Annotated in this window: 45 protein-coding genes (1 of these 45 running past the window's edge); 8 read left to right on the top strand and 37 right to left on the bottom strand. The window is 45.8% G+C overall.

Annotated elements, in window-relative coordinates; translation table 11 throughout:
* The 5 genes from AC58UU_RS00225 to AC58UU_RS00205 form a co-directional block, all read right to left on the bottom strand.
* Positions 1–474: the 5' portion of an NAD(P)H-dependent oxidoreductase gene (locus AC58UU_RS00225; RefSeq protein WP_497311929.1), read on the bottom strand. The gene continues 243 nt to the left of window position 1, outside the view; only the first 474 of its 717 coding nucleotides appear in the window; it begins with the start codon at positions 472–474; the stop codon falls past the left edge of the window.
* Positions 475–482: 8 nt separating this feature from the next.
* Positions 483–1,850, bottom strand: a complete 1,368-nt coding sequence (locus tag AC58UU_RS00220) for an amidohydrolase family protein (RefSeq protein ID WP_497311927.1) — start codon at positions 1,848–1,850, stop codon at positions 483–485.
* A 47-nt stretch (positions 1,851–1,897) separates the two neighbouring features.
* Positions 1,898–2,998 (bottom strand): ABC transporter substrate-binding protein, encoded by a 1,101-nt coding sequence (locus AC58UU_RS00215; protein ID WP_497311926.1) that lies wholly within the window; start codon positions 2,996–2,998, stop codon positions 1,898–1,900.
* A gap of 201 nt (positions 2,999–3,199) precedes the next feature.
* Positions 3,200–4,195, bottom strand: coding sequence for an aromatic ring-hydroxylating dioxygenase subunit alpha (locus AC58UU_RS00210; protein ID WP_497311924.1), 996 nt, complete (start codon positions 4,193–4,195; stop codon positions 3,200–3,202).
* 13 nt (positions 4,196–4,208) lie between these two features.
* On the bottom strand, positions 4,209–5,594 hold the full coding sequence (locus AC58UU_RS00205; protein WP_497311922.1) for an amidohydrolase family protein: 1,386 nt from the start codon (positions 5,592–5,594) through the stop codon (positions 4,209–4,211).
* A 267-nt stretch (positions 5,595–5,861) separates the two neighbouring features.
* On the opposite strand from AC58UU_RS00205, the gene AC58UU_RS00200 reads away from it, so the two are divergent.
* Positions 5,862–6,323 (top strand): Lrp/AsnC family transcriptional regulator, encoded by a 462-nt coding sequence (locus AC58UU_RS00200; protein WP_497311920.1) that lies wholly within the window; start codon positions 5,862–5,864, stop codon positions 6,321–6,323.
* Positions 6,324–6,386: 63 nt separating this feature from the next.
* Here the strand turns inward: AC58UU_RS00200 and AC58UU_RS00195 are convergent, their stop codons facing one another.
* From AC58UU_RS00195 to AC58UU_RS00150, 10 genes are all read right to left on the bottom strand, one after another.
* Positions 6,387–7,343, bottom strand: coding sequence for a 3'-5' exoribonuclease YhaM family protein (locus tag AC58UU_RS00195; RefSeq protein ID WP_497311918.1), 957 nt, complete (start codon positions 7,341–7,343; stop codon positions 6,387–6,389).
* Positions 7,344–7,498: 155 nt separating this feature from the next.
* Positions 7,499–8,614, bottom strand: a complete 1,116-nt coding sequence (locus tag AC58UU_RS00190; protein WP_497311916.1) for a stalk domain-containing protein — start codon at positions 8,612–8,614, stop codon at positions 7,499–7,501.
* A 75-nt stretch (positions 8,615–8,689) separates the two neighbouring features.
* On the bottom strand, positions 8,690–9,901 hold the full coding sequence (locus AC58UU_RS00185; RefSeq protein ID WP_497311914.1) for a VWA domain-containing protein: 1,212 nt from the start codon (positions 9,899–9,901) through the stop codon (positions 8,690–8,692).
* Positions 9,902–9,904: 3 nt separating this feature from the next.
* Positions 9,905–12,277: a DUF5682 family protein gene (locus tag AC58UU_RS00180; RefSeq protein WP_497311912.1), complete on the bottom strand. Its 2,373-nt coding sequence runs from the start codon at positions 12,275–12,277 to the stop codon at positions 9,905–9,907.
* Positions 12,235–13,326: an ATP-binding protein gene (locus tag AC58UU_RS00175; RefSeq protein WP_497313098.1), complete on the bottom strand. Its 1,092-nt coding sequence runs from the start codon at positions 13,324–13,326 to the stop codon at positions 12,235–12,237. Before AC58UU_RS00175 ends, AC58UU_RS00180 begins: the two co-directional genes overlap by 43 nt.
* Positions 13,302–15,116 carry a HEAT repeat domain-containing protein gene (locus AC58UU_RS00170; protein ID WP_497311910.1) on the bottom strand — a complete coding sequence of 605 codons (1,815 nt, stop codon included), beginning with the start codon at positions 15,114–15,116 and terminating at the stop codon, positions 13,302–13,304. The genes AC58UU_RS00175 and AC58UU_RS00170 overlap by 25 nt, the downstream gene beginning before the upstream one ends.
* Positions 15,117–15,141: 25 nt before the next feature.
* The gene (locus AC58UU_RS00165) at positions 15,142–16,581 is read right to left on the bottom strand and encodes an SWIM zinc finger family protein (RefSeq protein ID WP_497311908.1); all 1,440 of its coding nucleotides are present in this window, start codon (positions 16,579–16,581) and stop codon (positions 15,142–15,144) included.
* A gap of 290 nt (positions 16,582–16,871) precedes the next feature.
* Positions 16,872–18,158 carry an AAA family ATPase gene (locus tag AC58UU_RS00160; protein WP_497313096.1) on the bottom strand — a complete coding sequence of 429 codons (1,287 nt, stop codon included), beginning with the start codon at positions 18,156–18,158 and terminating at the stop codon, positions 16,872–16,874.
* Positions 18,159–18,178: 20 nt separating this feature from the next.
* Complete coding sequence (locus AC58UU_RS00155; protein ID WP_497311906.1) at positions 18,179–19,600, bottom strand: RtcB family protein; 1,422 nt, start codon at positions 19,598–19,600, stop codon at positions 18,179–18,181.
* Between the two features lie 15 nt (positions 19,601–19,615).
* Positions 19,616–20,398, bottom strand: coding sequence for a nucleotidyltransferase domain-containing protein (locus AC58UU_RS00150; RefSeq protein ID WP_497311904.1), 783 nt, complete (start codon positions 20,396–20,398; stop codon positions 19,616–19,618).
* A 406-nt stretch (positions 20,399–20,804) separates the two neighbouring features.
* Between AC58UU_RS00150 and AC58UU_RS00145 the strand changes: the two genes are divergently transcribed.
* A complete protein-coding gene (locus tag AC58UU_RS00145; protein WP_497311902.1) occupies positions 20,805–21,029 on the top strand; it encodes a hypothetical protein in 225 nt (74 codons plus the stop codon).
* Complete coding sequence (locus AC58UU_RS00140) at positions 21,019–21,417, top strand: PIN domain-containing protein (RefSeq protein ID WP_497311900.1); 399 nt, start codon at positions 21,019–21,021, stop codon at positions 21,415–21,417. The genes AC58UU_RS00145 and AC58UU_RS00140 overlap by 11 nt, the downstream gene beginning before the upstream one ends.
* A gap of 239 nt (positions 21,418–21,656) precedes the next feature.
* On the opposite strand, the gene AC58UU_RS00135 is transcribed toward AC58UU_RS00140, so the two are convergent.
* The gene (locus AC58UU_RS00135; protein ID WP_497311898.1) at positions 21,657–22,112 is read right to left on the bottom strand and encodes a DIP1984 family protein; all 456 of its coding nucleotides are present in this window, start codon (positions 22,110–22,112) and stop codon (positions 21,657–21,659) included.
* 25 nt (positions 22,113–22,137) lie between these two features.
* Positions 22,138–23,550, bottom strand: coding sequence for an RtcB family protein (locus AC58UU_RS00130; protein ID WP_497313094.1), 1,413 nt, complete (start codon positions 23,548–23,550; stop codon positions 22,138–22,140).
* A gap of 162 nt (positions 23,551–23,712) precedes the next feature.
* Between AC58UU_RS00130 and AC58UU_RS00125 the strand changes: the two genes are divergently transcribed.
* Complete coding sequence (locus AC58UU_RS00125; protein WP_497311896.1) at positions 23,713–25,038, top strand: helix-turn-helix transcriptional regulator; 1,326 nt, start codon at positions 23,713–23,715, stop codon at positions 25,036–25,038.
* Entirely contained in the window at positions 25,001–25,813 is an 813-nt protein-coding gene (locus AC58UU_RS00120) for a WYL domain-containing protein (protein WP_497311894.1), read from the top strand. Before AC58UU_RS00125 ends, AC58UU_RS00120 begins: the two co-directional genes overlap by 38 nt.
* A 75-nt stretch (positions 25,814–25,888) precedes the next feature.
* On the opposite strand, the gene AC58UU_RS00115 is transcribed toward AC58UU_RS00120, so the two are convergent.
* Positions 25,889–26,725: an ABC transporter permease gene (locus AC58UU_RS00115; RefSeq protein ID WP_497313092.1), complete on the bottom strand. Its 837-nt coding sequence runs from the start codon at positions 26,723–26,725 to the stop codon at positions 25,889–25,891.
* Positions 26,726–26,793: 68 nt separating this feature from the next.
* Positions 26,794–27,573: an ABC transporter ATP-binding protein gene (locus tag AC58UU_RS00110; RefSeq protein ID WP_497311893.1), complete on the bottom strand. Its 780-nt coding sequence runs from the start codon at positions 27,571–27,573 to the stop codon at positions 26,794–26,796.
* 344 nt (positions 27,574–27,917) lie between these two features.
* On the opposite strand from AC58UU_RS00110, the gene AC58UU_RS00105 reads away from it, so the two are divergent.
* Genes AC58UU_RS00105 through AC58UU_RS00095 form a run of 3 tightly spaced genes read left to right on the top strand, consistent with a single transcriptional unit; the run spans position 27,918 to position 31,777 of the window.
* Entirely contained in the window at positions 27,918–29,276 is a 1,359-nt protein-coding gene (locus AC58UU_RS00105; RefSeq protein ID WP_497313090.1) for an LLM class flavin-dependent oxidoreductase, read from the top strand.
* Between the two features lie 22 nt (positions 29,277–29,298).
* Positions 29,299–30,666 (top strand): LLM class flavin-dependent oxidoreductase, encoded by a 1,368-nt coding sequence (locus AC58UU_RS00100; RefSeq protein WP_497311891.1) that lies wholly within the window; start codon positions 29,299–29,301, stop codon positions 30,664–30,666.
* A gap of 46 nt (positions 30,667–30,712) precedes the next feature.
* On the top strand, positions 30,713–31,777 hold the full coding sequence (locus tag AC58UU_RS00095; protein ID WP_497311889.1) for an aliphatic sulfonate ABC transporter substrate-binding protein: 1,065 nt from the start codon (positions 30,713–30,715) through the stop codon (positions 31,775–31,777).
* 64 nt (positions 31,778–31,841) lie between these two features.
* On the opposite strand, the gene AC58UU_RS00090 is transcribed toward AC58UU_RS00095, so the two are convergent.
* The 18 genes from AC58UU_RS00090 to AC58UU_RS00005 form a co-directional block, all read right to left on the bottom strand.
* On the bottom strand, positions 31,842–33,368 hold the full coding sequence (locus AC58UU_RS00090; protein WP_497313088.1) for a solute symporter family protein: 1,527 nt from the start codon (positions 33,366–33,368) through the stop codon (positions 31,842–31,844).
* Between the two features lie 139 nt (positions 33,369–33,507).
* Positions 33,508–35,028 (bottom strand): solute symporter family protein, encoded by a 1,521-nt coding sequence (locus AC58UU_RS00085; RefSeq protein ID WP_497311887.1) that lies wholly within the window; start codon positions 35,026–35,028, stop codon positions 33,508–33,510.
* Positions 35,025–35,342, bottom strand: coding sequence for a DUF485 domain-containing protein (locus AC58UU_RS00080; RefSeq protein ID WP_497311885.1), 318 nt, complete (start codon positions 35,340–35,342; stop codon positions 35,025–35,027). The genes AC58UU_RS00085 and AC58UU_RS00080 overlap by 4 nt, the downstream gene beginning before the upstream one ends.
* A gap of 133 nt (positions 35,343–35,475) precedes the next feature.
* Complete coding sequence (locus AC58UU_RS00075) at positions 35,476–36,237, bottom strand: LytR/AlgR family response regulator transcription factor (protein WP_497311883.1); 762 nt, start codon at positions 36,235–36,237, stop codon at positions 35,476–35,478.
* Positions 36,224–37,990, bottom strand: a complete 1,767-nt coding sequence (locus AC58UU_RS00070; protein ID WP_497311881.1) for a LytS/YhcK type 5TM receptor domain-containing protein — start codon at positions 37,988–37,990, stop codon at positions 36,224–36,226. Before AC58UU_RS00070 ends, AC58UU_RS00075 begins: the two co-directional genes overlap by 14 nt.
* 81 nt (positions 37,991–38,071) lie before the next feature.
* Positions 38,072–39,157, bottom strand: coding sequence for a saccharopine dehydrogenase family protein (locus AC58UU_RS00065; protein WP_497311879.1), 1,086 nt, complete (start codon positions 39,155–39,157; stop codon positions 38,072–38,074).
* Between the two features lie 58 nt (positions 39,158–39,215).
* On the bottom strand, positions 39,216–39,602 hold the full coding sequence (locus AC58UU_RS00060) for a MarR family winged helix-turn-helix transcriptional regulator (RefSeq protein WP_497311877.1): 387 nt from the start codon (positions 39,600–39,602) through the stop codon (positions 39,216–39,218).
* 223 nt (positions 39,603–39,825) lie between these two features.
* Positions 39,826–44,256, bottom strand: coding sequence for a coiled-coil domain-containing protein (locus tag AC58UU_RS00055; RefSeq protein ID WP_497311875.1), 4,431 nt, complete (start codon positions 44,254–44,256; stop codon positions 39,826–39,828).
* Positions 44,240–45,001 (bottom strand): DUF6063 family protein, encoded by a 762-nt coding sequence (locus tag AC58UU_RS00050; protein WP_497311873.1) that lies wholly within the window; start codon positions 44,999–45,001, stop codon positions 44,240–44,242. The genes AC58UU_RS00055 and AC58UU_RS00050 overlap by 17 nt, the downstream gene beginning before the upstream one ends.
* Positions 44,985–46,511 (bottom strand): replicative DNA helicase, encoded by a 1,527-nt coding sequence (locus AC58UU_RS00045; RefSeq protein ID WP_497311871.1) that lies wholly within the window; start codon positions 46,509–46,511, stop codon positions 44,985–44,987. Before AC58UU_RS00045 ends, AC58UU_RS00050 begins: the two co-directional genes overlap by 17 nt.
* A gap of 370 nt (positions 46,512–46,881) precedes the next feature.
* Positions 46,882–47,667: a carbohydrate ABC transporter permease gene (locus AC58UU_RS00040; RefSeq protein WP_497313087.1), complete on the bottom strand. Its 786-nt coding sequence runs from the start codon at positions 47,665–47,667 to the stop codon at positions 46,882–46,884.
* A 116-nt stretch (positions 47,668–47,783) separates the two neighbouring features.
* Positions 47,784–48,665 (bottom strand): carbohydrate ABC transporter permease, encoded by an 882-nt coding sequence (locus AC58UU_RS00035; protein ID WP_497311869.1) that lies wholly within the window; start codon positions 48,663–48,665, stop codon positions 47,784–47,786.
* A 13-nt stretch (positions 48,666–48,678) separates the two neighbouring features.
* Positions 48,679–49,986: an ABC transporter substrate-binding protein gene (locus tag AC58UU_RS00030; protein WP_171643028.1), complete on the bottom strand. Its 1,308-nt coding sequence runs from the start codon at positions 49,984–49,986 to the stop codon at positions 48,679–48,681.
* Between the two features lie 121 nt (positions 49,987–50,107).
* Positions 50,108–51,283 carry a response regulator transcription factor gene (locus AC58UU_RS00025; protein ID WP_497311867.1) on the bottom strand — a complete coding sequence of 392 codons (1,176 nt, stop codon included), beginning with the start codon at positions 51,281–51,283 and terminating at the stop codon, positions 50,108–50,110.
* Between the two features lie 4 nt (positions 51,284–51,287).
* Positions 51,288–52,538 (bottom strand): ABC transporter substrate-binding protein, encoded by a 1,251-nt coding sequence (locus tag AC58UU_RS00020; RefSeq protein ID WP_497311865.1) that lies wholly within the window; start codon positions 52,536–52,538, stop codon positions 51,288–51,290.
* Between the two features lie 16 nt (positions 52,539–52,554).
* Complete coding sequence (locus AC58UU_RS00015; protein ID WP_497311863.1) at positions 52,555–54,396, bottom strand: cache domain-containing sensor histidine kinase; 1,842 nt, start codon at positions 54,394–54,396, stop codon at positions 52,555–52,557.
* Positions 54,397–54,762: 366 nt separating this feature from the next.
* Positions 54,763–56,454 carry an S-layer homology domain-containing protein gene (locus tag AC58UU_RS00010; RefSeq protein ID WP_497311861.1) on the bottom strand — a complete coding sequence of 564 codons (1,692 nt, stop codon included), beginning with the start codon at positions 56,452–56,454 and terminating at the stop codon, positions 54,763–54,765.
* Positions 56,455–56,527: 73 nt separating this feature from the next.
* Positions 56,528–57,671 (bottom strand): DUF4972 domain-containing protein (locus tag AC58UU_RS00005; protein ID WP_497311859.1); only part of this gene is annotated, 1,144 nt, incomplete at its 5' end.

Raw genomic sequence — 57,671 nt, 5'->3', positions numbered from 1 at the left:
GGCTTCATGTCCCGTATGGATGGAAGCAGTACTATTAAAAATGCCCGTCGGTTTTCCTTCCAAAGCACCTTCGATACAAAGCTCTCCAGCCATTTCAAGAAATAGCTTAACTTGAGCAGGCATCGTGCCATAATACGTCGGAAATCCCCATAGAATGCCATTCGCCCAACGCAAATCATCATTCGTTGCGATAGGAATATCCTGCTGTAAAGCTTGCGTAGCTTCATATTTACTGTAACGATCTGTTAAGCGGAATTGCTTAGAAAGCGTCGCTGCACTTGCCAAGTTCTCATTTCCTTCTCTGGATCTTTCTTTATCTTGCTGAATAACACGATTTTGAGCAGCAATCATTTCCGGAATACGAACGATCCTAACCTGATGCGCTCCGGATTGGCTAGCTCCATCTGCAACAGCCTGAGCCATTTGAAATACGTGACCGAATGCGCTGTAATAGATGACCAATAGGTTAGCCATTAAGCCGCTCACCCTTTCGCAAATTCATGTTTATGGAAGGATACATTCTCACTTGCCTCTTGCCAATAATGAGCTAAGGCCTTATCCTGCCACTCTGCTTTATTTGCAGCCATTCGTACAAAGCTTCCTTGACTATAAACCCAACGGCGTTCAGGCAGCATGGTAAAGAGCTCTTCCGGCGTACTTCCGTCTATGATAATAAAATTCGCATGATTACCAGCCTTTACCTCATAGGATGTTAAACCCAGCACCTCGGCGGGCACATCTGTGATCATGCGCAGCAGTGTGCGAAGATCATCCGGTCGCCCCATATGAGCGGCATAAGAGCTAATAAGAGCAATTTGCAATAAATCGCCTCTGCCAAAAGGGTGAAAAGGATCGTGAATATTATCAGAAGCCACGGCAATAGGAATGCCTGCTTCCCAGATTTCCTTCAAACGAGTTACACCACGTCTAACGGGGAATCCGTCATGCCTTCCTTGCAAATACAAATTGACTGCGGGTAATGAGACTGCTTTGAGCCTCGCGTCAGCCATACGTTCTATGATGCCGTGAGCATCCTGATCCGTCATCGAGGCTAACGCACATAAATGATCGACGGTAACTCTTCCTGAATAGCCCTCTAATTTCGTTCGCAAAGCGATATGATCGATTGTGCGCATAGCTGGATTATCAGTTTCGTCACAATGAAGATCTATCGGCACATCATATTTCTCTGCTAATTTGAATATATAATCGATATCTTCCTTAGGGGTTAATGATAAATGCGGTGCTCCGCCAATCCCATCGACGCCCATCTTTAGTGCTTCCTCCACGGCATCAACATCTAGTGACATGAAATTGTAGGGACACATCGGAAACAACTGAAAGCTGATATAAGGCGCTAAGGCTTCTTTGGCTTCCAAAGCAGCCTCAATTGTACGTAACGCTACTTCACGTGAGGCTCTCAAATTGAAATCAAGATGTGTACGAATATGCGTTGTACCAAATGACAAAGCTTGCAAAGCCGAACGCATGATTCTTGATTTAATCTCATTTTTGGTAAAAGACGGTGATGCACTTGAATAATTGCGTACGGCCTCTTCTAAGGTCCCGCTCCGGTTCTCAACCGTAGTTAGCGAGAACGATTTGTCTAAATGCATATGAGCATCTACGAAGCCTGGCAGTATTATTTTTCCTTCAAGGTCAATAAACGAAACGCCCGACTCACCAGTACCAAGCTGCGGTTTCCATTGTTCCAATGATATTGCACCAGAATGGGCAGCATTAGCTTCTTGCTTCTGAATCTGAGTCCAAACGCCTTCACGAATCGAGAGACGAAACAAATGTCCCTCATCCTCCATTGGCAATCGAACGTTCACTAAATCCATATTCATACTAGAAGCCAATGCCGCCACCCCCTGATTATTTCCCCTCATTATCCTTACTTCTTAGGTAAAAATTGCGTTGTGAACACTTTGTCGATGTTCTCTGCTGTTTTCAGAACACCTACATCAACAAGCTGCTTCTGAACTTCTGTCCAGCGCTCTTTGGTCATTACTCCTGTTCCCTTGGTTACTGCATCTCCGCCGAATACAAAATCCATCTCTTTAGCAGCGCTGTATTTCATCATATCTAAGCCCATATCTGGATTCTTCTGTTGGATGGAAGGATTGATCTCCTCGGAATGATCCTTGTAATAATCCCAACCTTTAACCGTAGCTTCGACGAAAGCTTTCACTTGGTCAGGATGTTCAGCAATCATTTTCTCCGTAGTGAAGTATACGCCAGCGTAAATGTTATAACCGGAATCGGCAACCAAGAGCGTGCCGTGCTCTACCTTTTGCTGAGTGAGCGTGAACGGTTCAGAAGTTACATACCCTTGCGTAAGAGCTTTTGGATCGCTGACAAAGTTAACTAATTGACCTGTGTATTTCATTTCTTGGGCACTGTCTAATTTGTATTTCTTCTTAATAAATTGCCAGAAGCTGGCCGTTGAAGCCACATATACCTTATGTCCGTTTAAATCACCAAAATCTTTAATCGCAGCATCTTCTTTATGATAAAACACAGCTTGTGGACTCTTTTGCATGGAGGTTGCGATGGCTACAATCGGAATACCCTCTTGTCTGGCTACTAAGATATCATCGCCATTCGCCATACCGAATTGCGCTTTGCCTGAAGCTACGATTTGTGTAGAAGAAACCTGCGGACCACCTGGCATAAGCGTCATATCAAATCCTGCGTCTTTGTAGTATCCTTTGGCAAAGGCCGCAAAGTTCCCGCCATGTTCTGGTTCGGCGAACCAGTTTAAAACAACAGTTGCAGGTACGACTGCTTTGGGAGCTGTAGTTGAAACCGGTGAAGCTGCTGGAGCAGCGGAAGCCGTCGTTGCAGCCGATGGTGCTGTAGTTGGCGCTGACGTTGAAACCGAGGAGCCCGCGTTACCGCATGCGGCGAGCATACTTGTGATCATAACTAAGCTAATGGACAAAACAACTGGGCGTTTCGCTGCAAGCGGATTAGTAAGATGAAATGGTTTCATATTAAACTTCCCCTCCATATTTGGTTTTCTCTACAAAAGAACTTATCAATCTTTAGTCAAATATAGAGTTGATGGCCTGTTCAAGTCAACGAATAGACTAACGTTTTGTATTTTCACACAATAAAAGTACGTCTTTTTATTACTTTTTCAAGAATTGCTTTATAAAAACACACTAATATTGTTTGAAAGACGAACATTCCCTTATATCACGCCAACTACCACACCTAATTCTTTCAACCAACGACGATACGCAATGGAAAAACGATCCACCTTATGGTTGAGTTCGACCTGCAGATCCAGTGGCAGCAGCTCCGGCTTCTGAGTCTCGATTACCCTCGCATCTTGTTCAAACACGATATCCTGGAAGCGAATAAAATTCGCATCATCTACGTCATAGGCATAATTCCGCGATACCATCATGAATACAACGCATTCTTCTGCGGCTACAGGCAAAACCGTCAACATAATCCACAAGGTTTGGCCATTGCTCGGATCTGCTTTGGACAATCGAGCCGATAGAGGCCGATAAACTTCCTTCATATATACGTATGTCGTACCTTCACTCTTATCCGAGCCAGAATGGGCAACAGGTTGAAAGATCGGAATATTTTCGATATAGATGCGTTCCTTCTCCTTGATAACCTGAAAGTCAGGCAGCTCCGCATAGTCGGGGTGTCCGAGCAAATTCTGATGGACGAACATCAAATGTGCGAAGTCTGTAAAATTCTCGATCACTCTCGTTCCAGCTGCCTCAACTTTGTATGGGCCGCATGGTAATGGACGAAACTCCGGATTAGCAAACTCTTCGAAATGAGGCAAAGGCGCTACGGGTTCACCAATACATACCCAGATAAAGCCGTATTTCTCTTCACAGGCATAGGTTTGCGCTTTAGCTCTGAGAGGAATCTTCTCTCCCTTAGGCTGAGCTGGAATACAGACACATTGCCCAGATGAATCATACTGCCAGCCATGATATGGACAGACTAGGACATCATCTTGTACCCACCCTCTGGAAAGCATGGCTCCACGGTGAACGCATAGATCTTGCAGGGCATGAACCCCTTTGCTAGAGCGGTAAATCGCTACTCTTTCACCCAAAATGATGACACCCACAGGTTGGTCTTTCAGCTCATTCGCGAGGTACACAGCATGCCAATCATTTTCAAGGACAGGATCATGTAGACGTTGTAAAGCCATTGAAATCATCCTCCTACTCTATATTTGCAAAAACAGGATATTGCCCCGCCAGCTTATTGCGCAGAGCATCAACCCTTGCTTGTGCTCTCTCTAGAACTTCCTGCTCATCGATCCATGTGCTTTTTCCCTTCTCTACAACAACCTGACCGCCAACAATAACGAGATCGACATCATTACCGTTCGCGTTATAAACTAGCGCTGAAGAAGCGCGATGCACGGGACTAATGTGTGCTTTGAGCATATCTACGGTCACTAGATCTGCCTTCTTGCCTGGTTCAAGACTGCCCAAATCAGCACTTCTTCCAACAGCCTTTGCACCATTCACAGTAGCCATACGCAGCACATCCATCGGCGGCAATAAAGTAGCATCCAGCTCATTCACCTTATGCAAGCACGCCGTAAACTTCAGCACCTCTAAGTTATCTTGGCAATTATTGCTGCCAGGACCATCGGTACCTAGGGCGACGTTAATACCCATACGCAGCATTTCAGGTACTCTGGCAACACCAGAAGCTAAGTACATATTGGATACTGGACAATGGATGACGGAAGCTTGCTTTGCACGAATCATTTCTAGTTCTCCATCATCGAGCCACACACCGTGAACAACCTGAGTTTGCTCGCCCAGCAGTCCAACTTCATTCAGCAATTCCAAATTGCGCAGGCCATAGCGGGCCATCGTCGTGTCGATCTGTTCGCTCGTTTCAGCGACATGTACGTGAGAAATCAGCTTGCGATCCCAGCTAAAGACAGCAGCCCGCTCTAGATACCCTCGGGAGCATCCATATAAATTAAGCGGCCCTAATGCAATTCGAATCCGACCGGAGGCAGCGCCATCCCATTCATCAAGTAAACGATCTGTACTATCAAATATCTGCTCCTCTGTTTCCCTTAAGCGAACTTCTCCAGCCAAATCCGAGCCACCTCTGGCCAAATGTCCACGAATCCCAGAATCAACCATCGCTTGCAACACACTTGCATCATTCTCTGGATACGTGTGGATATAATGGTGATCCATCATATATGTCGCGCCCGATTTTAAATTTTCGATACATCCAATTAAAGCAGCTAAATAAAAATCTTCAGGCTCCATCGCGAGGCTCATCGGGCAAATAATTTCTTTCAGCCATTGTGCGAGCGGGGAGTGATCCGATACCCCTCTCATGAACGTTTGAAACAAATGGGTGTGGCCATTGATGATCCCGGGAATGACGACTTTACCCGAAGCATTGTACGTATACGTAGATTGTGAGATTAAATAGTCCAAACTCCCGTCGGATCTCCATTCCCCCACTTCACGGATCACATCATGCTCCATATATACATAGCCAGGTTTGAAAATCTGATTGGTGGCATTCATGGTCAACACCGTTCCATTGTAAATTAATTTGTTTGACATATTACCACCACCTTCTTATGTTATATAACATAACATAACATCGTTTATTTTCTTTATGTGTTATGTTAATTAACATTATTATATGAACGAACATTTTTATCGTCAACTCCATTTGTAAATGCAAATACTTGATAAGGTTACGTTTTTATTATATTTATAACCATATTGATTAACATAGTTTGATTTTTAACGTAAAATCCGTTCTTTTAATGAGAATACTATGATAAAATTAACAACTGTATATATTTACGAAAAGGAGTCTTGCCTATGTTAGAGCTTCCTCACCTCGATCAAATAGATCAAGAAATTATCAAGTTACTACATGATAACGGCCGGATATCCTATGCAAAAATCGGGGAAATACTCAATCTCTCACGTGTCGCGATTCAAAAACGAGTCGAAAACCTCATCGAAAAGGAAGTCATCGAAAACTTCACAATTCGGTTGAACGCGACGAAATTAGGTAAAGTCGTCAGCGCTTTTTTCGAAGTCGAAGTGGAGCCGCGTTTTGCTGAGGAAGTAGGTAATATGCTCTCTGCTGACGCCAACGTTATTAGTATTTATCAAATGACGGGGAGCAGTTCCCTGCACATGCATGCCTTGCTCAAAGACGATGCTGCGCTCGAAGATTTCCTCTACCAAAATATCTACAAATTGAAAGGCGTCGTACGCGTTAACACGCAGGTCGTCATTAAACGGTTTAAACAAGGAACTGGATTGGAACTGTGAGAAAAGACAAAAAAAACTGCGCGAGCATCTGTGCTCACGCAGTTTTCGTTATTTTGATAAAAATTATAAGTTCAAACGATACATCGCCTTATTTTCTAATCCGCGGATCATCGGCGTCCATGCTTCTGTCTCCGGCGTTGTCAGCAGGGTATCCTCAACCATCTGCAGCTTTGCATCCATCGAATCAATGTAATGTAAAGCAACAGCTTCAGGAATTTGAGGCAGCACCGGACTCCCCCATTCAGGCAAGTTGTGGTGGGACAGCACAATATGCTGCAGACCAATGACAACATCAGACTGGAGATCAATCCCATGATGTAAGGCAGCTTCCGTAATCCAGTTCGACGCCATCGAGATGTGTCCGAGCAGCTTTCCTTGCACACTGTAATCAGAAACGATCCCTAACTGCGCGATCATTTCTTCAGGTTTGGCGATATCATGCAGAATGATGCCCGCTTTAATTAAATCGGGATTGAGAAATGGCCGCTGTTTACATATAAATTCACCAATTTCCAGCATCCGAACAATATGATAAGCAAGGCCGGCGAAATAGGCATGATGATGCGTTTTGGCAGCAGGGTAATGGTTCAGCTTCTCTTCAACTTTGGTCACACAGAATGAAACAATCGACTTGATGGTCGGATTCGTAATACTTTCCAAAACTTGATTTATCGTATGAATAAGATCAATTGGACTAATCGGTGCTGAACGAATGAAATCCGTAATTTGTATGCCATCCTCTGGCAGTGCCTTGCGTAATCTACCGATTTTCACCTGTAATTTATCGCGATAGGTTTGAACTAAGCCTTGAACTTTGACCAACGTCATCGGGAAAAATGTCTCTTTATCGGTCGCGCTAACATCCCATAGTTTTGCAGAGATCTGCCCACTAGCATCGCATAATACAATGTCCATGAAATCTTTGGCAGGCGTGGTATTCGTTTGTTTAACTTCTAATTCTTTAATAAGGTAGTAGCCTACAAACTCTTCTGGTGCTTGCAATTGCTTAATTAACGTCATTTTAGTTCCTCCATATGTCATTAGGAACATTATACTACGAATAAGATAGAATTAATTAATAGAAAATGATAGAAATTTGAGCAAGTGCTGATGTTTTCACTCAAAGTCTCTTACAGTCAGTATCCTGTTGCGAGGTATCTCGCTCATCGGCTCTCCTAATTTCGCCCCAACTTTTTGACGAAATGAAGCGTCACTTTCATTTTGCGAAGGAGTTCATAAGACATCAACAGCCGAATGTCCTGTTTATCCATTTTCAAATAAAATTGTAATCCGTATTTTCGATATCCAAGCTCATCTTTTAACATTTCCGCAAAAGGAACCGTTTCCGGCTTAACTTCGACTTCCAACCCGGTATTATTGATATATCTCATGGCCAAAGTTTTGGGCCCACTTTGCTTTTCAAGAGGGATGTGGAGAATGACAGAAGAAGAACTGTCTACCCATTCGACTTCATAACCAAGTTTTTCAGCAATGGCGCGTAAAGGAATGAAGATTTCATCACCCGAAACAAACGCTTCCGGATGTTCCTTTAGGGTTTCACTTTTCACTTTGATTTTAATATCTTTGTACGATGCGCTAATTTCTTTAGGCGCCCCACTATGGGGAGCAAGGAGGGCATCGGGATCTGGCTCTTCGAATTCTAAACGGTTCGTTGTATCGATGACAACTTCATTCTTATCCTCATTCCAGTCCGCCGAATGCCAAAGTGAATCGTTGAAAAAGGAAAGAGGAACATAAATGGAGTTGTTCGTTATGAACGACTTTTTCGAGTACCCTATATCATGATGTTCAAAAAATATCCGGATCTCTCCCTGCCTGTGGGCAAGAATAGTCTCCGTGCGGGGAGGCTTAGGTTGTTGATTCTCAATCCTATCTGAGAGCCAATGCGTCAGCTTTTCTGCTCTTTCTGTACTAAGAAGATGCGTATCAAATACACTAACGTAAGGTAAATCCCATCTCTGGGAGTAAAATAAATAGGTTTCTCCAACTTCGATCCCGGCACCGCATTGGTCCGAATCATCATTGGTCACAACAAAGGACGGAGACTGTCCCTTGAATACTTTATCTGGTTCCACCACTGCTATTTTCTGCGACGGATACACGGCATCCACGCTCGTGACTTTAGCCGTAAAGATCGCACTCGCTTCCAGAAAATCTTCCTCAAACGTTGTTGGACCGCGGGAACAAGCATACGCCTTAGGCGTCATAAAGCCGATAAAAAGACCCAGTAAACAAACAAAACACAGCAATCCGTGAATCCTACCTTTCAAGAGCACACTCCCTTTCCCCAAAAATACTGCTCATTGAATTTACGCTTAGGACTGTTCGGCTGCCAGTATTATAAGCTACATCCCCTTACCATGCGTCACCTTCTCCGCAAGCACCGCAAGATCATGCCCTTTTAATGCACCTTCAATGAATTCCGGGAGCTTCTCGGGAGAACATCCGAAACAAGGGATACCGTATTGAGCCAGTTTTTTAGCAACGGCATCGTCATAAGAAGGCACACCCTGATCAGATAAAGCGAGTAAGCAGATCGTCTTCACACCAGCCTGATGCATGTCGACAAGCCTTTGAATCATCTCTGTCCGATTGCCGCCTTCATATAAGTCCGAGACCAAGATAAACAGCGTTTTCTTCGGCTCCGTGATAAAAGGCTCGCAGTAAGCAATGGATTTGTTAATATCCGTTCCCCCGCCAAGCTGAATCCCAAACAGCATATCTACGGGATCTTCTGCACACTGCTCACTTAAATCAACGACCTCGGTGTCAAAAGCAACCACTCGTGTGTCCAGAGCCGGCATACTGGCGAAAATCGAACCAATAATAGACGCGTAAATGACGGAACCCGCCATCGAGCCACTTTGGTCAATATCCAGGATAACCGTCCACTCTTTGCTCCGGCGTGCTCGGTCAAAGAAGTAGACTTTTTCGGGCAGCAGGAGACCGCGCTCCTTGTCGTAGTGCTTGAGATTTTTGCGGATGGTTGTGTTCCAGTCCAGTCCTGTGGACGACGGCAGTGGCGAATGCTGCCTGCGATTCAAGGCACCAGTAACAGCTCGGCGCAGATCCTGAGAAAGCCGCTTCACGATTTCTTCTACAACGGCCTTCACTAATTGTCTTGCTGTTTCTTTCGTTTTCTCCGGTATTTTCCCTTTGAGCGCCATTAACGTGGCTACCATTTGGATGTCCGGCTTTACTTGGGAAAGAAGCTCCGGCTCGAAGAGCAGCTGCTTCAACCCTTTGCGCTCAATGGCATCGGACTGAATGACGGAGACCACGTCCGGTGGGAAAAAGGTGCGGATATCTCCCAACCACTTAGCAAGCTTCGGGGACGAAGGCCCCAGCCCCGCTTTGCGGGGGCCGCTCACGTTCGATCCGTCATCAGCACTAATGCCGGATGTCTCATCATAGATCGCGGCAAGCGCTTCATCCATGAGTCTCGACTCCTCGTCGAGCATTCCATCTCCAGCGCCATAAGACTGCAGCTTCTCTTCGGAAGCAGCACCTAGGATCAACCGCCATCGCTTCAATTGTTCTTGATCTATTATGGTCATAGGCTACAAATCCCCAAAATCAAAATCGTTGAGCTCATCCAGCTTCTCCTTCTCTTCCTCACTTAATGGCTGCTGCAAAGCAGTTCCGGCGTTATCTGCACCAACACCCCAAATATCGCCCATCATCTCGGCTACCGTTGCCTTCTCCCTCGGTTCGAATGAACCGAAAGCTCGGCGCAGAAACACAAGTGAACGTTGGAATGCCTCTTTTTCCAGCGATCCGATATAGGCATCGAGCTGCTGCCACAACGTTTGCCTAGACAGCAACGCGTATCGGTTGCGCATCGACATGCCTTCGAACCATCCCGCTCCCAGGTCAACGGGAATCCCTGGTGACAGGCGGCGTGAAACTTCCTGAGCAACGCGCTCATTCGGAATTTCGTTACGCTCAAGCAAAATAGCGAATGCGAAGCCCGACAGCTTTGCATTTCGGTCATCGCGAGAAGCCAGCTCTTGCAGCTTATTCAACCACAGACTGTCGTCTACGGCCTCAAAATGGTCTTGGGCAATTGTGTGCAGCGACTGAATCGCTCGAACCATGCCCTGAGCGGCATCATCGTTGCAGCCCGCGCTATCTACGAGAAGCAGCGTTCCGCGCAGGAATAACTGCTGGAGCAGCGGAACAAGGGTATCCGTTTCGATTCGGCGAATCGATCCATAACGGATCAACACTGACAGCTCGTAGGCCGCCCCTGCGACCTGCTCGAAGTTGCCTGCATCCACCGCAAGCCCTTGCAGTGTGGATTTGGCCTGCTCCATTAGCTCCGTCAACGCGCAATCGCAAGCGATTCGAATAATGCGCGAAGCTTCCGCGATATCGCCGCAAACATCGAGTCGCTCCTTCAGCACGAAAGCCGCGGCCAGCTCAATCGTCTCCCCCTTCAAGGTCGACTCCACTGCTTGGATCTCAGCTTCCGGCGTCCACTGCAGCACCCAATTCTCCGCCCATGATGCGGAGTCTTGATTCACTCTTTGCTTCTTGGCAAAGTTAATGCCGAGCAATTCCAACCGGTGCAGGAGAACAGACCGCTTCAAATCCAGAAACGCGGCTTCCTCCGACTTCACCCTGCGGTTTTCGCGTAAATCCAACTCTAAGGTTGTAGCAACCATAGATTTGAATTTCTCCAGCTTGAGCCGCTTGAGTTCTCTGTTCAAATCATCTTGAATTGGCGTCTGGCTGACTCCTTCTGGCAATCTGCCGATGGCCGTGCCCACGTCTGTCCTTGCCAAAGCTTCCGCAATTGTCGAAAGCTCCCCATGACCGAGACATACCGTTGCTGCGTCCCGAAGGTCTTTCCAAGTAGGATGATTCCCATTGTGCAAAGCAGCAAGAGCCTCCGCCAGCCTTACACCTTCGATGAGCGAAGCTGTGGATCTATAAGTGCCATGTTCCCTTAGATAAGCAGCTACCTGTGAGAAATACAAAGAAGGCAGCCTGCTCAGATCACCTTTTTGAAGGCATTGCCAGAACAACTCAAAATAAGCGGGAGCTTGGTTACCTGCCCCATAGCCCGAGTGCGAAGACAGCTTATAGTAAGAATAAGGCATCAGCGTAAGCTTGGTTGTCGTCTTGGGCAGCCCCTTCATCTCTTCATCCGTCATCACAGGAAAGCGGAAATCCAATGTGGAGGCATGATGCGCTCCGGTTACGACTACAATTTTCTCAGGAGCGTGCCCAGCTTTAATAGCATCCTGAATTTTGCGCCGCATGTAAGCTTCCCGAATCTCATTGTAAGCCGCTTCCTGTGGCGCATATTGCCACTCCTGCCCCGCAGTAAGCTCCCGCATTTGAGCCGAGAATTGATAAATGCCATGACGGTAGGCGTCTTTTTGCAAATTATGTTCAAAATGCCGTTCCCAGTAAGCTTCGTAGTCCGGTTCTTCCGACAATTCAGCAAGCTGCTGATACAGTGTCCTCTGTTCGTGGATATACGCCCGAAAAGCGTCGTCCTCAGTCTGATTGCTCTCTCCCTCAGCAGTAGATAACCTACGATTCCTTTGCTCGTATAGAGCCAAAGCATGTTCGGAGGGCAGATCGATAAATTCAGCCTGTGCACCGTTGCGACTAGCCCACTGAAAAGCCTGATATTCCGGCGAATAATCAGCATACGGGTATAGAAGCGTTCTCACAGGCAGTTGATCCGTATACGCCAAAATGGCAATCGGCGGAACAACGCCATGAGAGGTCAGTTCAGCAATAAACCTGCTTGCGTCGCTGGGTCCTTCAACGAGCACTGCAGTAGGCTTCACTTCATCTAAGAAAGCAAGCAGGTGGAAAGCACCTGCAGGAGATAAATGCCGTATACCAAAAACATGAAACCCCTGACTGCGATCTAATTGTTCATCTCCGAGCACGCGAAGTACAGATTTCTCCATGTCGATCCCCGCTTTTTCATCACATTTTCTAGATATTCCTTCCATACGAGGCGGTCTTTCTCTTCATCTTTCACAATAGCTCCCTGCAGCCCAGCGGCAATGTCTTCTTCACTGATCTGTCCGCTGCCAAAGCTTCCCGCAAGCGCCATGCTGCCCGTTAGAAGCGAGATCGCTTCAGCTGTCGAAATCACTCCACTCGGCCCTTTCACCTTCTCTTTGCCGTCGAGTGTCATCCCGCTGCGCAGCTCGCGGAAAATCGTCACAACCTTGCGCACCGCCTCCTCCTCTGGGAGCGACGCTCTCAACTCATAGCTCGTCGAAATCTCTCTGACACGTTTGCGAACAATCTCCACTTCCGTATCAATATCCGAAGGGGATGGAAGTACGATGATGTTAAAACGCCGCTTCAAGGCGGCTGACATCTCGTTTACTCCGCGGTCGCGTGTGTTGGCCGTTGCGATGATAGAGAATCCCCGAGCAGCGAACACTTCTCTGCCCAGCTCCGGAATCGAGATCGTCTTCTCCGATAGAATGGAGATCAGAGCATCCTGTACCTCTGACGCGCAGCGCGAGATCTCTTCGAATCGGGCAATCCCTCCGGTTTCCATCGCGCGGAAAATCGGGCTTTTAATAATCGCCTGATCGGAAGGTCCTTGCGCCAGCAGCATGGCATAATTCCAAGAATAACGGATATGCTCCTCGCTCGTGCCTGCCGTTCCTTGAATGACTTTGCCAGAATCCCCATGGATCGCTGCCGTCAGATTTTCCGAAAGCCAAGACTTAGCCGTCCCTGGTTCTCCAATCAGCATGAGAGCTCGGTCTGTCAACAGCGTAGCTATTGCCATTTCTACCAGCCGCTTGTTGCCGATGTATTTCGGCGTAATCGCGACCCCTTTTACATTTCCACCTATCAGAAATGTCAGTACTGCCTTCGGAGAAAGCTGCCACCCGGCCGGTTTCGCATCCTGATCCAATTTCTTTAAAGCTGCCAATTCTTCGATGTATAGACGTTCAGAGGGTAACCTTACGACATCTTGCTTTTGATCCATCCCCATAATCCCTGTCCCTTCTCTTCATTATCTGAGCGTTCGCTTTGTTCCGACTTCGCAGCTATCGTTTCCGCGATTTCTAGCAGTTGATTTTTCATGCCTTGATAAGATAGCCCTTCTGCGAATAGCTGCAGTCTCTCTGCATATGGCCTTGGCAGTAAAGAAAGCAATGTAAGCTGGACACGATCCAAGTAATAGAATTGCTTGGCTCCGCCTTTTTCCAATATATCCATGAGCAGCCTAGGCGCATCCTGATAGTTTTGGCTGAAGAGGATCAACAACATATTAGCTGTTTTATTTCGGTTAAAATTAGGCAGCTCTTCGCATTTTTTGACTAGATAAGCCGTGATTTTCGGATCCGGGTCTTGAGCAAATCTACACACGAGCTCTTCCTCGTCCAATTTCACAAACAGATGCACCCATCTTGGATCCCATGTTGTAAAATCGGATGAAGCAGCCTCATTTGGATCATCTGATTGGTGCAGCAGCGTCGGTGTCACTTCATACAATACTCGCAATAAATCCTTAGCCGCCGGCTGCTTTTTATCCTTAAGATCATGGCAAAAGCGTTCGTAGACGTCCTCTGGAGGAAGAATCTTGATAGCCGCTCTAAAGCTGTAGGCAATAAATTTGCGATTGTACGCCTCATGTAGAGTAACAGCAAAACGGTCTGCCTCCGGCAGATCTAATTGCAGCAGAAGATCGGCAGCAGCCTCCTGTACGACTTCCGTTTCCGGAACAATAAAACTAGGCGTAGACAGCAATTTTTCTAGGAAATCAACGACATCCAGTACTCTTTTACCTTGTAAGCTGCGGATGTCCACTAACAACTGCTGTGCGGAATCTTCCACGTTTGTACGTTGAACGATTCGCTCCAACACACTTTCCGCATGCCCGATGACACTAAGAGTCAAATCGTTTGCCTTGCATAATTGAATTGGCTCTATGGCAAGATCCTGATCCTTCGAACCCAGTGCCTTGTAAAGGCGAGCGATCGCTTGCTCCGTCCCAAGACGAGATAAGGCGAATAAGGCGGCTCTGCGTACCTCTTTTTTCTTATCATCAGCTTGCTCCAAAATAAAATCCTCTTGATCAGGGTAATCGCCCAGAAGCTCAATCGCCGTGGAGCGGACTTCCGTTGAACCCTGTTTGGCAGCTTGCAAAAGGAGGTCTAGGGCAGATGTGGGGAGCAAATCATGGATTAGCTCCAATCTGCGGGCGTCACCTTTCCCGCCATCCAGCCTAAATTGCTGCTGAAGCGCGGGCAGTGCTTCCATTCCAAGTGCGGGCAGCACCTTTCGATGAAGAAAATCGGGTATTTCTACATAACTGTCATCTAACGCAGAAACAGCCGCAGGTATGACGCGGAAATCATGAAACAACCCATCGTCGTACCCTTGACGAATCTGCTCCATTCGGCCCTGACCTTTTTGTGTCAACGCCTCAATGAGTGGTTGCAGCTTGCGGTAAGGGGTTGACGTCGAAAGATTCGCTCCCGTCCCTTCCATAGGTACGAGTTCCTCTTTCGTCTCCGTTTTTCCTTGTGTGTACAGTACGGAATTCAAGAGTGTTCCTAACTCTAAAAGTCTGCTCGCTGAGCCACTCGTCTCCGCCTCAAGAACTTGACTAACCGCTTGAGCCATTCGGTTAAACACCGGAGCCGACTCGCCCAATTTCTGCAGTTGGGGAAGCATTTTCTGCAACCGCAAATCGCCCATCGCCATCCCGCTACCTGCTATAAACAAACGCCGCACCTCATGCTGCAGCTCAAACAATAGATCTATACTCATAGGTTTGTCTCCTAATTCTTTTCTTTCAATACAGTAAACGAACGACTTCATTTGTCGTTACGATGCTTAAAGGCTGAGCCTCAAGCCTGTTATGCAGCCAATTGTGTTCGAACATAACCATAATCGCCTGATTCTGTAAGAATGCCTTATTTAACATAGGCAGCAAATGAGTCGTAGGCTCGCCGAGATATTGAATGTCCGCAAGAGGAATCTGCTTGCCTTGTTCATCTAACAAGATATAGGCAGTTTCCGTCTTCTTGATCTCAGCAAATTGCAGCAGTACGACAGGGCGCTTGTCCGAAAGTGGATTTTTAATCTGATTCTTCACCTGTTTAATGACTTCTGGGAATGACTTGTGAGCTGAAGCACGGATTTTCTGAAAATCTTGTGCGTCGGCTTCGCGGAACGTCGCTTCCTCCCAACGCACTCTCTTGTTAAGCTCCCCGGGGTATTGCGCAAGTTCTTTCGCTTCGACGACCTGAAATACGGAATCTTCTTCACGTATGTATTTCGCTGCACGAAATGGCCGATACGTTCTGGTGAAATGGAGCTGTCCGCTTTGTAGGTCCGACCAGTATCCTTCATCTATGAACTCGCCCCGCGCCTGATCCGTATAGGATCGGAACGACAACTGCAGCAATTCTGAGGACTCGCCGCGAACGCGACCATACTCCCTCAGTTCTGCGATTTGCCAGGCATGCCCAATCCATTCTTCCAACGTGGATTCCGTATCCATAGGATGATCTGGATTTTCCAATCTGCTGTTGAGATACTCCCTGCTTTTCTTGATCAATGCTTGCAGCGTGGTAAGCTGCTCGATCACGTTTGTATACATGGTCTCCCGATCTTCCTCTGCTCGGAACTGCAGCGTCAAATCACGAAGCGCCGTTTGGATCCCAGGGATATAATAGTTACCGAGCTGTTTTGCCTGCTCTTCAGCTGTTTGCAGCGCCTTTCTGTCCAGGCTTCCGAGACCTGACTGTACAAGCTGCAGGATAAGTTTCTCAGCAATACTGATCCCCTCCAGCTGTGCAGCTATTTTCTTCATTAATGCTGACTTGTTCGTCTTGCGCTTAACAACTGGAGCATCCGGGTCGACAGGTTCTTTCTTCTTTTCCTCCCGTTTCTCAGCCTTTTCCCTTTTATCCACAATATCTTGTGGCACTGGTGCAGTGATGAACGTTTTGCCTAGCGTATAGGCATACATCAAACCCAGATTGTGTTTGCACGGAAATTGTCGGCTTGGGCATGAACAGCGGAATACGGGATTCCCCTCTTTCGCCACATCGACCGAACATCGATATGGGTCTTTTCCGCTACCTTTACACTCCCCAAAAATGATCGTCCCGTCCTCCGACTGACAGAGCAGCGGAAAACTATTTTTCTTCACCAAATCCTTGCCATTCTTGATCGCACTGCTGTTAAGCGCCAAACTATCTACATACGATTCCGTTAAATAATTCATCTTGTACCCCTCATAACTTGGTTATACAAACAGTTTCCACACAGTTCCTAATTTTCCTTTTTCATGGGTATGGAATTTCCTCCTCAAATAGAACGAAGGACAAGAAAAACAAAAAAGAGGATATCTCCTGTGACTATTCGTACCACCTACACGACTAGGAGGTTGAAGCCAAAGAGGAATCCTCACATATTGAATGCATTCAATCCAAAAAAATCCTTTATTGCCGTTGCACATAATTTCCCAGGAAATTCACGGTATATCGTGACTATTCTTCGCGGTCACTGATTTCCTCAACTAACCAAAAAACCAACCCTCACATCCGCATCCTCTTTCATCCATGACATCGTCTGCCCTTTGTGCAGATCCGACTTCATCGATTTCACCAGCTTCTCGATATTCACGCTTTGCTCATAATGCCACTGAAGCGCAGCCGATACATACAATTCATTTAACTGGGCAAAAGTAAACCCTTCTGTTTGCTTCGCCGTTACGCGAATCAACTCTTCGCTAAGAAGCTTCCCTATCCCTTTTTGCTCCAAATAGATCTGTCTCAGCTCTAGATCTGGAAGCTTGATTTCATAAGCACGGTCGAATCTCCCTGCACGGTTCATAAGTGCCGGATCAATTTGCTCCGGATAATTCGTTGTCCCAATGAGGAAAATGCCTTCTTTGGAAGTCGCACCATCCAAAATGTTTAAAAAGTACGACCTTGCCCGCTGAGGCATAGCATCGATATCTTCAATAACAAGAATCATTGGCGCCATTTTAGCCGCAGCTTGAAATACCTCTTGAATAGATTCACTACTGGTGTTCTCCGTTATTTGCCAATAAGCAACAGGAGCTTTTACGCTGCCGGCAATCGATTTGACGAGCGTTGTTTTTCCATTGCCAGGCTTCCCATAGAGCAGGATGCCTCTTTTGTAAGGAAGCTCATACTCTTTGAAAAAGGCACGATCCTCAGCAAAAAACTGATCGATTGAGCGATAAATATCTGTCTTCACTTCATCCTTCATAATGACCTCCGTACGGTCGACCATGCGTGTAATAGGAGCCAGTTCCTTTTCCATTCCATGAGGTCCATCCGTGAAAACAGTCACTTGTCGCCGATCCAAGTCTCTTCGACGCTGCCGAGCGTGTTCCAGAAAACGCAACAGACTCGCATCATCAACAGCAAAAACAAAATCCTCTTCTCCGACGCCATTCATGCGAAAGATAGGTACTCTAGCTAACGCGATTCCCCAGGACGGGTAGACAAAAACGTTATTGCGCAGTGTAGGAAACGTGCGATAAGCCGATGCTTCACTTTCCGCATCTATTCCGAATGCACGTGACTCCATATGGTCAAAGATCTTAGTGAAGAACTGCACATCACTAGATCCTGTCTTCACATCCTGTTCGAGCAGCTCCCAATACTCTTCTTTCCCATCATCACTCAAATAGGGTTCGAAGTGCTGACTATATCTATCTCCCAGCACATATTGAACGCGTTCTAATACATAGGCATAGTCCCTATACGCTGTTAACGAGCTGCCGTCAGAGCTAATCGGAGCTGATACAGCCGCTGATTCTTCATTCATTTTTACGCTTTGTACATGTTTCATTTGGCACCCTTTACTGCCGCCAAAGGCTTACATTTGGCTACAACTTCAGCCAATCCAGCCCCGACGACACTCTCAATAATTTGATCTACATCTTTGTAAGCCTGCGGCGATTCATCTAGAATTGATTCTAACGACCTTTGGTTTACAACAATTTCCTCATCCGTACCTACTCGCATGGAAGAGGCAAATTCATTCAGTGTTATCAATCTTTTCGTCGCACTGCGCGAGCGAATTCGCCCTGCTCCATGACAGATGGAGTGAAAATTAGCCTTGCCGCCTGGAGCTCCTACCATGATATAGGAAGCCGTCCCCATCGAACCCGGAATCAGCGCAGGGTGACCTGTATTTAGGTAAGGCTGCGGATTATCAGGATGTCCTGCTGGAAGCGACCTCGTCGCCCCTTTGCGATGGACAAAATAGGACTCACCCTCATGTTTCTCCTCCCAAGCATAGTTATGCATAAGATCGTACAAGGTGGTCATTTCAAACTTCGACCCAAACACATCTTTACCAGCCTCACGAATGGCGTAGGCAATGAGATGACGATTTACAACGGCATAATTGAGCGCTGAATACATCAAATTTACATAATTCTGGGCTGCCGGATGATTTAATGGTGCAAATAACAACTTAGGATCAGCGGTTCCTAATCCGTTCATCCGCATCACCTTCAACATGTCACTGCTGCAATATTGACTCACAGAGCCACCCCATGCACGCGATCCCGAGTGAATCATAATGACCACTTGACCATCAAATAGTCCCCATGCTTCAGCCACCTCACGGTTCTCTTCCGCAATCTCTATCGATTGAATCTCTGCAAAATGGTTCCCATTTCCGAGCGTCCCAAGCTGGCGATGTGACCGATGCCAAACATGGCTCGGAAATCGATTCAATGCATTTTCATCCAAAGTAAATTTGCTGCTTTCTACATGAGTAAGCGAAGTCGCCTTTCGAGGCGTATAGCCATCGGGAATATACTTACTTGGAAGTCCATGTAGTCCTTTGGTGACGATGTTCTCCAATCGGATGTCCGAGAAATGTCCACGTGCGTGATCTTCCACGGGCAAATACTTCTCGATCGACTTCACCAGCTTGCGGCGCAGCTTCACATCCTTCAGTTCATCCTTGTGCAAATTCGTCATATGCACCCTCATGCCGCAGCCTATATCACTGCCGACAATGGACGGCGATACATATCCATTATGCGTATTCCATACTGCTGTCGTGCCTATGCAAGTACCAACACCGACGTGTACATCAGGCGTATAGCTCATATACACTTGATTTGGTATCTGCAAATTGTTGTTGGCCATCTGAAATACTTGATAATCCAAAGCTTTAAACAACTCAGGTCCTGCGTATACATGGACGACTCCCGATGGGAGCTGGACCTGCTGAATATAATTTTCTTTCATTCGTTTTGTTCCTCTCTATGAACCCCAAACCTCCCTCAGCGCATCTCGGAATAAAGCATCTAATGCTGCTTCTTGCTTTTCACCAGAGACAGCGATATGTTTGGCAGTTTCTTCAAAATAAGCAATTTGTCGATCTAAATAGTCGTTGATTACCGTAATTTTCGACTCTAAGTCGAATTCGACACCAGCCTTCTTACGCGTTAATAACGTATACACTTCTTGTTTTAATTTCGATTCCGGCAGCATTTGCTCCACCAGATCTTCAAATTCCATCGGCGGCATGCTGCCGCGCTCTTCAATCCATTGGCAAGCCAGTATCGGACGTAACACATAAAAATACTTTTTGATTTTCACATACTCACCCTGCAAATATTCCCGAAAATTCCCTTTGGCCATATGCAAATAATGATACATACTGGACCGCGGCGAAAAGGTTAACGGTGACAGCTCGCGGATTTGCTCCGTCACACCGAATTGCTCCATATATTGAATCGGCGACTGTAACCATTCGAGCAAAGGCGGGTTAGATTTACGAAACAAGTTCAGCGCCTTCTTCAAGTCCCACCCGTTGATGTCCAGCTGATCGCTGATCGGACGCTCAATGACATCTCGTTTCTCGAATATGGATAAGTACCAATCCACAGGTCTTACATAGATAAACCTCACATCATAATCACTGTCTTTCGATGGAAATCCCCACGCTCTACTACCCGATTCACAGGCATAGAGGATCCGCACACCTTCCTCTTGTTCAATTCGTTTAAGCTCACAATCTATTTTTCCTATATCAAATGTCATGGGACTCACCCTTTCTTCGTATTATGTGGACGCAAAAAAGCCATAGACCAACATCGTCTACGGCTTTATCATGTCAAATTTAAACTAGGCCTACTCAAAGAGTACCTACGTATTCGTCACAAGCCCGATTGAGACCGATGGTATGATGTGCTCTTCAATTGTCAGGTTATTCATAGAAATTTGATTGCGAATCATATCGTCGGCCTCCTTTCCATTCATTTACAAACATCATACGAGTCAAACCTAAGAACTGTCAATCCGTTTGTGACGGAAAGATTAATTATAATGATCGTGCCTATTAATATAATTTATCATTGCTTATCCAGTTATATACCTGCTTTATTTGTTCAGTCAGCTAAATGCTGTTATGCTGTTAATAAAGAAATCAGGAAGGTGGCACCTTTTTATGGCAAAAAAACTGGATAGTCACACACTAAATCTAATTAAGGAGGCTCTCTCTAAAATGGATGTTAATTACAAAAAAGTAAATATTGACTTAGAGAGCGGAGACATTACTGAAGACCCACCGAGCATGAATATACAGGATTTATTAGCATTAGGAAAAGGAATCAGCAAAGAAAGAGCTGAAGAATGGGCAAAGGATGTAGAGGAGGCAAGAAATGACTGGTAAAAGTAGAGTCCTTCTTGACACCAATATCGCAATAGGACTAATTATTCAAGATCCAGAAATAACCCAAACGCTTAGTTTATTACACAGCAATGGCATCTCATTCTGTATGTCAGTTATTTCAAAATGCGAACTTCTTAGTGGTGCTAGAAATGATATAGAAATCGAACAGATCATAAACCTAGGCAATGAAAACTTTGTCGAGGTTAATAATGAAATAGCTCAAATTGCTGGTGCAATTCGTCGCGAACAAAAGCAAAAGCATGGAAGAACTTTAAAGACTCCAGATGCATTAATCATAGCAACAGCTAAACATTATGGGTTTTCTCTCTATACAAAAGATAAAGGCATGCACTTTATTGAAGAGTATGACATGACTCTAATCAAATAATTATTTCCACTATGAAAGTCCCCGTTCCCACCCTCACCACTTCGTCTGAATCAGCACTTGGTTGTAACAATAAACAAAACATGTACATTTGTAACTGTAATGGGCATTAGTTGTTTAAGCAGGATTCGAACCTACAGGACATGGCCCCTCACATCCAACCATCAGTTCCAACTTACCCAGTTGGCGGGTTATGCTCACCTTCAGACAAAAGGCTACCAACTTCATAATGAAATAACTACTTACAACAACTCTGTTTTCCAATTTGCTTCTTGAATGGTCGTGTCTAGCTCGCGAAAAGCTTTCGAGTACTGATCAACCTGCTTTTGCAAATCCACAATAGATACAGTTGAATAAAACTTCACTTCCGATTTGCTGAATCGGTCCTGTCTAATAGCTGCAGCATTTATAACATCTTGAATGATAGATCTCCGCGTGGATAATGTATCCCTTTGTGCCAAAGCTTCCGCAAGTGTAATTCCAGAGTTGAGCGAGACTTGAGAATTCGTCCGATTGATAGCTGTCACTAAGGACTCAAATTCATTTAAAGTGTCGTTCAACTCTTGAAAAAGGTCAGTAGGATTCTCAGGCGGTTGCTCGCCTTCTTGGACTTTAGCGCTTCGTGTTAAGCGAGCTTTTAATTGCTCCACACGCTTTTGGCAATCAGCTCTATTCATTAAAGCTTCTGCTAATTTCATTGTTTTCACCTCACATATTATTTTCCTAAACTCCTTTAATCGCAACCATCGGCTTACAAGTCGCCACCACATCCGCTAACGATGCACCCACAACACTATCAATAATCTGATCAACATCCTTGTAGGCTTGCGGACATTCATCAAGTATGGTTTGCAGGGAACGATGATTAACTAAAATCTCATCATCCGTTCCAACTTTCATCGATTGAGCGAATTGATCGACGGTGACAAGGTCTTTCGTTGCTTTCCGTGATCTCGCTCTGCCCGCACCGTGACAGATCGAGTAGAAGTTTTTCAGGCCTTCCTCTTTCCCAACCATAATGTACGATGAGGTTCCCATAGAACCAGGGATTAATGCTGGATGGCCCGTTTCTTTATAGGCAGCTGTATTCAGGAAATGACCTGGCGGCAGCGCTCTTGTCGCTCCCTTCCGATGTACGAGCATCGGCTGATTGCGGTGAAATTCCTTTAGTGCATAGTTATGCATAAGGTCATAGAGAACAGGCAGTTCTTCATCCCCTCCAAAAACTTCTCTGAAAGCTTCACGCACGCCAAAGGCAATCATATGTCGATTACTTACTGCAAAATTTAGAGCGGAATACATCAAATTTAAGTAGGTTTGCCCTTCTTGACTTGCAATAGGGGCATATAAGAGATTCCTGTCGGGATTTTCAATTCCCCAGCTTTGCATGGCTTCTCTGAAAACCTTGGTGAATTCTTGACCCAACATAGCACCCCAAGCACGTGATCCGGAGTGAATCATGACGACAACCTGACCGTCGAACAAGCCCCATTTTGCCCCTACATCCTTATGAGCCTCTGCCACTTCTAGATACTGAATTTCTATAAAATGGTTTCCGCCACCAAGCGTCCCAAGCTGCCCGTGGGCATATTTACGGATTTTTGCTGGCAAATTCTCAAGGTAGGCGTGGTCGAACTTGAAAGTAGATTCTTCTACATGCGTAAGCCACTGTTCATTCGGAACATATTTCTCAGGAAGTCCTTTTAAACCGTTTTGGACAACATCCATGATTTCAATATCTGAATAATTTGTATTTGTGCGCTCATTAGTTGGAACGTACTTCTCGATCGCTTTGATTAGCGCCCTGCGAATACCCTTGTCTTGAATATCATTTTTATGCAGAGATGTCGTATGAACACGCATGCCGCAGCCGATATCTACACCAACAATAGATGGGGAAACGAACCCGTCTTTCATGCTCCAAACTGCCGTTGTCCCAATACAAGTACCAATACCAACATGGGCATCCGGTGTGTAGCTCATATGCACATTGCGCGGAATCCGCAGGTTATTATCAGCCATTTCGAACACTTTGTTCTCAAAGGATTGGAACACATCCGGGTTAGCAAACACATGAAGATTGCCATGCTCTAGTTCCTTTTCGTAATGATTACCGCCGTGTACGATTGTTTTCATATCCATTTGATTAACCTCCGTTTTTCTTCTAATGCTATCTTCGCTTATTTCCATGCGAACGAACATGGTGAAAGTATGACGACAGTGAAAAGTTTTCCATTTTCTCCATATCTCTCCCCTGTTACAATAAGATAAGGTTGAAATGAAGAGCGAGGGATTCAAATGGCTAAGGAAAGCTTTGATAAAGAAATTCAATTTCTGCGAATGCTTGTCCTCACTAGTGGCGCGTATAGTCGTCAGCAATTTGCGGAGAGGCTGGGCATCTCGGTTCATACTTTTGATAAAACAATACGCCGGTTAAAAGAAATCGTAGCGACGATGTATCAACAGGCACCGGACACGCAAAGGAAAGAATTCGCCGAGATGCTGCGCTACAGCTATTTCGATTCAACGGATCCTATGCTGCTGTTCTTATTTCGAGCGAAGTCATTGAAAGAATCCGAAAGTCAGCGAATATCTACGCTTCTTGCTGCTTTGAATGAGCAGGCACTTACCGCTATTGAGCTGCTGGATGTATGTTGTAAAGATATCCAAACCGATTCCTCACTTCCTGATGAGAAAACGGTACGAAACGACTTGAAATATCTCGAAGAAGTCGGTGTCATCAAAAAAGTACCGGGACCACGCCCTTATCGATATCGCATACATAATGATTTAATCCAAGAGCTTACGCTTGATGAGCTAATTGATCTCTATGATTTCATTGATGTGATGTCGAATACGCAGGTACCGTCGGTTCAAGGCTATTTATTGCGAGATGGGCTAAAAAAGCATATGAATCGGACCTCATCGGAACCGGCATCCATAGAGCCATTCCTTTATAAATATCATTACCACTCACGTATTTTGGATGAAGCGCATCTATCCATCCTTCTATCAGCCATTCAAAATCGCCGCAAGATCGATTTCTTATATTTTTCGCCCAAAAATTCACAATCCTATTCATCGAAAAACACAAACCCATTATTTGAACGGGAAATGGAAGGGAAACTTCAGAAAACACTACCGCTCAAAATTGTCTACGATCACCAATATGGACGATGGTACCTTCTTGCTTATGATTCCCGGCATGGTATCAAGAAATATCGTATGGAAGGCATGACTCAGATTGAGCAGGGTGAGACTGTCGACTCCATCCTTTTTGATGAGAAGAAAAGTGTATTGGAAGAGAGTATAAAGCATAGTTGGGTCCTTGATACCGGACGATCGGTTATCTTGAAAGTAAGATTTTTTAATCCAGGCGATACGGGGCCGAATTTCATTAAAGATCGTGTCCTTCTTCAGGGGCAGTGGGGAGAAATTACGGAAGAACAGCTCGATTCGTTTATTTTCGAAATTAAGGTTAATGGAACTACGGAAATTAAGCCTTGGATTAGAAGCTTCGGATCGAGCTGTGAAGTGCTTGAACCGATCTATTTTCGGAATGAGATGATTGCGGAGTGGAAGGAGCTTGAGACGTATTATGAACCTGTTCGAGAAAATATTTAACTATCAAATGATTACGAGGCTAGAGAATTCGGGCACTTTCATGATCACCTCACAGGAAAGGTCATGGCTGAAGACCATGCTTAATCACCCTTCGGCGTCCCACGCTTTCACCCCAGTGACATTGGAAAAGCTTGAATCTGTGCTTGTTGATGAGAACACCTTGGATTTTTCTGATGCCTTTATTGAGAAAGCTCGAAGTAAGGAGAAGCTAGTCTATCACCCGATGCTTCACGCATTACGTCGATTCATTACGAGTCAAGCCGCTATCCAACTTACATACAGAGTGAAGGATGATCGGACTTTTACCAATGAAATGGCTTTTCCGTATAAGCTTGAGTATTCTTTGGTGAAAAAAGAATGGTACTTGCTCTGGTATCACATCAGACATCGAGCAATGATGAGTACGAAACTGGAAAAAATTGAATCGATCAAAGAGTTGTCCATTTCTCCTGAGCGGGTCGCTCAAATTGGTTTAGACATAGAGAAACTGCTGCAAAAACGTCAGATCCATGCAACGATTGAGGTTATAAAGGAGTACAATCGAGAATTGTCGCGGATTTTATATGCCTTCTCTTGCTTCGATAAGCAAGTTGATTACGATGAAAATCAAGAAACGTATACAATCCGATTAACCTTTCTAAATAATGAAGCCGAATATGTCCTTAGCAAACTTCGCTTCTTGGGTAAGCGGGTACGCGTTACCCAAGGCGAGCACTTGCAAAGGAGAATGCTTGAATCGGCCAAAAAGGCTTTGGCTAGGTATGGGGAGTCATAGTACGACCGAAGAAATCTAAAAAAGCCAATCTGGTTATGAACCAAATTGGCCTTTATTCTATACAAACTATCTCCTCTAACCGTTAAAGCTATCTCGCCATTTCAACAGTTTCTTTTCCAATATACGCACTAAGGAATCGGACCCTTTGCCTACGAAAGCAAAGATGAGAATACCAACAAATACGATCGCGGTCTGAGAGAATTGTCTGGCATCCAAAATCAAATAACCAACCCCTTCACTCGAGCCCATTAGCTCGGCCACAACCAAGCCAAGCCAGGCGACACCGATCGAAAGTCGTAGACCAAGTAAAATGTTAGGGAGCGCAGCTGGCAAAACCAACTTGGTAATTTGTTTAAACTTGCTAAACTCCAGCACTCTGGCTACATCGAACAGCTTGGAATCCACATTACGAATTCCTAGAAATGTCTGTACATACAGTGGGAAAAAGGCCCCTTTGGCAATTAGTAATACTTTAGAAAACTCGCCGAATCCAAACCATAGTATAAATAATGGAGTAATCGCCAGATGCGGTATCGTTCGCAGCATCTGAATGGAGGGATCAACTGATTGCTCAAACTTGCGAAATAAGCCAACGAGTAACCCAAATCCTAGGCCTAAGCTACCTCCAATTAGAAATCCGACAGCAGCGCGCCAAATACTAATTTTTACATGTACGTAAAGTTCGCCGCTAATGAGTAAATCGTAGAAAGCGAGCCATATCGAATAAGGCGTCGGAAGCAGTGTTTTGGATACGACTCCGAGCGAACCGGCTACTTGCCAAACGAATAAAACGGTAAGCGGCAGAATACTTCCTCTCACAATGAGTTCCCACTTGCCTTGTTTCTTATGCGACTTTGAGATGGTTTGCAATTCGGGTGAAACAGGCACCTCCGATGTCTTGGGCCTACCCATCTTCTGATTCTTTCCTACTACAACCTCTGCTTGACTCATCTTTGCAACCTCGCTTTCATAACTTGTTTTTAAATGCCCGAACTATCTATAAGTACTAACTCTTCTATTGGCTCGAATTCACTAAGCACAAGCTTGCGAAGTTCTTGAAATGAAGTAGATGCCTTTTTTCGCGGATAAGGAAGGTCTACCGGAATGATATTACGGATTGTGCCTGGCCGAGCATTCATAACGACCACTCGTGTCGCAAGAAAAACGGCTTCATCGATATCATGCGTAACTAATATCATCGTTGTTCGATTCTTCTCCCAAATATCTAAAGCGACTTCTTGTAGATGCGCTCGAGTGAATGCGTCCAAAGCGCCAAATGGCTCATCGAGCAGCAACACCTTTGGATTACGAAGAAGTGCTCGAGCAATGGCAACACGCTGCGACATTCCCCCAGACAGCTCCCTTGGATACGATTTTTCAAATCCCTTCAGTTTGACAAGTTCGATCAGATTATTCACGCGTTCTCGAACATCGGGATCCTTTAAAGATAAATCTGCAGCGATATTTTTCTCCACGGTTAACCACGGAAATAATCGGTGCTCCTGAAAAATAAATCCTTTATCAATGCCAGGCTTTTCTACCTGCTTCTGTTCAAGCAGTATTTTCCCATCGTGCTCTGTATCTAGCCCTGCAATAATTTTCAGTAATGTACTTTTACCGCATCCACTTGGACCAATTATCGTAATAAATTCGCCCTTTTTAATGGTTAGCTTAATGTTATGAAGTGCTTCTACATGGTGTCCTTGTGGCGTTAGAAACCATTTATTCGGTAAGTCAATGTCTAATGAAATCACACTCATGAAAACCTCTCCCCTCTGAAACTTGAATATTTCAAACAAAAAGAGACCTCCCTAATTCCCTAGCGGGAATGTCAAGAAGTCTCCAGTTTGCTGGTGGACCTTTTAATTCTCAGTTATTTACTTGGATATAAAGCGATCATAGCATCACAAAATTTAGAAGTCAACGAAATAATCCTTATTTATCCCACTTGTTTTATCGGATTTTATGTGCTAGCATAACTAATCAATAACCCAGACAGCCCATTGGTCCACCAAAGGCTCTCCAAGCACCAGCCCTGTTGCGGCATGCTTGCGAGAGTCTTTCTTTTTATGTGGCACTGTCTATAACCTTGGAGGGATGAATGATGAGTAAACCCGCGCAGCGACAACTCCACTTGGGCGCATTTCTGTTTCAAGTGGGGCATCACGTAGCATCTTGGCGATATCCAGATACGGATGCACAGGGTATTCTTCAGCATGAGTTTTATGAGCATTTTGCCCAAACAGCAGAACGAGGGAAATTCGATATGATATTCCTCGCGGACACTTTAGCGATCGTTGACCGCTACAAGACGAACATCAAACATACGGTCACAGTTAGACCCGAACCTATCACTTTACTCTCTTACTTGGCAGGAGTTACAGAACGGATTGGTTTGGCCGCCACTGTTTCAACCACCTATCACGAACCTTACAATTTGGCACGCGAATTTTCATGCTTAGATCATTTGAGTGGAGGTCGCGCAGCATGGAATGTTGTGACTTCAGGCAGAGATGAAGAAGCACAAAATTTTAGTAAAGATAAACATCCCGCACACGACCAGCGGTATGAACGCGCTCGTGAATTCGTTGATGTTGCCACTTCGCTCTGGGATAGTTGGGAAGATGACGCCATTATCGCTGACAAAGAAAGCGGCATTTTTGCAGATCCCAGCAAGGTACATGAACCCAATCACCGTGGTGCATCTTTTGCCGTTCGGGGTCCATTGAACCTTCCCCGTTCTCCACAAGGGAGGCCGGTTATTATACAAGCGGGAGCATCAAACACAGGAAAGCATCTCGCCGCCGAGACTGCTGAAGTCGTCTTCACCGCATGGCAAACGCTGGAGGAAGCACAGCTTTTTTATAGCAGCATCAAAGATTTGGCTGTTTCGTATGGCCGATCACCAGATGACATCAAAATCATGCCTGGCATCTTTCCTGTGATCGGCGCTACCGAAGAGGAAGCCAGGGAGAAGGAGGCTCTTCTCCAAGAACAAGTACTCCCTGCCGTTGGTTTATCCATGCTCTCCGCTTCTCTGAATGTAGATCTCACTGGCTATCCACTCGACGGCCCTTTGCCGGAGTTACCTGAATTGACGCAGGTTAATGGTGGCAAAAGCCGTTTCCAGCTCGTATCCGATATGGCTCGCCGAGAAGGCCTGACCATTCGTCAGCTGATGTACCGAGTGACTGGCGCCCGAGGTCATCGAACTATTCATGGAACACCAGTACAAATTACCGACCAACTCGAGGAATGGTTCACGAATGGGGCATGTGATGGATTTAACATCATGCCGCCTTACTTACCTGGTGGTCTGGAGGAGTTCGTCGAAAGCGTTATTCCCGAACTGCAGCGCAGAGGATTGTTCCGAACCGAATACGAAGGAACGACACTCCGAGAACACCTCGGTCTATCGAGACCGCTGAGTCAATTTCAAAAGGCTGCATCCATAGGTAGATAACATACATTGGAGGGGACTAACCATGGGAAATAACAATAAACAGAGACAGCTCCATTTGGGTGCTTTTGTATTTGGAGTTGGCCATCACGTTGCAGCATGGCGCTATCCGGAAACCGATACAAGCGGACTTTTAAAGCTTGATTTCTATCGTCGATTCGCTCAAACGGCTGAACGCGGTAAGTTCGATCTGATATTTATTGAAGATATTCCGGCACTGCCTGAACAGTTGGAAAGAGCCGTCAAGTATACGCTCCCAGTCAGAGCGGAGCCGCTAACCCTGTTATCTGCGCTAGCTTCTGTCACAAAGCGCATCGGTTTAGTAGGAACGGTGTCTACCACCTACAGCGAGCCCTTTCACGTAGCTCGAAAATTTGCTTCGCTTGATCATTTAAGCGGTGGCCGGGCAGGTTGGAATGCCGTTACCACCAGCATGGAGAATACGGCTAGAAACTTTGGTCGCGATCAGCATTTAGATCACTCCCGTCGTTATGAGCGAGCTAAGGAATTCGTTGATGTGGTGACAGCTCTATGGGACAGCTGGGAGGAAGACGCCCTTATCGTAGATAAATCCACAGGCTTATTCGCAAATCCGGATAAAGTCCATGAGATCAATCACGAAGGAGCCCATTTCTCCGTACGCGGACCTCTCAATGTACACCGCTCTCCGCAGGGGCGTCCCGTTATTGTGCAGGCCGGTTCGTCTACTACTGGTCAAGCATTTGCCGCCCAAACAGCAGAAGTTGTTTTCACGGCTTGGCAAACACTTGAAGAAGCGCAAAGCTTTTATGCTAATCTGAAAGGTCAACTTCCTGCTTATGGTCGTTCCCCAGATGAACTAAAAATTCTTCCAGGTATCCTTCCCTTCATCGGGGTAACCGAACAAGAAGCCAAAGAAAAGGAAGCCGCCTTCCAAGAATTTGTGCACCCTGTTGTCGGGCTTGGTATGCTGCAGAGTATGCTTAAAGTAGATCTCTCTGGGTACCCATTAGATGGACCGCTGCCTGACTTGCCGGATGCTACGGATATTAACGGAGGGAAAAGCCGATATCAACTTCTCCTCGATATGGCTCGAAGAGAAAACCTGACAATTCGTCAACTGATCAACCGGGTAACCGGAGCTCGCGGACATCGAACTGTTGCGGGAACTCCTGTGCAAATTGCCGATCAATTAGAAGAATGGTTCGTTAAAGAAGCTTGCGACGGTTTCAATATTATGCCGCCCTACTTACCTGGTGGACTGGATGAGTTCGTTGATCTCGTTATCCCCGAGCTTCAAAGACGAGGATTATTCCGCACAGAGTATACAGGACGAACACTTCGTGATCATCTCGGCCTTGCTCTGCCTACAAACCGTTTTGCTCAGCCATTGGCATCGACATCATCTATTTAATACATCTTTCCATTTAAAAGAAGATTTTGAGAGGGGTCCTTATTGTATGAACAAGAAATCATTTCTCCTAAAAAGTGTACCAGTACTTGCTATTATTGCTCTCGGCTTACTTTCCGCATGCGGGGCTAAAACAACCAACGCACCAACCAACGCTAGCTCAGCTGTTCCAAGCAGCTCCACGGCAGCGCAAAGCAGCACACCCGCAGCTGCTCCGAAAGAGAAAGTCACTGTTAATATTGGCATACAAGGCAAAACAGGTGTCCTCGTTTTTGCACGTGAAAAGGGGTATTTCGAAAAGGCCTTTGCAGCTGCAGGCGCTGAAGTAAAATGGAATGAGTTTGCAAGCGGCCCTCCTCACTTTGAGGCCATTGCAGCTGGTAGAATTGACTTTGGCGCCACTGGTGGCACTCCCCTTATTTCAGGCCAAGTTGGCGGGGTTGATTTTAAAGGAATCGCAGTAACAAGTGACGGTAGAAAAGGAAATATGATTGTCATTCCGAAAAATAGCCCGATTAAAGACTTGAAAGATTTAAAAGGCAAAAAAATCGCCGTTGCAAAAGGGAGCAGCGCTTATAACTTCCTCTATATGGCTCTTGATAAAGCAGGAATTAAGGGCGATGAAATTAAAACGATTCAACTTCAGCCGGATGATGCAAGGCCTGCGTTTGACAGTGGCGCAATCGACGCATGGTCGATCTGGGAGCCTTACGCAACAACAACTGTCTATCAAACGGGAGCCAAAATTCTTGTAAGCGGTGAAAACCTCAACATCAATGCGCCTTCTTTTCTAATTGCAAGAACCAAATTCACCCAAGAGCATTCCGATCTCACGGTTCTATTTCTGAAAACCTATGAAGAAGCCCGTAAATATTATGTGGAACATCAAGATGAGATCGCGGACGAGCTCTCTAAATCCCAAAAGTTAGACAAAGCCATTATTGTTGACGTCTTGAAGAATACGTCCCCCATTCTCTCATCGATTACCCCTGAATTTGCCAAAGCACATCAGGAACAAGCCGACTTCCTCCTGTCTGTCGGAGCCATTAACAAAAAGCTGGATACCTCACTAGTGTTTGAGAGTAAATTCGTTGATCAAGCATTAAAAAAGTAAACTTATAAACTGCTAGAGATCACATCTCAAGCAGTTTTTTTATGTCTCATCATATTCCCCACACCTATTCTCGCAATTCAACCCTCGCCAATTGAGACTGAACCACTATCTTATCGTAATGATCTGGAAGATTCTTCTTCGAAGTCAGCAAGGTACCTAGAATCCCTCCAAGGAATCCAAGCGGTATAGAAACAATTCCTGGATTATTCAAAGGGAACAGCGCTTCCCTACGAATCCAACCGGACGATGGATCCATTACATTGGGACTTAGGATCACGAACAAGATCGAAGCAATAAGTCCCGTTAGCACTCCGATTATGGCTCCAGTTGAATTGAACCTGCGCCAATACAGCGTTAACAGCAGTAATGGCAAGTTCGCCGATGCGGCAACCGCAAAAGCCAGCGAGACAAGGAATGCCACGTTTAGCCTCTGCGCCCCTAAAGCAAGTACGATAGACAATACGCCGACCACTACCGCCGAACATTTGGCAACCAGCATCTGCTGGGCCTCTGTGGCTTTTCCCTTTTTCAATATACTGCTGTAGATATCATGTGAAAAAGCCGATGTAGCAGCCAGCACCAACCCAGAGACTACTGCTAGTATGGTCGCAAAAGCAACCGCTGAAATGAAGGCCATCCAAAACTCTCCGCCAAGCGCCTTTGCAAGTAAAGGTGCCGCCATATTGTCCTCACTCAATAATAAAGTTCGGTCAACGAAGGCGGCAGCACCAAAACCAAGAAAGATCGTCATCACATAAAAAGCGCCGATCAGCCAAGTTGCATGAATGATAGACGACCTGACGGTCTGCGCCTCCTTAACTGTATAAAACCTGGAGATGATATGCGGCAGCCCTGCCGTTCCCAGTATCAAAGCCAAATTAAAGGAAAGCGTATCCAAAGGTCCCGAAAATAAATTCCCAGGCTCCAAAAACTTCTCCTTTAACGGGGTTGCTTGCGAAACATACACATACAGATCAAAGAAATTCCAATTAAATCTGGAAAGTACCATCAAGCTGATCATTAAAGTACTGCACACGAGTAAAATAGCCTTGATGATTTGCACCCATGAAGTGGCAAGCATACCTCCGAAAGCCACATAAATGGTCATCAAGCTGCCCACTACGAGGATAGCCGTGGAGTATTCCACTCCAAGCAGTAAATGAATGATGCCCCCGGCCCCAACCAATTGGGCGATCATATAAAAAATCGTGATCAAAATATTGTTAATCGCAATCAAACCTCTGAGATTCTTCTCTTGAAACCGCACAGAAACAGCATCTGCCATCGTAAATCGTCCCAGATTATGCAGCGGCTCTGCGACTAGATAGAGTACGATCACGTAAGATGCTAGAAAGCCGATGGAGTAGAAAAAACCATCAAAGCCATAAATGGCAATTGTCCCCGTGATGCCAAGAAACGAAGCGGCACTCATATAATCACCGGAAATGGCAAGACCGTTTTGCAAGCCAGTGAGTCGATTTCCGGCAACGTAAAAGTCATTCGTATTCATCGTACGTTTAGCCGAATGGTACGTAATAACTAGCGTTCCGATCACGACGGCCACGAAAAAGACAAACGCAGAAATGTTTATAATAACCCGCTCCCTTCCTTGACTGCTCTATATTTTGCTACTAGAAGAATAGCACAGTTCAGCAGATAAAAGAGTAAAAACATGCAGCACGCCCTTGAAAGGCTGACTGCATGTTTTATGGGGCCAAGAGAACATCTTCTTACATGCCCGTATTTGCTTTTACATTAATTTCCGTATATTTGACATCATCTCTTTGTGTGGAAAGCATCGTTCCGATATAGGCTCCGAGGAATCCAAGCGGTATGGAGATAATGCCAGGATTGGCCAAATTAATAAGCGGATTGCCTACCAGAATCGCCTTCCCTGCCTCTCCCCAAATATTTGGGCCCACGACAACAAGAAGGATACAGCTTAATAGTCCACTCAACATACCAACAATCGCGCCCGTCGTGTTAAACCTTTTCCAGTAGACGGTGAAGAGAATGACTGGCAAATTGGCGCTTGCCGCAACAGCGAAGGCAATGGAGACCAAGAAAGCTACATTGAGTTTTTGAGCAAACAGTGCCAAGATAATGGAGAGCACGGCTACACCAATTGAAGCGAAACGGGCTATTTTCAATTCTTCCTTATCTGTTGCTTTGCCTTTACGAACGATTTGTCCGTAAAAATCATGGGAGAAGGCCGAAGCAGCAGAAAGCACCAATCCGGTAACTACCGCTAATATCGTGGCAAAAGCAACCGCGGAAATAAAAGCAAACAAGAAGTCCCCACCAAGCGCTTTGGCTAATAGCGGCGCAGCCATGTTTCCACCTTTATCTATCGCTGTGATATCCTTAGCGCCAACAAATGCTGCAGCTCCAAAACCAAGGAATAAGGTCATGACATAGAAAATACCGATAACCCATGTTGCCGAGACGACAGAACTTCTTGCCGTAGCAGCATTTTTTACTGTATAAAAACGAGTAAGAATATGCGGTAATCCAGCAGTTCCGAGCACCAAGGCAAGGTTAAGCGAGAGCGTTTCAACCGGAATCTTATATTTGTTGCCAGGATTTAAAAACGCCTCTTTCAAGGGTGTCGCTGTTTTCAATTGGGTAAACATTTCGGAAATACTGAAATTAAACTTAGCTAGAACGATAAGTGACAGGATCAGCGTCCCACCCATCAGAAGAACAGCTTTCGTAATTTGCACCCAACTCGTGGCTCGCATTCCGCCAAATACCACATAGATGGTCATCAGGATACCCACGATTAATACAGAGGTATAGTAATTAAAGCCGAATAATAGTTTGATCAAAGCACCCGCACCAACAAGCTGCGCGATCATGTAGAAAATGGAAATGGTGATCGTGTTTAATGCGGCAACCCCACGAACATTCTGATTAGCAAATCGAGCCGCGATCATATCCGCCATCGTATATTTCCCTAAATTCCGAAGCGGTTCCGCCACTAAATAGAGTACGACAAGATAAGCAACTAGAAAACCTAGACTATAGAAAAATCCATCAAATCCAGTCAAGGCGATCGTCCCTGCGATCCCCAGAAAGGAAGCTGCCGACATATAATCTCCAGCAATCGCAAGTCCGTTCTGCCAACCTGTTAATCCTCCTCCGCCCGTATAGAACTCACTCGAGCTATCCGTTTTCTTAGCTGCATAATACGTAATAATCATCGTTAATAAAATAATGCAAAGAAATAGAATGACGGCTGTTGGACTCATAACGAATTACCCCCAGTTTCCGATTTTATTTCTTCAATTTGTCGGTCGAATTCCTTGGATTTCCTGGAGTAAATGATACAGAGAGCCCAAGTCATCAGAAACTGGGCAAATGCGTACACCCACGCCCACGAAATAGGGCCGATTGCCGGATTATTCAATACTTTCGTGTAAGAGGTTAAGATGGGTAGAGTAAAGTAAAAAAGGAGGAAAAAGACTGTCATCGGAATGATGAATCTTTTCTTGCTGCCGATTAATTTCTTGAATTTTTCTGACTGTGCCACTTCCCCATATTGAATAGGCTTGCCGTTTGACATTGTTTAGTCCCTCCTAATGTAAGCGTCTTCAAATTGATTATATGCGAATTTTCAACCTTTGTATTAAGACTGTCGCGAATCGTCATATTCCCTGTCTGAATTGCCTAAAAAGGAGCTTTAAACGGTTTCATTTTCATTTGAGCAGCCTAAACAGCTCTTTGGCCATCTCCCGCGAAACAGGTATTTGCGTTCTTTTTTCATTTTTCAAAATCAAATTAAAAGCGCCATTGAACCACGGAACTAATTCATCAATACCATTTAAATTAACCAAATAACTGCGATGAGGACGAAAAAAAGGTAGTTCCCCGAGCTTATTTTCTAATTCCTGCAGGCTCATTTTGGACATATAAATCTGGTTGGAATACGTATAGATATGGATGCTTTTCTCTTCCCTCTCAGCATAAAGGATGGTCTCAGGATCAAGCAGGACATGCTTCTCCCCATCTATGATCAATAGTTTATTCCAGTTCCTTGCTTTGGAGGAAAATTGCATTTTGCTAGGCAGTGATGTCGTCAGTGGGCTATTGGAAAGCTTGCTGCGAATCCGTGCCAGTGATTCCTTTAGACGCTCGTGACTATAAGGTTTAAGTAAATAATCAACAGCATTCAACCCAAATGCCTCAACCGCATGATCATCGTGGGCAGTTGTGAATACAATTAGGGGCGTCTGTAAAGCCGTTTTCAGCATACGGGCGGCTTGCAGGCCATCTAATTCCGGCATTTGAATGTCCAAAAATATAGCATCTGGCTCCCATTCTTTTACAAGCTCCAATAACTCCTTACCGTTGGAGGCATGCGGCAGCAGCTCTAAATCCTCTTCCATCCCCAACAGGTAGATCAGCTCTTTGCGGGCGAGCCACTCATCTTCAGCAATCATGACCTTAATGGGTCTCATCAGCGTATCCCCTCCTCTCGGAACTTGTCCCAGGAATGTTAAATGAAAATCTACATCCGCCATTTACATTATTTTCGATAAAAAGTCGAGATTCCTCGCCAAACAAGCCGATCAGCCGTTGATTGACATTGTAAACACCAATCCCGTTCCCCTCGCTGCTATTTACCGGACCTTTGCCTAATTGCTCTAGCAATTCAGGAGGTATGCCGCTTCCGTTATCTTCAATTGATATTTGTAAAGTATCCTCATGGTTCAACACTTCTATTCGGATTCGACCTCCGTGATTCCTATCTTTCAGTCCATGTTTGATACAGTTCTCAACCAAGGGCTGCAGCGTAACGGGAGGAATCATAGCTATCAGCAAATCAGAGTCCAACTGAACTTCCATCGTGATCTGATCCTTGAATCGAATCTGGATAATTTCCAAGTACGAGCTAAGGTGCATGATTTCCTGTTGGATCGAAATGGTATGAGACGCAATCAGCTTGATGTTAAGCCTCATGTAAGTACTAAGCTGCATAGTAATATGCCTTGCCATATCAGGCTCTATTCGAATCAGGGAGACTATTGAGTTCAAAGTATTGAATAAGAAATGAGGATTGATTTGCGACTGCAGGATCCTTAGTTCGGATTCCTTCATTAATGCCTCCATACTCTCATGCATGGCCACACTGAGCTGATAGGACAGCAGTTTGCCTAATCCTTCTGCAAGTACGATTTCAACCGAACGAATTTCCTGTGGTTTTTTAAAATATAGCTTGATCAAACCAGCAACTTGTCCAGCCTGCTTTATCGGAACGATGATCGCTGCTCTAAGCAATCTATGATTCGATTGGATATCCTCGTGGTTAAGAGCGATTTGCAGCTTACCTGTGCCTATGGCTTGCCTCGAAAGCTCAGAGCGAATCGGCTCACCGGGTATGAGAATCCTATCACCGAGTCCAGCGTGAGCAAGAATGTTCTCCGTATCGGTTACCGCAACCGCAGCCGTCTTAAGCTCCCTTAGCAGTAACCTAGCAATCGCATCTGCCGATTGATAAGTAAGTCCCTGCTTCAGATGAGGCAGCGCAGCTTCTGCAATATACAGGGCGCGCTGAGTTTCATAAGCAGCAGCGCGTTCCTCTTCCCGAAATACAACACGCAGCATCGTTGTGAATATCGCGATGGAGATGCTGTTCGTAAGCACCATCGGAATGCCGATCAAGTCCACAAGTTCAATCGCCTTCTCGGATGGCGCTGATACAATAAGGATAATTCCCATCTGTACGATGGGCGCGAACATGCCGATAAAAATGGCTTTAGCCGGAGAAATGACCCGTTCCTGCAAGAAAAATCTCGCCACTCCGCCCGCTAATAATCCGGTCAGCGGAGCAGCGATTCCACCCGCTAAACCTGTAAATCCACTCATCATATATAAGTGGCTTCCCGTAATTAAACCTGCACCGATGCCCACAATAGGACCTCCCATTAAACCTCCGATGACAACGCCAACCAGAGCGGAATGGGCTAATGCTTGATCGGCTTGCAGATGAAAGATCCAAAAGGAAGACGAGATAGCTCCCCCTTCGATCACCACACCTGCATAGGTGCCAAGTATGCCGAACAAGCCAAATAAACAGATGAAATAAATCGTATTCATAACGGACATTTTTCTGTCCAGAAGCTGACGAACGATAGGAATTCGCGTCAGGATAAACGTTACGATCAACAGAATACCCATTCGCTCAAAAAGCAGAAGTGCAAGTGCTTCCATATCACCCCTCCTGTGGTTTATTATATCATAGCCTTCCTATGTGCACTTAGCCCCCGGATTCTTACATATCTCTTACTACGTCTATGTCGCAGACTTGCCGTTGATCTGGGTTTCAATGGTGGCCTCTGGGGGAAGGGAAGGAAGCAGGCTCTCCAATTCAAATAACTGATCAATATGATATACGCCATGTGATAACGCAGAACGGTAAACTTTATCCGACACTGAAGCAGCCACCGTTGCGGTAATCTTGGCTTCGTTTATACCCTGTAAAAAGCTCTCAACCAACACATCTTCCTGCCCCCTTTTTCCCCATGTATCGATTTTTACGGCAAACATTTCTTTTCCGAATCGTATCTTACCGAACAATTGAATCGTAGCATTACGAATCATCTTTAACTTCAATAATCGGAACATTCCTGATGCTCTCAACCACGCCAACAAACCGGTCACCGCGATCGAATCGAAACAGAGACGTGTGGAAACAAATGGCACACCAAGCGTTCTCGTAAGTGCATGCTGGTCTGAAAAATTAAACCGATATGCCTTTCTATGCCCTAACTCTGATCCAAAATCCGTTTTTTTGCCGTCCGTGAAGCTAGATACGACGATCCTATTCCCATCTTTTACGATGCCAAAATCCGTTCCCAGGTTATCAACGGTCCATTCGATAGCGGCTTGCCCATGTTGATCTCCCATTCCCAACATAATGTATATATCTATGGCATTCGTCTGATCCATCAGATGTTTGGCGCGAAGTGCCAGCAAATTTGTCAGCCCTGGAGCGAGTCCTACACTCAACACGGCCGTTACATGACTTGCGGCGGCTTCCGCATGCAATCCTTCCAACTGCGATAGAAACGAATCGTTCGCAGAAACATCCACATAATGAACCCCGCTTTTGAAACATGTTCGAACAAATGCAGTGTCCGCCTGATCCAGACACATCACGACCAGCTTGACGTCTTTCAAAATGTCCGGATCGACCGCCTCCTTGATATTTAGCTGTAAGGGCCTTACTTTCCCATTGGTTGTGCTGCTGAATTGCTCAGCACGGCTGAAGCTTCTTCCTGCCGCATAAACCTTACCTGGATATATCTCACCCAGATCCCTGCAGATCATTTTTCCTACATGCCCATATCCGCCAACCACCACTATGTCATTCTTCATATCGATCTCTCCTAATATTTGAATTGGTATAGTTGCTAAACTAAATAGTCAAAAAAAATTATCTCTGTAAAAACTCGTTTAATTTTTCAATACATTTCTCGAATATTTCGATCTCCTGATCGCTTACCTGAGTACGAAGCTGATCGTAAAAATCGACATGTACTTCTTCGTGAGCTGTGAAAGCCTCCTTCCCTTTCTTGGTAAGTGAAATCACAATCCCCCTCGAATCATGTGGATGCGACGTTCGTGTTACCAACTCTTTAGCTTCCAAGCGGACGATAAGCTGCGATACAGCGCCTTTCGTAACGCCCAGTCGGGCAGCGAGCTCGCTCATCAATACGGCACCCTCGTAACCAATCGCCTCGATTGTGTGAATTTCGCTCGGAGTCAGGGATCCCGCGTTTCCAAAAGTTTGAGGATGGCGTTCGAGCCGCCTGAGCTGCATGATTAATCTTCCAAGATTACGGCTTCCTTTATTCCTACTATGTGACGGAGAGACAGTTTTATTATCCATGATTTTAGTTTAGTTCCTAAACTTATTAATTGTCAAGTTCGAATCAAGCAGATTTAACAAAAAAAGTCTGCCTGATCTCCGATGCGTAGCCACGGGAGATTGGGCAGACTTTCTTAAGGTTTATTTTACTCTTCAGCAGGAAATAAAACAGCAATTAAATGAATAACTCCATCTGCTTAACATCCCCTAATCGCTCCAACGAAATCGGTGCGTAATCACGGAAATAAGCCTGATTAATTTCCTTTTCTTTGGTCATGACTAGCTTGCTTCCATTAGCCGCTTGTCTAAGCCTGCAGCTGAAGACGACAGGGAAATAGTCTTTAAGAAACTTCCCTTCCGCATGCGCGGTGAGCGCGATAATTTGGAAGCCGAGCTGCTCGGCAATAAAAAATACAGGACTCAATACATGGTCGCTTGAAGCTTTTCCGAAAGGATTATCCAAGATTACCGTGCGATGTCTTTTCATATTCGCTTGAATATGTTGACGTTTCTCGGCGACATAGTTGAGTAATCCCAAGAATAAGGTCATATTCTTGCTCCATTTTTCCCCACCGGACCAATTATTAGACTGCTCCCAAGAGAAGGAAGCCTTCGTTACGTTATTCTCATTGGTTACTTTGCGGCAGGATACTTTCATTGGCCTTTCTTGCAAAACAATGTGCAGAAGCTGCTTGGTATCCAACCATTTTTCAATCTCCTTGCGAACCGTCGATTTCACTTCTTGACCGTTGTCATCACGGTAATGACCTTTGTCCAGTTCGGCCAAAATCCATTCCAGATGCTTGCGCAGATGGTCCTTGGCCTCAAGTTCATCCCATTCTGGAATTTGAAACGAGTAAATGTGCTTCCACTGATCCTCGACCTTGACTCTCGTTTTATTAGGAATATCTCGAAGTTCAGAAGCAATCAGCTTGATATGGCTATGCACATGAATAATATACTGTTCCAGCTGCTGATTATGTGTGCGCATCGTTTCTTCTGCGACATGATTGACACGTTCAATCCGGCTGTGCATTTTCTGTTGAAATTGCGTTAGCTCCAGATAGTTGTCTTTTTTCTCGACACCTTGTTCGGCCATATCTCTCATTTTGATATCTTTGATTTGCTTCCGGCAAAAATCGATAAAATGAACTCTCGCCTTTTTTACCGATATCTCTTCTGCTTCAAGTTCCTTCACAACGGCGGATAGCAAAGACACGGATTTTCGGACCATTTTCATCCTGTCATTCGGAAACTCGGCTTTCAGCTCTTGTGTGATAAATGACGCCTGAATGAGCGGATTTTCAAAACCATGCATGATTTTATATTGATTTAAGTATTGGATAACGTCTTCAACTTTACCTAATTGGGCCTGAATTTGTGTATGCTGCTGCTGTAATCCCGTCTTCTGTTGTTGCAGGCGTGTATCTTCGCTTTGGACTTGCTCTTGCACCACAGTCAGAGACTCCGTGAAGGCTAAAGGTAGCTCACCCGAATGCGCAGCGCCATACTGCTCAATGAGTAGTTTAATTGTCGTCGCTAGTGCATCAAATTGCTTCTCAACTCGCGTAAATTCTTCTTTGTCACGAGACAACCGAGATTCATAGTCCTTAAGCTCCGATAACAGCTGCGACATCTGTTCTTCACCGGTCACAGAAAACGCAAGATCCTCATTCAAATCCAAGTCCGCTTGTTCGAGTCGAAGCTTATTCATCTCCTTCTCCAGTGTTGTTCTGCTGGTCTTGGCATGATTCCACTCCGCTTCAAGCTGCTGGCGCCCTTGGGATATGCGATTTAACTTGAGATTTAAATCCTTCCGTTCAGTTTTCAACCACTCTATGCTATGACTCGCTTCAATGGGCTGCACATCGACAGTTTCCATGTACAGATCTTGATTTTGAAGACTTGATTTCTCGGTTCTCAAATAGTTCATTCTGCTTTTCACGGATTCGAACTGCAGCTTCACTTGCTCCATAGAGCGCTGCCTGCTATCCAACTTGCTTTGCTGATCTTCTGCCTGTTCAGCAAGCTGATCGATGGCCCCGTTCAATGCGTCGATTTCTTTCCCCAGCTCAACATATGTCCGCCCTTTTTCAATCCATTGCTGAAGCTGAACCATTTCACCTTTTTGCTCGTCCATGATGTTACTGTGCTGCTGAATCGTTTGCTCAGCCTGTCGCACCGATTTCCTGATTGAATCCTCTTGGCTCTCTAATTCACGCACTTGTTCGCGCTTAAGTCCAACTTGTCTTTCCATTTCTTGTACGGCCTCAAGCGGGTATGAAGCAATGAATCGACTGAAAGAAGTTTGTAAATCAGAAGTACGCTGCAATTCACTTTCCTTTACTTTACGTGCTGTCAGGACCTCTTCACCTTTTTGAGATATCGTTTGTTTCCAGCTCACAAATTCCTCGACTTCCGCGTTTTCACGCCAATGCATCGGTTCAACCCAAGCTTTTTCTTGCACAGCTATCGGCGTATCCATATTGGCTAGACGCGATGCTTCTTGTGATGAGATGACTTGAATCGGGAACTGCATATCCTCCGCATACTGCCGCAGCTTGCTCGTTAATAACCCAACCTCATCTTCTGTCGTAATCAAAGTCACTGACCACAGAGGATGTGTCATTGCTCGCTCGGTAAGGTCTAAGCCCTGCAAATATTGAATGCCTGTCTCCAATAACGCGAATTGATTACGCCATTTGTCCACCAATCCTGCCACATAGACATCTGCAAAAAAGGTATGTTGGTAGCTATAATCATCGATATAACGGAAAGCCAGACGCTCTTTCAACAAGTAAGCTTCCTTCTCCAGGTGCAGCTTTTCCAAATCCTCCCTAAGCCGTTCTTCAATCGAACTCTGCTTCTCATAAACGGATGAGAGTCTCCCCCATGAAGACCTGTACGCAGCAATTTCAGTAAGCATGGATTGATGTTCTTTTTTAAATGCTTCGAGATTTTGCTCTGAGCTGGCGTGTTCCACATAGGCGATCTTGAGGTTTTCACTCACTCGTTCCAGTTCTCTCCCGCTTTCCTCTTTACCGAATGCCAAATCCTTGTTCTTCTGCACAAGCTGCACATTGCTGTCATCCAATTTCTGATAACGCTGAATCCAATCCGTCATACTGCCTTCCATGCTCTCGACTGCTGGATTTGCCAAAACATTGATCCTAAGCACGTCCCTATCTTTCTCGCGAGCCTGCACAATGGATCTATGTTCAATGAGCTGCTTGTTCAATTCCTCAAGTTCGCTCGATAGATCTCTCAGCATCGTTTCCTCTAAGGCCGTCCGATTCTGATGAGCATCTAATTCCTGCCTGAGTTTCTCTTCCTCCACCTGCCACTCTTGCTCCATCTTGCTGTAAATACTGCGAATTTGCCCGCCATTATTGTTCCATGCTTCCCGGAGAACATCCTCTTCCTCGGTATTTCCAAATTGATCAAGTTCGCGCTGCAAATAATTCATGCGCTCATCTGCAGAGGTCCACTGCTGCTTGTAGTCGGCTAAACGCAGAGAGTAGTAGTGCTGCTTAGCACTTCGCACTTGCGCCTCTTTCCGCTCAACGTCTTCCTCGACCAATCTCAGCTTTGTTTCCAAAGCGGATTGCTCCTGTTTTTGCTTTGCAATCTGAAGGGATTCTTTCTTCCGAGCCAATAACAGCAACTGCTGGTCGCATTCTGACATTTGACGGTGCCATTGTGAAAGCTTAGTGGTTTCCTCATTTTTCTGCTCATTCACTAATAACCAATAGGCCTTCGTTTCAGCCTGGGCAGCTGCATAAGTCATCTGTTTGGCATCCATTTTGGCAAAATGAAGCACATAGCCATCCAATTCAACGAGGATTTTCTTATTTTCTTCGATTTTCTCTTTTAATTCTTTATATTTTTTGAAGCTGTCCCTGTGCATTTCAAAATTATTCGCGAACTCACCTTGTTCATATCCGGCCATCGCATCTTCTACTGTTGGGATCAACAAGCGATCGAACAACTGGCTCGTCGTTTTACATTCATCAAAAAAGCTCTCTACACCGCCCTCTGAGCTATTGATCTTCGCAATTCGATCCCACTCTGATGCGATAATGTGGTAATCGTTTTCCAATACTTTTTTGTATTCTTTAATCGAGGGAGGCAGCTTCGCGTTCATTCTTTTCGACGTCATCTGTTGGTAATAATCATGGATTTCGCCTTTATCGGCAGCTCTCAAGTTGCCTTCACTTTCCTTGACAAAAGGTATCCGATCAATGGCATCGGCATCAAGCTCCGGATAATCATAGACATACCGATAAGAATCTATCCCTGTTGCTGTCAGAAACAAACTAACGCAAGTGACCACATATCTCCGTGGCCGTTCACTCAGAATCCACTCGATTGCTATATGCGCAGGGCCATTTTCGAGACTTAACGTATCCTTCATTTTACGACCGGCAAGTTCCGCATGCGGCAGTATGGCTTGAATGGCAGACTGGATAAAGACCGTCTTACCTCCTCCATTTTCCAGAAGGATCGCACCATTATGCCCATCGAAATGAAACAATTCATCGTTGTAGCGCTTATTTCCATCCTCATAGACCACATTCGTAAAACGTATTTTAGAGATGGCTGGCATGTTCGCTTCCCTCCTCCTCATTCGCATTGCTTTGATATAAAAACTCCAAAATGCCGCGGTTATATTCCAGCTCCATAAAATAACGCTGAACAACCACTTTGGCCTTTTCGGTTAACGTAATTTCCTGATTACCAATATCGATCACTAACTCTTGCGCGACCAGAAACTTGCGGACAGAATCCATAAAGCTAACTCGGCTAATTGTATTCCCGCTTTGCCTCGCAGCTGTTTCCTTGATATCGTCCATGGCACTCCATTTTTCAATCAAAGCCGTCCAGTTATAAGAAAACTCCTGCTCCATCTCTCTTAATTCAGCTTCAGGGTGCGTCTTCAATAACGCAATTCGCTCATTCACAAGCTCCGTCCACTCTTCAATTCCGATAAAGCTTCTGGTTGGCTCCATCGTTTGGTAGCTGTCATAAAAGGCTCCAATCAACACGATGATACTGACATACATCAGATAGAGATCCGCATTCACGGCATTCGCCCGCAGATAGGTACGTTTAATCACTTCGTTGTTCATATGAAAAGGCGATAGCCGTGTCTCCGGAATCATATACAGCTGTTCGCCGGCAATAACCGTTACGCAATCGACTTCTCGCGCGAATTGATCCACAAGTCCACGTACCACGTCGTCCGCCATGTATTCTTGGAGCCATTCTTTGCCAACCGCGTTATCGCGAGCGAGCAAAGTATAGATGCGAAAAGCCCTCATTACTGTCCCATTTTCAAGTCCAATTGTCATCCTGTTCTCCCCACGAAATCAACATATTCTGTATGCTAAACCTATCGTTTACCTTAATGATTTCCTTTAGCTCAATTACGACCAAACAGCGGCTTCCCAGAAGCATATACATGTCTTCCAGCAACGTACCCTGCTCTTCATTCTGCTGCTTATCTCTATCATCCGCCCTAAGGGGACTTCTTTGATGCAGATAGATCCAGAAATCATAGAAAGCTCTCTCATCCAACAGTCTTGCATGTTCGCTCATTTCGAACAGCTGAATAAAAGGTTTCAATTCAACTTCCCCCAGCTCTTCCATCATTTGCAGCAGCTGCTCCATCAGAAGCTTGTACAACTTTTTCAGCATCGTCTGGTACCGGTATTCATCGCTATCTCCGCCAAGTTCCAGAAACTTGTCATCCCGCTCTTGTCCGCTGCCGTCTTCCAGCATATTTTGCTCAGCCCACACGGTCAAAAGCGACCACGTCTTCGTCTCTTGAATCGGCAAGAACGGGGCCAGCACACCTTTCATCGTCTCCAAAGGCAGTGGCGTACTAAAGATAAGCGAAGCAATATCCTGATCAAAATTAAAGGAATCCAACCCGGTATAATATAAGGATTCTTGCGCTGCGCCAAGTGCATGTGATTTCAACACCATACTCTGATGAAATAGATCCGAATGCTCGCCATGCACCTTCTCCAGCTCATTGGAAATGCGTAAAATTAACTCATAAGGCCGTTGATCTGCTTGTCTAACCGTTTGTGCCTGAACGCGATCCTTCGTCTCCTTCACGAATTGCCTCAGTTCTTCAAACTCTTCATTCTCCATCTGCAATCGCAAATAAATATCTTCCAGCAGACCTTTATAACGTCCGAACGTTTCTTCCGAAACGATGTTTCTTTTCAATTCGTGCTCCAGCTTGACCATCCGCTCCTGCAATGCTTCTACATCGATTCGCATTTCATTAATTTGCCGCAGTGCGCCTTCGAACTCACCCTTTTCCAATTGCTTGCGAAGCACCAACTGATGAATCGATAATTGAAATTCGGTATAAAATTCCTTGGTCGCAAAAATAAGCTCCAACCCATCTTCGTCGAGCGTGTAGTACTGCGTATTCGTTTTTAAGTCGAAGGCATTGGCTTTCAGAATCGATATATAAATATGCTCCGTCTGACCGGATTCCCAATTCATAAACGTAAAATCCCGTTTCTTCCCTGTCGTCGGGCGAAACACTTGCGTGATCTGCCTGGCCAGATCCTCAAATCCGACATCGTCCAAATCGATGAAGATCCCCGTCACTTTCAAAAGAAACTCGGCTAAGTCTTTGACACCCGCCTTATTGTTTCGCATCAACTTCTGCTCAAAAAAATAAAGCAGCGTCAACAGCCCAAGCTCCATGAAATCTATCGGTTTATTTTGCCGGTCTGTTTGCCGCTTTCTCTGAAGCTCATAGAGCGGATCAAAAAGTGCCAGCTTGGTCATACGTTCCCTAAACCCGGAAATAACCTGACCAATTTCTACGTAATCCATGCTGTGTGCCTCCAAATCGTACAAAGCTCGTGTGTGGGTAAACACATGCTCCTGTTTGAGAATATATGCCTATTATATCAAAATTTCAAAGGTTGAAGGATTGGTAGGCCTTTGGGAAGTCATTCCATCCAATAAAAAAAGTCTGTTTGAGCGATTAAGCCCAAACAGACTTTATCATAATGATGTTTCCACTTCGATTTCCAACAGATCTTTTTCGTCACTTGTTAGTATAGCACCATAGGCGAATGTTTGTACTCATTAAACGCAAAAAAGGGCTAACCCTCAGCCATTTTCATGGCTTTTGGGACAGCACCTTCCTGCAATAGCAGCTCTATCCTGCCTTCGATTCGCTTCCATGCTCACCGGATTGTCAATCTTTTACCGACCCCTGCATAAGCCCGGCAATAAACTGCCGACTGAAGATTGAGAACACAACAATGAGCGGTACCGTAGCCATCAGCGTTGCAGCCATAACCATTGAGTAGTCCGTGCTGTACACGCCATTCATTGAGGCAATCAGCATCTGGATCGTGAATTTGTTCTGTACCGAGATGACGACGAGCGGCCACAAATAATCATTCCAGGAATTCAAGAACGTAATGATACCTAGCGTTGCTAGCGCCGGACGAAGCACCGGAAGCGCTACTCGATAGTACAGGTCGAAAGAGTTACAACCGTCAATTCGCCCTGCATTAATAAGCTCATCATGCAGCACAGAGGTCGCATACTGTCGCATCCAGAAGATGCCAAACGCACTTGCCGCACCCGGAATGATCAAGGCTTTCAGGTCATTGATCCAGCCCAGCTTTTGTATAATGATGAACTGGGGAATTAGCCCCAACTGCTGCGGCACCATCATGGTCATCAACAGAAAGAAGAACAGGAACGGCTTGGCTGGAAATGAAAATTTGGCAAAGGCGAAGCCCGCCATCGAGCAAAAAAACAGAACCAGAAGCGTATGCACACCTGCCACGATCAAGCTGTTGCCGAACGACCGGAAAAACCCGACATGATCGATAACCTTTCCGATATTAACCAGCAGCTGATCGCTAGGCAGAAACCTCGGGGGAAACCGGAACATATCCGAAGTCGTTGCTGTAGACATCACGAACAGCCAGTAAAAAGGAAATAGTGACAATAGAGAACCGACCAGCATCCCGATGTGAATAAGGAACGTTCCTGAAGCCCAAGAGGACTTCGCTGGGGTCTTGGTTAGGACGACGGCATCTCTGCTTCGGCGAGTGACCGTTACTTTGGAAGATTCCGTGCTCATCAGATGCCCTCCCCTCTCGAAACGAATTTCCAATTCAAGAAGGAGAATATACCAATGATCAGGAACAGCATCCATGCGATAGCGGAAGCATAGCCGAACAGCTGATTGCCGAAGGCTTGATTATACAGATACAGCACCAGCGTCAGCCCGCCTTTGGTTGCCCCGCCAGTATTGCCAACGAGGATTAAGGGCTCGGTAAACAGCTGCATGCCGCCGATCGTCGAAAGGATCACAGTGAACAGAATGATCGGCTTTAACAAAGGTAGCGTAATGCTGAAAAACTGCTGCTTCCGGCTAGCCCCGTCAATCGTGGCTGCTTCATACAAGTCATGTGGGATACTCTGCAGTCCGGCCAAGTAAATGATGGCATTGTAGCCCGTCCACCGCCAAATGACCATGAGCGATACAGCGACCTTCACCCAGAACGGATCGTTGATCCATTCAATCCGGGGCAGCCCAATGACCTGGAGCAGCCCGTTAATCAGCCCGAATTGGCTGCCGAAAAACGACCCGAAGATGATGGCTACAGCCACAATCGACGTAATATTCGGCAGAAAATAGACCGCTCGATAAAAGTCCTTGAACCGCACGAAAGCGGCATTGAGCAGAAATGCGACGACCAGTGCCAGAAACAGCTGCGGTAAGGTCGAGAAAAACCAGATGACGAAGGTGTTGCCGACCGATTTCCAGAAATCCGGATCATCGGTCAGCAAATTACGGAAATTGCGAAGTCCCACGAACTCCATCGGCCCGAGCCCATCCCACGAGTGGAAAGCCAGGTACAGCGAGAACAGGATCGGAAACAAGCCGAATACGATAAACAAGATATAAAATGGAGATATCATCAGGTAGGGCGCCAGATACGTCTTCAACCCTCTCATCGCAGCCACATCCCTATTTGTTTTTCAATTTGGTCTTGGCCTTCTCGATGAGGGCCGCGAATTCTTTGTCAGGATCCTTGCTCTTATCGACCGTCACGGCCTGCATGCCATCGCTAATAATATCTTCCACGGTTTGATAGAAAGGTCCTTTACGCTGCACTTTCACATCCTTGGCTACCTCAGAGAACAAGATGCCGAGCTTCTGGTTGCCCCAGAATTCATACCCCGCCTCTGTGAACGCTTTATCGCCATAGACCGACGGAGTCGAAGGGAAATTGCCTGAAATCTTGAATACTTCTAACTGCTGCTGGGGTGAAAGCATCCAACTAATAGCTGTGTAAGCTTCCTTGGCGTTCTTCGTTTCCTTCGGAATAAGTAAGAACGAACCGCCCATGTTGCCGGTGCCTTCTGGAATTTTGGCTGCTCGCCATTTGCCCTTCGTATCCGGTGCGCGGGTTTCGACGTGCCCTTTGCCCCAAGCGGCAGAGATGTACGTAGCGATTTTGCCCGAATTCAGAGCGGCAGAGTACTCCTGCAGCGCATTTTTCTGGTCATAAGCTCCAGCGATGCCCATTTCACGGGCTTTTTTATAATAATCCAGCGCTTTCTTGATTTGCGGGTTGGATTCCATTGTTAAATTCTCGTCTTTATCAAAGTACAGTTCATTGCCCTGGTCGCGAATCGCGCCATATAATTCATAAGGGTTGGATAAAATACTTGCGCCTGTTTTCTCCTTCAATGTTTTGCCAGCAGCGAGGAAGTCGTCCCAATTCTTAATCTTGGCCGCAACATCGTTAGGCTCCGATGGGAGTCCGGCTTGTTGGAAAAGATCTTGGCGGTAGTAAAGCACCATCGGACCGATGTCCGTAGGAAATCCAAGCTGCTTACTGCCAACGCTGCCTTGCTTCCATTTCCAATCCAGATAATCCTTGGACAGATCCTTAGCTCCATACTCGTTCAGGTCGTAAAATTTATCAGGATACTTCAAGAATTGGTCCATCTGTGAAATATCGATCATCGCAATGTCCGGAGCCCCCGAACCTGCCGACATAGCCGTTAACACCTTCTTATGGGCGTCCTCCCACTTATAAATCTGTGGAATAATCTCGATGTTCGGATGGGTGCGGTTAAACTCTGGTATAATCTTTTCAAATGATGCCCCCTGCCAAAACCACATTTGCAGTTGAACCTTTTTCCCGCTGTTTCCACCTGCTTCATTTTTTACTGCGCTTTGCGTACCTCCGCTGCTGCATGCACTAAGAAGAACTAGAAGAGAAACCAAGAGCAGAAACATGGACTTGCGTTTAGGCATCCGATTCATTCGATAAACGCTCCCTTCACCATTTTCAACTGGACTTTCAAATTAGTAAGCCCTTACATTTAGTATAGGCAGGACATTACAGCTCGTATAGGTAACGAATCTTCGATTTCTTGGACTCTTCTCAGGAATGTTCCACCGTCCGATAATCCCCGGGGGCCATGCCGACGAAGGTTTTGAAGATGCGGCTGAAATAGGCTGGGTCCTTGTACCCTACCCGAATGCATACCTCATATACCTTCAAGTTCGTCTCGCGCAGCCATCTCTTGGCCTCCGTGAGCCTGATCTGCGTCAAGTACTGGGTATAGGTAAGCCCCATCTCCTGATGAAATAAATTACTCAAATAATTGGCATTCACTTGGAATTGCTGGGCAAAATCGGACAAATTCACCGCTTCGTTGGCATATTCGTTATGTACGTATTTCAAGAGCGCCTTAATAATCGGCGGAAATGAGTCCCCTCTTTCCTTCCTTGTAATTTCGTTGAAGCCCAAGCTCATCATGCTGCGCATATACATCAGCCCAAGATCACTTATCTCCTTGGTGCAGCCGCCATGCCCTATCTTCACTTCGATGCGGAGCTTTGCTTCCATCCACTTCGAAATTTCCTGCACCCGCTGCTCCCAGGCCACTTTATCATCGTACTCGGTGAACAGAACCACAGTGATGAGCCGGTCCTCTTCGCATACTGCCGCCGTCCCCAATCCGCTGAACGATTCATGAGCACATTCTCGGATAAAGTAACGTACCGAGGTCTCCCCCAGAGACCGCAAATCCTTGGTCGAAAAGGAGACGAGCCGGATGGTGGCATATTGCGGAATCAGCCCTTCATCGAAGGTTGGCACCGGCACCCCGTGGAGCAGGTCGTGCATTCGTTTCTCCAGCAACGCCCGGCTGCGGATCACATTCACCTGCTCAGATTCCATCCGCCTTCGGTACTTCCCATAAGCTTCGTTGTACACCTCTAGCAGCTTCTCCTTGGAAAGAGGCTTAAGCAGGTAGGCTGCCACTTGATGCTGCATCGCTTTCATTGCATAATCGAATTCCGCGTGCCCCGTCAGCACATACACTTCGGTTTGCAGTGAATGCTGCTGGATATATTCGGCAAGCTGCAAGCCGTCGCCCGCCGGCATGCGGATATCTGTAATAACGAGCTGCACCGTCCTCTGCTGCAGTATTGTAATCGCCTCCTGCCCGCTAGAAGCATCCAGCACTTCACCCACGCCTTCGAATCGAGCCAATGTTCTGCACATTGGAAGACGTACATTCGCTTCATCGTCTACAATCAGAACAGTAAACATACGGTTACCCTCCTCCCTCTACATGGTTTAGCGTCTCAAACTGCTGCATAATCCCTTTCCACGTTAAATCAGGATCTGCACCGTCAGATTCAACCCGCCGAAGACCGTCGCGAATCCATCTTTCAATCATCGTATAATCGTAATCATCGTAGCCGGATTTGTAGCGAAGCGCCGTGTAAGAATAAATTTGACCGACAGGTGCATCATTGAAAAAGGGATCGTGAACCTCCAGGAAATTAGAAGAGGAGTACGATTCCGGTGTGGAAGGAAAATTTCCACTGCCGATAAAATTCGCCAGCTGCTGCTGCGGAGCCGTTAGCCAGCTGGCTAACTTATACGCCGCATGGGGAGATGAGCTTGTCTTCGGTATCGCCAAGTATGTCCCCGTTAAATTGGATGGCAGACCAGGTGCCCGGGTCAGATCCCACTTTCCCGCTGTAGCAGGAGCATTCTTCTTCATCATGCCGTGAAGCCAAGAGGGGGCTAATACGAGGGCGAATTTTCGATTGACCGCTCCTTCGGCCCAAGATGTGGTTTGCGACTGCAGCCCAGCACTGAGGCCACGTTTGTGGAAAAACACCGCCCGATCCCAAGCTTCCTTAACATGAGGACTTAATTCGTGCTCCACAGGCAGCACATATTGACCGTCAAACTGGTTGAGATAGCTAAGGAAGATATTGGTGATATTATCGAATAATACGGCCCCCGTCCGCTGCTTCAGTAGGACTCCTGCCTGCTCCAGCACATCCCAATCGGACAGATAGGACGCCACCTCTTCCCGTTCTGTTGGTAAACCGGCCTCTTGAAATAAGTCATGGCGGTACGCAAGCGCCACTGGCCCGATATCTACAGGCATGGCATACAAGAAGCCACCATTCTTGCTTTCCGCTTGCCGCCATTTCCAGTCCAGATAATGAACCCGCTCGTCGCCGTAATCATAGAGATTATAGAACTGGTTCTGGAAGCGCTTTAATTGATTCAGCTGCGAAGCCTCCAACAGAACAAGATCAGGGGAATCGGCCTTCGTGGCCAGCGAAGTCATGAGACTCGGCACCACATCGTCGTATTGAAAAGTAACCATCTCAACATCCATCTGAGGATTGTCAGCCTCATACTTCTTAATCAGCGGCTCCAGTCCACTTCCCGGCCACAGCCAGATACGCAGTGTACTGGGCTTCGGAGAGCTTTTCACACTCGGCATGACCATTTCGGGGGAGCAGGAGCACAGCAGGCTGATCATTTCCAGTACTAGCAAAAGCCGAAGAAATAATTTAGGCAGCGCCATCATCCCCTCTCTTACCCAGCATTAACAATCCTTGCTCCCTATCTAACTGAGATGGCGGGTCCAGCAGAGGAAGCGATAATACCACCTGCAGTCCTCCCAATAGACTTGGCATCAGACGAATTCCGTAGCCTGGACCAAAGAAAGCCTGCAGCTGCTTATGCAGATTGCTTAACCCGATGCCACCCGCCTTCTTCTCAAAGCCTTGCTCCCGATGAATCGAGTCTTCAAGCGACTGCAGGGCCGCAAGCGGCATGCCTACGCCATTGTCTTCCACTGAGCACAGGATCTTGCCGCCCTGACGGTAGATCCGGACCCGAATTAGCCAGTCCCCCTCGTCCTTGTGCTCTAAGCCATGGTGGAAGGCATTCTCGACGAGCGGCTGCAGGACGAGCCGGATCACGCTTTGCTGCTGCAATCCTTCCTCTACGTCGATACTAACGTTGAATTTCTCACCGAAGCGCGCCCGCTGGAGCAATAAATACCGGTCCAACTGCGCCAGATCCTCCCCGAGCGTCACGAAATCGGTCGACGGATGGACGCTGTAGCGAAGCAGTTCTCCGAGCGCGAGTGTCATTTCCTGGGCCTTCTCCGGCCTCTCGTCCTCAATCGTCCAGTAAATCAGATTGAGTGAATTGTATAAGAAATGCGGTCTGAACTGCGCTTTCAACGCGACAAGCTCCGCCCTCTGAGCACTGATCTGCTGCTCGGAGAGCCGTTGAACGACTTCCTCCAGCTGACGCACCATGCCATTGTAGTTTGAATACAGCTGCGTAATCTCCCGGCTCGCAAAAGGCCGGTCGATCGGCTTAATCCCTTCCTTGCTCAGCTTGTTCATCCCGTCGGCCAATTGACGGATTGGCTTCGTTAGCGTCCATGTGAAGTACGCTACCAGCGCGAGGGCAATCCCGATACCTGCAGCCATGGTCAGCAGCGCGTTCGCCCACATTTGCGAAGCGTCACTGTACACCGCTTCGGGTTTGAAATAAGCGATGGTGGTCCAATCGCTGTAATTGGACTTGGCATAGGTCACAAGCATCCGCTTGCGATCCTCCCTCGTCGTCCATTCGAAGAAAGGCTGCGCATTCCCGCCGAACTTGGCAAACAGCCCTTGATCTGCCGCCGTTCCAATCTCGCGAGGCTCCGTCGAATACACAATATTCCCTATGGAATCCATTACCTGCACCTTTCGCTCGATGCGCTGTCCCGTTTCACCAATCATCCGGTTCATTTTCTCCACAGGAAACACCACGAACTGATCCCCCAGTACGGTGAGGTTTCGAGAGTCCTTCAGCTTTCGGGCCCCAATAATGGCAGGAATCTCACCGTCTCGCCAAGCCGGACCATACACCCATAACATATGACCATCGAGCTCCTCCATTTTCCTGTACCAAGTGACAGCACTCACTGCGTCATCCGCTTTCGGCCAAAACAACTGGAGCGACTCGTTAGACGAGTAAGCATTGCCTTCCCGGTCGAAAAGGTGAATGAGCATTTCACCTGCGATATAGCGCGTTTTCTCCGCTAGGTAGCGGTTCAGGGCAAGCTGTTCTTGCCCTCCTTGCTTCGTAATCGGCTTGTTCAAAGCGGTCTGCACCTTTTCATCGAACGCAATCATCTGGGAGGCTTGATCATATTGACGCAGCAGCACATCAATCTTAGCCGACAATTGATCGACAGACTCCTGCGTATAGCCAGCCGTACGATTCAGCGCTAGCTGTGAAGTTAAGCGATAGTTGAACAGATTGGTAAGCGCAATAGCTAGAGCCGCAATGAGAAACATACCGGCCAGCAACTGGATGAAGATAGGAATAGGTCGTCGACGTATCATGGTTCACCTCGCTTCCAAGCTTTAACACTTTATGGATCTCAACCAACGCGCTTCGTCCCTCTACGGACAGCGTTGTTCTGAAACATTATTCTAGATAAGGACAATATCCCCTTCAATCGATGTGAAAATGAAGAATATGAACTAAACAATCTGAATATTCGACATTTTTCGGCTACCTAAAAAAAGAGAGAATTTGCGCTGTAATTTCAGACGCAACAAAAAAGTCTGCCTGATCTCCGATCGCTGACACGGGAGATTAGGCAGACTTTTTTGTTATTATAAAAAACAAGACCTATATGATCACTCCACAGGATGGAACTATAAGTCTTGTGTGGTAACATCGTAAAACTTAATTGCTTGAAGATTCTAGTTGATAAATTGTGTGTATTTCAGCAATCGCTTAAGCATGACAGTTGCCTGCGCACGGCTTGCATTCTCTGTAGGTGCAAATGTTGTGTCTGTCATACCATTGATAATTTTAGCATCAATAGATTGAGCTACTGCACTCTGTGCCCATGTGCTAATTGAAGCGCTATCTGTGAATGACTTCAGCAATTCTGTCTGACCTTGTCCTGCAGCCACAGACTTACCTGCTACCTTTAACGCTCTAGAGATCATGACCGCCATTTGTTCACGAGTTATTTTGTCATTTGGTTTAAAAGAACTATCCTCAAACCCACTAACCAAACCTGCATCAGCTGCTGCGCCTACTGAACCAGCGAACCATTCCTCTTTTACATCCGCAAATTTATTCGTCTTTGCTTCTGGTAAACTTAATGAACGTACAAGCAGTGAAGCAAATTCTGCACGAGTAATATCACTATTAGGAGCAAAACTAGTATCGCTAATCCCTTTTACAACTAGTTTAGACGCTAATAACTCAACATCTTCTTTTGCCCAGTGGCCATTTAGATCATTAAAAGACTTTTTCGATTGTACCACTGAATAAATACTATTTGTTTTGCGTTTCATGGTAACAATAGGTACTCCGTCAACAGTTGTGAATATTGCTGGTACGAAGGAGATCTCACCTGTTACCGCGTCATACAATACCGCTGTTGCTTCGGATGAGTTAGTAACTTGAAGAAGTGTGATACTTCTTGATACATAGGTATCCCCGAAACTTTTAATATCTTGCTTCTTACCATTTGATTCAACAGTAATACTGAATTCAATTGCATTCCCTAGCAGATTAATACCTGCATCCTTAGCTTTAGCGGCAATTTGCTCTGCTACTGCTCCACTTACCTTTTCGATTTTCACTGTGACTTTAGCATTTTTAACATCGCCGCCAAGACCTTGGACAATCGCATCAATATTTAGAGCTTTAATCGGTAAATCATAGCTTGCAGCATCCGATTTAATGCTTATGATCGCTTCAGGAGCTGCAGCTGCTGCATTCACCAAAATATTCGCAGGGAGCTCGATATTGGTTACCGCACCAGTTCCTTTTGCCTCAATAGTAATTGTTTGGCTTGCTTTTGCATTATTCTTGATCTGCTCAAACGCTGAGCTCAATTTATCTGCATTTACAGTTACTTTTGTAATCTCTTTACCGTCAGATGATGTTTCTTTGGTTTGCGTTGTTGCATCGCTTCCTAAAGTCACATTGCCATTGCTATCATTCGTAGTAGGTGTTGTTGATGGAGCTCCGCCGCCACCGCCGGAGGAACCACTTCCGCTTCCGCCATTACTTCCACCATTGCCGCTGTTATTAGAAGCAGTCACTGCAAAATCGTCTGATGCTACTTCCGAACCTTGCCCAACTACAACCTTGTAGGTTCCAAGCTGTGCATTGGCAGGTAAAGTGAAGTTCTTTGTAAAAGCTCCATTGGATGGGTTAGCAACATCGAAATATAGAACCGTAGTATCAGGACGAACAACCTTGATAATAACTTCTGAGAGACTGCTTGTTCCTGCAACAGAAATTGTATTTCCTGGATTTTTACCTGTAATATCGGTAAGTATGACTTTATCCGATGCGGCCAAACTAGTTAGGGGCATTGAAGTCATTAGTAGTCCAAATATAGTAGTAATGCTCAGTAAACGCTTCTTCACTTGACATCCTCACTTTCATGTTGAATCGAACCCGACACATGTCAGGTTCGATTTATTTATTGTTAACTTGTTACTATTCTAATGTTTTTGCATTAGCCAAATTGTTACCAACATTAGTTAAATCGTTGCTGTATGCATCCACTACGAACACTTTAACTGAATAGCCTGCACCTGAAACATTGAAATGTGCAGTGAGTGTTTCATTGGATTGAATATTTTGTTCCATAGCAACAATACTCACTGGTTCCGAACCATTCATCAACTGGAAGATAACAACTTCATTACCTGAGTGTGCTACAACTGTCGAAGGCATCACTGTAACTGTTGCTTTAATTCCGCTAACTCTGTTAAGCGTTCCATCGATTGTGAATGGTTTAGGAGATATTTTCTTTGCTTCAAATGCTGTTACTGCTGCGCTCAAAGTATCAGTCGCATTGTTTATCGTAGCTTGGTCTGCGTTCGCATCTTGAAGTACTGCATCTGCTGAATTAATTGCCGCTTCAAGAGTATCAACATCTACTTGTGCGTATTGACCTACATCCGTACCTACAACTGCTCCGTTTAATATAACTCCTGCTGATTGAATTGCATGAATTAAGTTAACTCTGCTAACTGTTGGCGCTGTTACTTGCCCTCTATCAAATGCCACTACCGCGTTACCCAAAGTAGTTACAGCTGCGTCCACTTCGGTTTGCGTCGAAGCTGTGTTATTTTTCACGTTAGTTGCTGCCGTAATTGCGGCTGCCAGAATTGCTTTCGAGCCAGTCGGATATTGACCTACAGCTGTTCCTTCTACTGCAGTATCAAGTTTGCCTTGAGCTAATGTAATGGCATTTGTCAGTGAAGATTTGTTTACTGCTACTACTGCTGTACTTTGGAAAGTGGTTACCGCTGTGCTCAATGTAGTTACCGCATTGTTTACTGCAGTTTGATCTGTATTCGTATCTGCAACTACACCCAGTGCTGCTATAATTGCCGTTGTCAATGTATCAACATCTGACTGTGCGAATTGACCTGGACTTGTTCCCACAATTGCTCTAGCTTTTACTGCCTGTGCTGCATCAATTGTAGCTTCTAATTCTGTTACATCCACGACTGCTGCTACAATTACTGTTCTCGTTACTTCTGTAGCTGCATGTCCTGCTGCATCACTCACGTTGTACGTTATTACATATGTTCCCGCTGCACTTGTGTTTACTGTATCTCCAGCCTTAACT

The sequence above is a fragment of the Paenibacillus sp. JT22N1 genome, assembly GCF_059692155.1.
This window is presented reverse-complemented; position numbering and strand designations above follow the sequence as displayed.

Excerpts from the sequence above, each read along its gene's own strand:
- AC58UU_RS00130 (WP_497313094.1), bottom strand. The coding sequence starts at position 23,550 with ATGAAAACAATCGTACACGGCGGTAATCATTACGAAAAGGAACTAGAG.
- AC58UU_RS00100 (WP_497311891.1), top strand. The coding sequence starts at position 29,299 with ATGGGAAATAACAATAAACAGAGACAGCTCCATTTGGGTGCTTTTGTA.
- AC58UU_RS00040 (WP_497313087.1), bottom strand. The coding sequence starts at position 47,667 with ATGCTGGTCGGTTCTCTATTGTCACTATTTCCTTTTTACTGGCTGTTC.
- AC58UU_RS00070 (WP_497311881.1), bottom strand. The coding sequence starts at position 37,990 with ATGGAAGCACTTGCACTTCTGCTTTTTGAGCGAATGGGTATTCTGTTG.
- AC58UU_RS00195 (WP_497311918.1), bottom strand. The coding sequence starts at position 7,343 with ATGACGTTAATTAAGCAATTGCAAGCACCAGAAGAGTTTGTAGGCTAC.
- AC58UU_RS00025 (WP_497311867.1), bottom strand. The coding sequence starts at position 51,283 with ATGTTTACTGTTCTGATTGTAGACGATGAAGCGAATGTACGTCTTCCA.
- AC58UU_RS00175 (WP_497313098.1), bottom strand. The coding sequence starts at position 13,326 with ATGGATCAAAAGCAAGATGTCGTAAGGTTACCCTCTGAACGTCTATAC.
- AC58UU_RS00110 (WP_497311893.1), bottom strand. The coding sequence starts at position 27,573 with ATGAGTGTGATTTCATTAGACATTGACTTACCGAATAAATGGTTTCTA.
- AC58UU_RS00150 (WP_497311904.1), bottom strand. The coding sequence starts at position 20,398 with ATGACATTTGATATAGGAAAAATAGATTGTGAGCTTAAACGAATTGAA.
- AC58UU_RS00095 (WP_497311889.1), top strand. The coding sequence starts at position 30,713 with ATGAACAAGAAATCATTTCTCCTAAAAAGTGTACCAGTACTTGCTATT.
- AC58UU_RS00140 (WP_497311900.1), top strand. The coding sequence starts at position 21,019 with ATGACTGGTAAAAGTAGAGTCCTTCTTGACACCAATATCGCAATAGGA.
- AC58UU_RS00050 (WP_497311873.1), bottom strand. The coding sequence starts at position 45,001 with ATGACAATTGGACTTGAAAATGGGACAGTAATGAGGGCTTTTCGCATC.
- AC58UU_RS00215 (WP_497311926.1), bottom strand. The coding sequence starts at position 2,998 with ATGAAACCATTTCATCTTACTAATCCGCTTGCAGCGAAACGCCCAGTT.
- AC58UU_RS00170 (WP_497311910.1), bottom strand. The coding sequence starts at position 15,116 with ATGAGTATAGATCTATTGTTTGAGCTGCAGCATGAGGTGCGGCGTTTG.
- AC58UU_RS00180 (WP_497311912.1), bottom strand. The coding sequence starts at position 12,277 with ATGGAGAAATCTGTACTTCGCGTGCTCGGAGATGAACAATTAGATCGC.
- AC58UU_RS00085 (WP_497311887.1), bottom strand. The coding sequence starts at position 35,028 with ATGAGTCCAACAGCCGTCATTCTATTTCTTTGCATTATTTTATTAACG.
- AC58UU_RS00015 (WP_497311863.1), bottom strand. The coding sequence starts at position 54,396 with ATGATACGTCGACGACCTATTCCTATCTTCATCCAGTTGCTGGCCGGT.
- AC58UU_RS00125 (WP_497311896.1), top strand. The coding sequence starts at position 23,713 with ATGGCTAAGGAAAGCTTTGATAAAGAAATTCAATTTCTGCGAATGCTT.
- AC58UU_RS00220 (WP_497311927.1), bottom strand. The coding sequence starts at position 1,850 with ATGAATATGGATTTAGTGAACGTTCGATTGCCAATGGAGGATGAGGGA.
- AC58UU_RS00075 (WP_497311883.1), bottom strand. The coding sequence starts at position 36,237 with ATGAGACCCATTAAGGTCATGATTGCTGAAGATGAGTGGCTCGCCCGC.
- AC58UU_RS00035 (WP_497311869.1), bottom strand. The coding sequence starts at position 48,665 with ATGAGAGGGTTGAAGACGTATCTGGCGCCCTACCTGATGATATCTCCA.
- AC58UU_RS00165 (WP_497311908.1), bottom strand. The coding sequence starts at position 16,581 with ATGAATTATTTAACGGAATCGTATGTAGATAGTTTGGCGCTTAACAGC.
- AC58UU_RS00065 (WP_497311879.1), bottom strand. The coding sequence starts at position 39,157 with ATGAAGAATGACATAGTGGTGGTTGGCGGATATGGGCATGTAGGAAAA.
- AC58UU_RS00030 (WP_171643028.1), bottom strand. The coding sequence starts at position 49,986 with ATGAATCGGATGCCTAAACGCAAGTCCATGTTTCTGCTCTTGGTTTCT.
- AC58UU_RS00115 (WP_497313092.1), bottom strand. The coding sequence starts at position 26,725 with ATGGGTAGGCCCAAGACATCGGAGGTGCCTGTTTCACCCGAATTGCAA.
- AC58UU_RS00185 (WP_497311914.1), bottom strand. The coding sequence starts at position 9,901 with ATGACCATAATAGATCAAGAACAATTGAAGCGATGGCGGTTGATCCTA.
- AC58UU_RS00060 (WP_497311877.1), bottom strand. The coding sequence starts at position 39,602 with ATGCAGCTCAGGCGGCTCGAACGCCATCCTCAAACTTTTGGAAACGCG.
- AC58UU_RS00105 (WP_497313090.1), top strand. The coding sequence starts at position 27,918 with ATGAGTAAACCCGCGCAGCGACAACTCCACTTGGGCGCATTTCTGTTT.
- AC58UU_RS00145 (WP_497311902.1), top strand. The coding sequence starts at position 20,805 with ATGGCAAAAAAACTGGATAGTCACACACTAAATCTAATTAAGGAGGCT.
- AC58UU_RS00080 (WP_497311885.1), bottom strand. The coding sequence starts at position 35,342 with ATGTCAAACGGCAAGCCTATTCAATATGGGGAAGTGGCACAGTCAGAA.
- AC58UU_RS00200 (WP_497311920.1), top strand. The coding sequence starts at position 5,862 with ATGTTAGAGCTTCCTCACCTCGATCAAATAGATCAAGAAATTATCAAG.
- AC58UU_RS00045 (WP_497311871.1), bottom strand. The coding sequence starts at position 46,511 with ATGGATTACGTAGAAATTGGTCAGGTTATTTCCGGGTTTAGGGAACGT.
- AC58UU_RS00135 (WP_497311898.1), bottom strand. The coding sequence starts at position 22,112 with ATGAAATTAGCAGAAGCTTTAATGAATAGAGCTGATTGCCAAAAGCGT.
- AC58UU_RS00210 (WP_497311924.1), bottom strand. The coding sequence starts at position 4,195 with ATGGCTTTACAACGTCTACATGATCCTGTCCTTGAAAATGATTGGCAT.
- AC58UU_RS00055 (WP_497311875.1), bottom strand. The coding sequence starts at position 44,256 with ATGCCAGCCATCTCTAAAATACGTTTTACGAATGTGGTCTATGAGGAT.
- AC58UU_RS00155 (WP_497311906.1), bottom strand. The coding sequence starts at position 19,600 with ATGAAAGAAAATTATATTCAGCAGGTCCAGCTCCCATCGGGAGTCGTC.
- AC58UU_RS00205 (WP_497311922.1), bottom strand. The coding sequence starts at position 5,594 with ATGTCAAACAAATTAATTTACAATGGAACGGTGTTGACCATGAATGCC.
- AC58UU_RS00160 (WP_497313096.1), bottom strand. The coding sequence starts at position 18,158 with ATGAATGAAGAATCAGCGGCTGTATCAGCTCCGATTAGCTCTGACGGC.